This window comes from Ruegeria sp. BC3 (assembly GCF_056539265.1).
In genome coordinates this window covers 1-57,671 of the sequence record NZ_JBQFUP010000011.1, presented here as the reverse complement: position 1 = coordinate 57,671, position 57,671 = coordinate 1, and the positions used below count along the sequence as shown (strand labels likewise).

Annotated in this window: 48 protein-coding genes (1 of these 48 running past the window's edge); 20 read left to right on the top strand and 28 right to left on the bottom strand. The window is 56.2% G+C overall.

Annotated features, from left to right (window positions below):
- The 3 genes from ACR0MV_RS20485 to ACR0MV_RS20475 all read left to right on the top strand — a co-directional run.
- Positions 1-1,068: the 3' portion of an FAD-binding oxidoreductase gene (locus ACR0MV_RS20485; protein WP_480703522.1), read on the top strand. The gene continues 339 nt to the left of window position 1, outside the view; only the last 1,068 of its 1,407 coding nucleotides appear in the window; the start codon falls outside the window, past its left edge; the stop codon is at positions 1,066-1,068.
- Between the two features lie 99 nt (positions 1,069-1,167).
- Entirely contained in the window at positions 1,168-2,415 is a 1,248-nt protein-coding gene (locus tag ACR0MV_RS20480) for a hypothetical protein (RefSeq protein ID WP_480703521.1), read from the top strand.
- A 136-nt stretch (positions 2,416-2,551) separates the two neighbouring features.
- Positions 2,552-5,059: a GcvT family protein gene (locus tag ACR0MV_RS20475; protein ID WP_480703520.1), complete on the top strand. Its 2,508-nt coding sequence runs from the start codon at positions 2,552-2,554 to the stop codon at positions 5,057-5,059.
- Positions 5,060-5,097: 38 nt separating this feature from the next.
- Here the strand turns inward: ACR0MV_RS20475 and ACR0MV_RS20470 are convergent, their stop codons facing one another.
- The 3 genes from ACR0MV_RS20470 to ACR0MV_RS20460 all read right to left on the bottom strand — a co-directional run bounded on the left by ACR0MV_RS20470 (position 5,098) and on the right by ACR0MV_RS20460 (position 7,219).
- The gene (locus ACR0MV_RS20470; protein WP_480703519.1) at positions 5,098-5,433 is read right to left on the bottom strand and encodes a carboxymuconolactone decarboxylase family protein; all 336 of its coding nucleotides are present in this window, start codon (positions 5,431-5,433) and stop codon (positions 5,098-5,100) included.
- 68 nt (positions 5,434-5,501) lie between these two features.
- Complete coding sequence (locus tag ACR0MV_RS20465; RefSeq protein ID WP_480703517.1) at positions 5,502-6,155, bottom strand: DUF938 domain-containing protein; 654 nt, start codon at positions 6,153-6,155, stop codon at positions 5,502-5,504.
- Entirely contained in the window at positions 6,152-7,219 is a 1,068-nt protein-coding gene (locus ACR0MV_RS20460; RefSeq protein ID WP_480703516.1) for an NAD(P)/FAD-dependent oxidoreductase, read from the bottom strand. The genes ACR0MV_RS20465 and ACR0MV_RS20460 overlap by 4 nt, the downstream gene beginning before the upstream one ends.
- 177 nt (positions 7,220-7,396) lie before the next feature.
- On the opposite strand from ACR0MV_RS20460, the gene ACR0MV_RS20455 reads away from it, so the two are divergent.
- Together ACR0MV_RS20455 and ACR0MV_RS20450 are read left to right on the top strand one after the other, a co-directional pair.
- Complete coding sequence (locus ACR0MV_RS20455) at positions 7,397-7,795, top strand: hypothetical protein (RefSeq protein ID WP_437440829.1); 399 nt, start codon at positions 7,397-7,399, stop codon at positions 7,793-7,795.
- Between the two features lie 3 nt (positions 7,796-7,798).
- Complete coding sequence (locus ACR0MV_RS20450; RefSeq protein WP_480703515.1) at positions 7,799-9,031, top strand: HlyD family secretion protein; 1,233 nt, start codon at positions 7,799-7,801, stop codon at positions 9,029-9,031.
- A gap of 209 nt (positions 9,032-9,240) precedes the next feature.
- On the opposite strand, the gene ACR0MV_RS20445 is transcribed toward ACR0MV_RS20450, so the two are convergent.
- The 4 genes from ACR0MV_RS20445 to ACR0MV_RS20430 form a co-directional block, all read right to left on the bottom strand.
- Entirely contained in the window at positions 9,241-9,909 is a 669-nt protein-coding gene (locus tag ACR0MV_RS20445; RefSeq protein ID WP_480703514.1) for a hypothetical protein, read from the bottom strand.
- A 353-nt stretch (positions 9,910-10,262) separates the two neighbouring features.
- Positions 10,263-11,243, bottom strand: a complete 981-nt coding sequence (locus ACR0MV_RS20440; protein WP_480703530.1) for a CobW family GTP-binding protein — start codon at positions 11,241-11,243, stop codon at positions 10,263-10,265.
- 4 nt (positions 11,244-11,247) lie between these two features.
- The gene (gene gntH, locus ACR0MV_RS20435) at positions 11,248-12,720 is read right to left on the bottom strand and encodes a guanitoxin biosynthesis MBL fold metallo-hydrolase GntH (protein WP_480703513.1); all 1,473 of its coding nucleotides are present in this window, start codon (positions 12,718-12,720) and stop codon (positions 11,248-11,250) included.
- Positions 12,721-12,730: 10 nt separating this feature from the next.
- Entirely contained in the window at positions 12,731-12,964 is a 234-nt protein-coding gene (locus tag ACR0MV_RS20430) for a hypothetical protein (RefSeq protein ID WP_170423212.1), read from the bottom strand.
- A gap of 99 nt (positions 12,965-13,063) precedes the next feature.
- Between ACR0MV_RS20430 and ACR0MV_RS20425 the strand changes: the two genes are divergently transcribed.
- Positions 13,064-14,398, top strand: a complete 1,335-nt coding sequence (locus ACR0MV_RS20425) for a tetratricopeptide repeat protein (RefSeq protein ID WP_480703512.1) — start codon at positions 13,064-13,066, stop codon at positions 14,396-14,398.
- A 141-nt stretch (positions 14,399-14,539) separates the two neighbouring features.
- Here the strand turns inward: ACR0MV_RS20425 and ACR0MV_RS20420 are convergent, their stop codons facing one another.
- From ACR0MV_RS20420 to xdhA, 8 genes are all read right to left on the bottom strand, one after another.
- Entirely contained in the window at positions 14,540-16,912 is a 2,373-nt protein-coding gene (locus ACR0MV_RS20420) for an autotransporter family protein (protein WP_480703511.1), read from the bottom strand.
- A gap of 138 nt (positions 16,913-17,050) precedes the next feature.
- The gene (locus ACR0MV_RS20415; RefSeq protein WP_480703510.1) at positions 17,051-18,124 is read right to left on the bottom strand and encodes a BMP family ABC transporter substrate-binding protein; all 1,074 of its coding nucleotides are present in this window, start codon (positions 18,122-18,124) and stop codon (positions 17,051-17,053) included.
- A gap of 31 nt (positions 18,125-18,155) precedes the next feature.
- Positions 18,156-19,076: an ABC transporter permease gene (locus tag ACR0MV_RS20410; protein ID WP_170423206.1), complete on the bottom strand. Its 921-nt coding sequence runs from the start codon at positions 19,074-19,076 to the stop codon at positions 18,156-18,158.
- Between the two features lies 1 nt (position 19,077).
- Positions 19,078-20,160 (bottom strand): ABC transporter permease, encoded by a 1,083-nt coding sequence (locus ACR0MV_RS20405; protein WP_170423204.1) that lies wholly within the window; start codon positions 20,158-20,160, stop codon positions 19,078-19,080.
- A 39-nt stretch (positions 20,161-20,199) separates the two neighbouring features.
- Positions 20,200-21,717, bottom strand: coding sequence for an ABC transporter ATP-binding protein (locus tag ACR0MV_RS20400; RefSeq protein ID WP_480703509.1), 1,518 nt, complete (start codon positions 21,715-21,717; stop codon positions 20,200-20,202).
- Complete coding sequence (gene xdhC, locus ACR0MV_RS20395; protein ID WP_480703508.1) at positions 21,714-22,649, bottom strand: xanthine dehydrogenase accessory protein XdhC; 936 nt, start codon at positions 22,647-22,649, stop codon at positions 21,714-21,716. Before xdhC ends, ACR0MV_RS20400 begins: the two co-directional genes overlap by 4 nt.
- The gene (gene xdhB, locus ACR0MV_RS20390) at positions 22,649-25,051 is read right to left on the bottom strand and encodes a xanthine dehydrogenase molybdopterin binding subunit (RefSeq protein ID WP_480703507.1); all 2,403 of its coding nucleotides are present in this window, start codon (positions 25,049-25,051) and stop codon (positions 22,649-22,651) included. The genes xdhC and xdhB overlap by 1 nt, the downstream gene beginning before the upstream one ends.
- Positions 25,048-26,409, bottom strand: coding sequence for a xanthine dehydrogenase small subunit (gene xdhA, locus ACR0MV_RS20385; protein ID WP_480703505.1), 1,362 nt, complete (start codon positions 26,407-26,409; stop codon positions 25,048-25,050). Before xdhA ends, xdhB begins: the two co-directional genes overlap by 4 nt.
- A 343-nt stretch (positions 26,410-26,752) precedes the next feature.
- Between xdhA and dnaE the strand changes: the two genes are divergently transcribed.
- From dnaE to ACR0MV_RS20370, 3 genes are all read left to right on the top strand, one after another.
- Positions 26,753-30,253: a DNA polymerase III subunit alpha gene (dnaE, locus tag ACR0MV_RS20380; RefSeq protein ID WP_480703504.1), complete on the top strand. Its 3,501-nt coding sequence runs from the start codon at positions 26,753-26,755 to the stop codon at positions 30,251-30,253.
- A gap of 83 nt (positions 30,254-30,336) precedes the next feature.
- Positions 30,337-30,549 (top strand): YMGG-like glycine zipper-containing protein, encoded by a 213-nt coding sequence (locus tag ACR0MV_RS20375; protein ID WP_170423192.1) that lies wholly within the window; start codon positions 30,337-30,339, stop codon positions 30,547-30,549.
- Positions 30,550-30,554: 5 nt separating this feature from the next.
- The gene (locus ACR0MV_RS20370) at positions 30,555-30,923 is read left to right on the top strand and encodes a hypothetical protein (RefSeq protein WP_170423190.1); all 369 of its coding nucleotides are present in this window, start codon (positions 30,555-30,557) and stop codon (positions 30,921-30,923) included.
- 4 nt (positions 30,924-30,927) lie between these two features.
- Here the strand turns inward: ACR0MV_RS20370 and ACR0MV_RS20365 are convergent, their stop codons facing one another.
- Entirely contained in the window at positions 30,928-31,122 is a 195-nt protein-coding gene (locus ACR0MV_RS20365; protein ID WP_480703503.1) for a SlyX family protein, read from the bottom strand.
- Between the two features lie 125 nt (positions 31,123-31,247).
- Here ACR0MV_RS20365 and hisS point away from each other — a divergent pair, with 125 nt between their 5' ends.
- The 3 genes from hisS to hisG are packed head-to-tail and all read left to right on the top strand — an operon-like array spanning position 31,248 to position 34,513.
- The gene (hisS, locus tag ACR0MV_RS20360; protein WP_480703502.1) at positions 31,248-32,735 is read left to right on the top strand and encodes a histidine--tRNA ligase; all 1,488 of its coding nucleotides are present in this window, start codon (positions 31,248-31,250) and stop codon (positions 32,733-32,735) included.
- 3 nt (positions 32,736-32,738) lie between these two features.
- A complete protein-coding gene (locus ACR0MV_RS20355) occupies positions 32,739-33,827 on the top strand; it encodes an ATP phosphoribosyltransferase regulatory subunit (RefSeq protein ID WP_480703501.1) in 1,089 nt (362 codons plus the stop codon).
- Positions 33,824-34,513, top strand: coding sequence for an ATP phosphoribosyltransferase (gene hisG / locus ACR0MV_RS20350; RefSeq protein ID WP_480703500.1), 690 nt, complete (start codon positions 33,824-33,826; stop codon positions 34,511-34,513). The genes ACR0MV_RS20355 and hisG overlap by 4 nt, the downstream gene beginning before the upstream one ends.
- Here hisG and ACR0MV_RS20345 read toward each other — a convergent pair whose 3' ends face one another.
- Positions 34,514-34,945, bottom strand: coding sequence for a DUF1489 family protein (locus ACR0MV_RS20345; RefSeq protein WP_170423180.1), 432 nt, complete (start codon positions 34,943-34,945; stop codon positions 34,514-34,516). It abuts the gene before it with no gap.
- Between the two features lie 129 nt (positions 34,946-35,074).
- Here ACR0MV_RS20345 and ACR0MV_RS20340 point away from each other — a divergent pair, with 129 nt between their 5' ends.
- On the top strand, positions 35,075-37,357 hold the full coding sequence (locus ACR0MV_RS20340; RefSeq protein WP_480703499.1) for an adenosylcobalamin-dependent ribonucleoside-diphosphate reductase: 2,283 nt from the start codon (positions 35,075-35,077) through the stop codon (positions 37,355-37,357).
- 322 nt (positions 37,358-37,679) lie between these two features.
- On the top strand, positions 37,680-37,958 hold the full coding sequence (locus tag ACR0MV_RS20335) for a hypothetical protein (protein WP_170332125.1): 279 nt from the start codon (positions 37,680-37,682) through the stop codon (positions 37,956-37,958).
- A 416-nt stretch (positions 37,959-38,374) separates the two neighbouring features.
- Here the strand turns inward: ACR0MV_RS20335 and ACR0MV_RS20330 are convergent, their stop codons facing one another.
- Positions 38,375-38,719: a potassium channel family protein gene (locus ACR0MV_RS20330; protein ID WP_480703498.1), complete on the bottom strand. Its 345-nt coding sequence runs from the start codon at positions 38,717-38,719 to the stop codon at positions 38,375-38,377.
- Positions 38,720-38,849: 130 nt separating this feature from the next.
- Positions 38,850-39,803, bottom strand: a complete 954-nt coding sequence (locus ACR0MV_RS20325; protein WP_480703497.1) for a helix-turn-helix domain-containing protein — start codon at positions 39,801-39,803, stop codon at positions 38,850-38,852.
- 78 nt (positions 39,804-39,881) lie between these two features.
- Here ACR0MV_RS20325 and ACR0MV_RS20320 point away from each other — a divergent pair, with 78 nt between their 5' ends.
- From ACR0MV_RS20320 to ACR0MV_RS20310, 3 genes are all read left to right on the top strand, one after another.
- Positions 39,882-41,219, top strand: a complete 1,338-nt coding sequence (locus tag ACR0MV_RS20320; RefSeq protein ID WP_480703495.1) for a metal-dependent hydrolase family protein — start codon at positions 39,882-39,884, stop codon at positions 41,217-41,219.
- A 104-nt stretch (positions 41,220-41,323) separates the two neighbouring features.
- Positions 41,324-42,133, top strand: coding sequence for a DUF3299 domain-containing protein (locus ACR0MV_RS20315; RefSeq protein WP_480703494.1), 810 nt, complete (start codon positions 41,324-41,326; stop codon positions 42,131-42,133).
- Between the two features lie 849 nt (positions 42,134-42,982).
- Complete coding sequence (locus ACR0MV_RS20310) at positions 42,983-43,822, top strand: SDR family NAD(P)-dependent oxidoreductase (RefSeq protein WP_171239041.1); 840 nt, start codon at positions 42,983-42,985, stop codon at positions 43,820-43,822.
- Positions 43,823-44,093: 271 nt separating this feature from the next.
- Here ACR0MV_RS20310 and ACR0MV_RS20305 read toward each other — a convergent pair whose 3' ends face one another.
- Positions 44,094-44,714 (bottom strand): TetR/AcrR family transcriptional regulator, encoded by a 621-nt coding sequence (locus ACR0MV_RS20305; RefSeq protein WP_171239040.1) that lies wholly within the window; start codon positions 44,712-44,714, stop codon positions 44,094-44,096.
- Between the two features lie 171 nt (positions 44,715-44,885).
- Between ACR0MV_RS20305 and ACR0MV_RS20300 the strand changes: the two genes are divergently transcribed.
- Positions 44,886-46,280 (top strand): aminotransferase, encoded by a 1,395-nt coding sequence (locus ACR0MV_RS20300; RefSeq protein ID WP_171722369.1) that lies wholly within the window; start codon positions 44,886-44,888, stop codon positions 46,278-46,280.
- Positions 46,281-46,344: 64 nt separating this feature from the next.
- Here the strand turns inward: ACR0MV_RS20300 and ACR0MV_RS20295 are convergent, their stop codons facing one another.
- The 7 genes from ACR0MV_RS20295 to ACR0MV_RS20265 form a co-directional block, all read right to left on the bottom strand.
- Positions 46,345-47,913, bottom strand: a complete 1,569-nt coding sequence (locus tag ACR0MV_RS20295; protein ID WP_480703493.1) for a trimethylamine methyltransferase family protein — start codon at positions 47,911-47,913, stop codon at positions 46,345-46,347.
- A 25-nt stretch (positions 47,914-47,938) separates the two neighbouring features.
- Positions 47,939-49,138: an aromatic ring-hydroxylating oxygenase subunit alpha gene (locus ACR0MV_RS20290; protein ID WP_171239037.1), complete on the bottom strand. Its 1,200-nt coding sequence runs from the start codon at positions 49,136-49,138 to the stop codon at positions 47,939-47,941.
- An 8-nt stretch (positions 49,139-49,146) separates the two neighbouring features.
- Positions 49,147-51,213, bottom strand: a complete 2,067-nt coding sequence (locus ACR0MV_RS20285; RefSeq protein WP_480703491.1) for an oxidoreductase — start codon at positions 51,211-51,213, stop codon at positions 49,147-49,149.
- A gap of 94 nt (positions 51,214-51,307) precedes the next feature.
- Positions 51,308-52,363, bottom strand: coding sequence for an ABC transporter substrate-binding protein (locus ACR0MV_RS20280; protein ID WP_171131200.1), 1,056 nt, complete (start codon positions 52,361-52,363; stop codon positions 51,308-51,310).
- Positions 52,360-53,475 carry an ABC transporter ATP-binding protein gene (locus tag ACR0MV_RS20275; protein ID WP_171239035.1) on the bottom strand — a complete coding sequence of 372 codons (1,116 nt, stop codon included), beginning with the start codon at positions 53,473-53,475 and terminating at the stop codon, positions 52,360-52,362. The genes ACR0MV_RS20280 and ACR0MV_RS20275 overlap by 4 nt, the downstream gene beginning before the upstream one ends.
- Positions 53,476-53,495: 20 nt before the next feature.
- Positions 53,496-54,290 (bottom strand): ABC transporter permease, encoded by a 795-nt coding sequence (locus tag ACR0MV_RS20270; protein WP_171239034.1) that lies wholly within the window; start codon positions 54,288-54,290, stop codon positions 53,496-53,498.
- The gene (locus ACR0MV_RS20265; protein ID WP_480703490.1) at positions 54,287-55,150 is read right to left on the bottom strand and encodes an ABC transporter permease; all 864 of its coding nucleotides are present in this window, start codon (positions 55,148-55,150) and stop codon (positions 54,287-54,289) included. Before ACR0MV_RS20265 ends, ACR0MV_RS20270 begins: the two co-directional genes overlap by 4 nt.
- 190 nt (positions 55,151-55,340) lie before the next feature.
- Between ACR0MV_RS20265 and ACR0MV_RS20260 the strand changes: the two genes are divergently transcribed.
- Together ACR0MV_RS20260 and ACR0MV_RS20255 are read left to right on the top strand one after the other, a co-directional pair.
- Complete coding sequence (locus ACR0MV_RS20260) at positions 55,341-55,982, top strand: TetR family transcriptional regulator C-terminal domain-containing protein (RefSeq protein ID WP_480433051.1); 642 nt, start codon at positions 55,341-55,343, stop codon at positions 55,980-55,982.
- Between the two features lie 246 nt (positions 55,983-56,228).
- Entirely contained in the window at positions 56,229-56,837 is a 609-nt protein-coding gene (locus ACR0MV_RS20255; protein ID WP_174827344.1) for a Spy/CpxP family protein refolding chaperone, read from the top strand.
- 72 nt (positions 56,838-56,909) lie between these two features.
- Here the strand turns inward: ACR0MV_RS20255 and ACR0MV_RS20250 are convergent, their stop codons facing one another.
- The gene (locus ACR0MV_RS20250) at positions 56,910-57,359 is read right to left on the bottom strand and encodes a DUF411 domain-containing protein (protein WP_171239031.1); all 450 of its coding nucleotides are present in this window, start codon (positions 57,357-57,359) and stop codon (positions 56,910-56,912) included.
- Positions 57,360-57,671 lie beyond the last annotated feature (312 nt).

The following is a 57,671-nucleotide window of genomic DNA, read 5'->3' as shown; positions in this document are numbered from 1 at the left end:
GATCTGGACTGTGTCGTACAACCGGGCGTGACGCGCGAAGACCTGAATACGCATCTGCGCGATCAGGGTTTGTTTTTCCCGATTGATCCCGGCGCGAATGCCTCATTGGGGGGGATGGCGGCGACACGGGCGTCTGGCACAAATGCAGTCCGCTACGGCACGATGAAGGACAATATCCTTAGCCTTGAGGCCGTGATGCCCGACGGACAGATCATCCGAACCGGACAGCGGGCCAAGAAATCCTCGGCCGGGTATGACCTGACCCGTTTGCTGATCGGGGCCGAAGGGACGTTGGGCATTATCACTGAGCTCACCCTGCGCCTTCAGGGTATACCCGAGGCGATCACCTCGGCCCGCTGTTCCTTTCCCACGGTGGATGCGGCCTGTCAGGCGGTTATGATGACGATCCAGTATGGCGTCCCGGTGGCTCGGATCGAGCTGCTGGACGAGATGTCGGTCAAAGCCGCCAACGCCTATTCCGGGCTAAGCCTGCCGGAAACGCCGCTGCTGCTGCTCGAGTTTCATGGGTCCGAGAGTGGCGCGGTCGAGCAGGCCGAAACCTTTGGACAGATCGCCGAAGAGTTCGGCGGCAGCGATTTCGCCGCGACCTCAACAACCGAAGAACGCAACAAGCTTTGGCAAGCGCGTCACGATATGTACTGGGCATGCCTGCAGCTGCGGCCGGGTGCGCGTGGGATTTCGACGGATGTTTGTGTCCCGATCTCTCGTCTGGCGGAGTGCGTGACGGCAACGCAAGACAAGGCCCGTGAGCTCGGGCTGATGGCGCCGATGGTCGGTCATGTCGGGGACGGCAACTTCCACAGCCTGCTTCTGATCGACATGGAAAACGCCGACGAGGTCGCCAAAGCCGACGCGTTTGTCGGATGGTTGAACGATCTTGCGATCTCGATGGAAGGGACCTGCACAGGCGAACACGGAATCGGGCAAGGTAAGCGGCCTTACTTGTCCAAGGAACTTGGGTCGGCGGTCACTTACATGGCGGCTATCAAAAGGGCGTTGGACCCGGAGAACATCATGAACCCAGGAAAGATTCTACCGAATGCCTAGTCTCGCTGTATTCTCGGGAATTCCGTCTCAAAGCCACAACTGCGCCCAATTCCACCGGTATCACTCGCACAAAATGCATTGATTGATTTCGGGGTCAAAATGGACGCACTCAGGTTCATTGGTTTTGTCTTGATTGTGGGGCTGGTTATCGCTGGCCTCGACTACTATCAGCAGGACAAGAAAACGGACGAAACGCTGTCGCTGAATGCGTATTTTGATACTGTCTCGGCGCGTTTCGATCGGGGGCAAAAGGAACGCGAGATCAAGAATGTTGCGAGAGAACGGCAGGAAAAATGGGATGCAGGGGCCAAATCCTATCTGCCTGAGCCTCCCACCGATTGGGTGCGTCACGCACTGACCGAGACCGACAACGCCGCCGTGTCGAAGGTTCTTTCCACTTTTGGGCCTACGCCTCTTGTTAGCTCGATCAGCGACCCGGCCGAGCTGGCGCAACTCAATAGAGCGGGAAAAGAAGGTGTTCTGCGAAAGCTGGACGATACGGGCACCGTTTACGCAAAAGATGATGAACTTGTCTGGCTGGACATCGCGCTCAAGCCGAAGGCCGCAAGAAACACGCTTGCGGGGCTCGCGCTGAGTGCACAGGATGCGTTTCTGAACGGAATGCAGGTCCAACAAGGCTTTGCCGTGATTGACGGTGTGGCCTTCATGGAGACAGTGGGACATCTGCTGGATGGCGGCGACAAACCCGAATTTCGTGCGTTCACGGGCCGCATCGGCTTTGACCAAGAGGTGGTCATCCGCCTGCACACCAACGCCAACGATGCTACCATTCGCGAGGTGCTCGGACTGGTAGATTATGCTGGTTTGAACCAGCTTTTGCCGCATCCGGCTTTGGTGGTTGCCAACGGGATCGAAGTCCCGCTGGCCCAGCAGCCGGACATCGCAGATCAAATGCACAACCTTTATGAAACGATGCAGGCCGCCCAGCTGAAATTGGGGCAGGAAAAGTTGAAAAATCTGGATGCCGTTTCTGTTTTGGCAAATACGCTGACCAGTTCAGGGTTCAATTCCGAAGGCGTTCTGGACATCACCAACGGTGAGGTGTTCGAAAACCAGGAGCTGTCGCAACTGGCCTACATGCGCACTCAGAACCTGCTGCTGACATCTGCATTGAACGAAAAGGCCCCCCAATTGGTAAGCGCGGGCGGCATCGGTGGCTTCCTGAAGGGGTTGATCGGCAAAGCGTCGCAAGTCGCGGCCAGCGCCGAGGCGGCCGCGTCGCGACCCGCAGCGCCACGCGAAGTCAAAGTCTCCAAGGGCGGGTTGGGTGCTTCATCATGTGCCTCTTTGGGTAGCAGCAAACGATGTTCGGTCGGAGGCAACTAAGACCATTCACACCAAAAACGACGATCCGCGCCATGGGCGGGTCGTTTTTTTTATATCACTGGTCGGATGAATGTCGCGCCGATCCCCTGAAATGCGCCATATGGTGTCAACTGAATTCAAGGGGAGACGCCCGGTTATGAAAACCCAAGTCAAAGCACTGGTCGTCGGCGGTGGTGCCGTCGGTACTTCGATTGCATATCACCTCGCCAAGGCTGGCTGGGACGATGTGATGCTGATCGAGCGGGACGAGTTGACCTCGGGGTCAACCTGGCATGCTGCCGGTCTTTTGCCCCTGTTCAACATGTCCTACGCGACAACGCATATCCACAAGTACTCGGTCGACTTCTACAAGACCCTTGAAGAGGAAACCGGCCTCAACGCTGGATTTGCTGTGGTTGGCAACCTGCGGATGGCGCAGACGCAGGAGCGTATGGACGAATACATGCTCTACGCCTCGACAGCCGAGACATGTGACGTCGCTTATGAGTGGCTGACGCCCGAGCAGATCAAGGAGCGCTGGCCGCTGATCGAAACCTCGGACCTGAAGGGTGCGATCTACCACACCGAAGACGGCTATATTAACCCGGCCGACGTGACACAGGCGATGGCCAAAGGGGCGCGCCAGCGCGGTGTAGACATTGTCCGCAAATTGCAGGCCGATGCTTTCCACTGGACCGGCACCCATTGGGAGGTCACCTGCACCAAGATGGTCGAAAAGGGCGGCAACCTTGTCGAGAGCGATGAGCAGGTGGTGATCACTGCCGAGCATGTCGTGACCGCATCGGGCAACCACGCACAGCGCACCGCCAAGATGCTGGGCATCAAGATGCCTGCCATCCCGGTTGAGCACACCTTTATCGTCATGGACAAAGACCCCGAGCTGGTCAAATGGCGTGAAGCGGGCAATCCCGAACACCCCGTTGTGCGCGACGCGGACAACGAATCCTATGCGCGCGAAGAACGTGGCGGCTGGATTCTGGGTATCTATGAACACGGCGCCCCGGCGCGTTTTGAACACGGCGTGCCGGACAGCTTCCGTGCAGACCTGTTCCCGTTGGATCTGGACCGGATCGCGGACCAGTACATGGCGATGGCCGAACGCGTTCCGTCTTGCGCCGAATCCGGTCTGAAAGACGATTTCAACGGCCCAATCTGCTATACGCCTGACGGCAACCCGCTGGTTGGCCCAGCTCCGGGTCTGCGTAACATGTGGCTGGCCGAGGGCTTCTCGTTCGGGATCACCGCCGCGGGCGGCACCGGCTACTATCTGGCTCAGATGATGGTCGATGGCGAAGCCGAGATCGACATGGCTTCGCTGGACCCCAAGCGCTACAGCAGCAACTGGATGACCACCGAGTTCGCGGCGCGCAAGAACGAAGAGTGCTATGAGCACGTCTACATCCTGCACCACCCGGATGAAGAGCGTGAAGCCTGCCGTCCACTGCGTACTGTTCCGGCTTATGGCCGGCAGAAAGCCCGTGGCGCTCAGTTCGGCTGGGTCAACGGCTGGGAACGTCCGAACTACTTCGGCCCGCTGGATGCGCCGGACAGCTTTGACAAGGAAAGCCGCAGCTTCCGCCGCGGTGGCTGGTGGCAATATGCCGTTGAGGAAGCCAAAGCGATCCGCGAAGGCGTTGGCCTGATCGACGCATCGGCCTTCACCAAGCATGTCGTCAAAGGCCCCGGTGCGACCCAGTTCCTGGATTGGTTCACCTGCAACAAGTTGCCTAAGGTCGGTCGTATCAACCTGACCTACGCGCTGACTTCGCACGGCACCACGCGCACGGAATACACCATCGTCCGCAATGGCGAGAACAACTACTACATCGTTTCCGCCGGTGCCTGGACCGAGTACGACGCCGACTACCTGCGTAAGGCGGCCGAGGACAAGATGGAGGAGTTCGGTTACATCGAGATCCAGGACGTGACCACTCAGTGGGGCGTCTTCGCCATCGCCGGACCCAAGTCGCGTGACGTCCTGAAAGAGGTCATCAAGGACGCCGATCCGGAAACCGCTCTGTCCAACAAGCGCTTCCCATGGCTGTCGGCCCGCCAGATCGAGTTGGGCATGTGCCCGGTCAACGCGATCCGTGTGGCCTATACCGGTGAACTGGGCTGGGAACTGCACCACCCCGTAGAGATGCAGAATTACCTGTTCGACCTGCTGGAAAAAGCCGGTGAAAAGCACGGTATGAAGCTGGTCGGTGCGCGTGCACAGAACTGGCTGCGTCAGGAGAAATCCTATCGCGCTTTCGGTACCGAGCTGGGCCGCGACGCGACACCGCTGGAAGCCGACCTGCCGCGCTTTGTCGATCTGTCCAAAGATTTCCACGGTAAGGCCAAGCTGGAAGAGACAGGCGTGCGGGTGAAATGCTGTACATTGCTGATCGACGGGCCGGACGATGCTGATCCGTGGGGTCGCGAGGCGCTGTACACGCCGGAAGGTGAGCGCGTGGGTCGTCTGACCTCGGGCGGCTACTCGGTCGCGTTCGAGAAATCCATCGGCATGGGCTATGTGAAACCCGAGCTGGCTGTCGAAGGCACCAAGCTGAAGGTCAAAATGCAGGACAAGCTGTGGGATGCGGTCGTCACCTGCGACAGCCCCTACGATCCCAAGAACGAAACCATCCGCAAGGACGGTTGATCAAACAAAGGCCCCGGACATCTCCGGGGCCTTTCTTGTTATGCGGACAATTCGTCAAAACATTCCAAGGCTTTGGCTGCGTACATCATCGACGGACCGCCGCCCATCTGAATGGCCATGGCCAGAACATCCGACACTTCCTCGCGGCTTGCGCCAGCTTTGATCAGTGCTTCGGTGTGAAGCGTAATGCAGGGTTCGCAACGGGCTGCGATGGACATGCCCAAAGCGATCAATTCCTTTGTTTTGTAGTCCAGCGTGCCACCTTCCTTGACCGACTTTCCAAGTGCCCCAAAGGCACGGGCGGTGTCGGGGATGGCCGCGTTTAAATTGCGCAGGTTCTTACGCGTATCCGAGAGTTTGTCTTGCCAGGTCATTTTTGGGGTTCCTTCACACATATCGCATTCGGAATATGTGGTAGGCCATCGACCGGCTTTGATTTCGATCAGGTTGCTGGTTTTTCCCCGACAAAGGCGAGGTTGTTGGCTGGCATCTCAATCACTTCGACCAGGGTCAGCTGGCTACGTGCATACAGATCCAGAATATCGGCATCGTTTTTGTAGCCGATTTCGGGGTCTTGTTGCGTCAATGCGGTGTGAAAGCTCTGATCTCCGGTGCTGGTGAGTTCGCCACCACGCATGAACGGCCCGTACAGCACAAGGCGGCCACCCGGGTTCAGGGACAAAGCGGCCTCGGTGACCAGAGTTTCAACCTCGGGCCAGCTGATCAGGTGCAGAAGATTGATCAAAACGATCAGGTCTTTGGCCCCGTGGTCCGCGTGCCACCCAGATTGGATGGCGTTCAGCTCGGCCGCCGGGGCAATGTTCCCGATGCCATCTGCATAAGCATCGATTGACGCGCGGCGGTCCGGGTCGATCTCACTGGGTTGCCAGTTCAGACCGGGCAGACGCTGCGCAAAGGCGGCGACATGCTGACCCGTACCACTGGCCAGTTCCAGAGCGCGGCCCCTATGCGGCGCGACACGACCCAACAGATCGCAAAGCGCATCCGCGTTTCGGCTGGCCGCCGGGGCAACCAGTTTCTGTCCCTCAGTTGCTGAGGCAACACTTGCATTCGGAGGAAGCTTACGAGTGGTCATGCGCACAACCTTTCCGGTTTCAGGGCCGCAATACTAGGCGCGTCCAAATCCGATTGAGACCCGGACACAAGGTCCGCCACCAATTGCGACGCAGCGGGCGCCGTTTGGAACCCATAGCCGCCTTGGGCCGCGGACCAGATGAAACTGGGATCGGCGGGATCGGGCCCCAGGACCAGGGTGCCGTCCGGTGCAAAACTGCGCAGCCCGGCCCAGTTTGTTTCGACCCGCGTGACAGGCTGGGTCACCATCGCTTCGTACCGGGCCAGCCCCTCGGCCAGAACCATATCATCGGCATAGGCGTCGTGTGGGAAACTGGGATCCGCTTCGCAGGGCGAAACCAAAAGTTTCCCGGCATCCGGTTTTGCATACCAGCTTTCGCCCGCGCCCAAAATCAGGGGCCATCCCGTGAGGTCATGCCCGGCAGGCGCAGGAATACGCGCCATTGACCGGCGGCGTGGCTCGATGCCGATGGGGGTTATCCCCGCCATTGTCGCAACCTCATCCACCCAGGCCCCTGCGGCATTCACCAGATTGCGGGCTTCATAACTGTCTCCGGCCTGTACGATCCAGTGCCCCGATTTTTCAATGGAGGTAACCTTTTGCCGGGTTAAAACCGTACCGCCATTTCCCCGGATCACACGGGCAAAATCCTGCAGCATTCGGTCCGTATCAATGTCGAAGGCTGCAGTGCTTGCGGCCGCAAACCCGACCGTCTGCAGGTTCAGGATCGGAACTCTTGCCGCCGCATCCTCAAGCGGAATTTCCTGCAGCCGAAGGTCTTTCTGATCCTGCAGAAACACCTCGCGTTGGTCCTTGCTGCCAATCAACATCAAACCACGCGGGGAGAGGTACCCGTTCGAAACCAAATAGGCTTCGCTTGCGGCGTTCAGCGTCTTGACGGAAGGCGGGCCATAACCCTTTTCGAACAACGCCGCGGACCGGCCTGAGGTGTGGTAGCCCAGTGCCTCTTCGGCCTCGAGAACGACAACGTGGCCATGTTCGGACAACCGCGCACCTGCGCTTAACCCCGCGATGCCACCGCCTATGACAAGGAAATCTATCACTCTTTTCTGCGCCTCGAGGTTGCCGTAACAGCAGTCGTTTTCTGATGTGCCGTCATTCACAAATGGACCATCGCACGCGGTACACCGTTGGGAAAGAGGTGTAATTTCCGTAATGTAAACTTGATCCTGCGCACCCGGCCTGCTTTTAGTGCGGCCAAATCGGAATCGGAGACACACGTGACACCGGCAGAGTTACACCCAATGGCCACGGGGCATATCCCCTCATACGTCACGCAGGCAGACGGCAGTGACTTTTTGCTGACATTCATGTTCGTGTTCACAGTTCTGGTGATCGTGCTGATTGGCGTCGGGTATTTCACCCTGCATTCGATCCCCGAAAAGATCGCACATGAATCCAACCATCCCCAGTTTCAGCTTGTCGGGATCCTGGCGCTTTTGGCGCTGTTTACCCATAACGGCCTGTTTTGGGTTGCCGCCATTCTGGTGGCCGGGTTCCAGTTCCCAGATGTAGCAGCCCCGCTGCGTGCCATTGCCGACGCGATCCGGTCATTGGGTAAACAAGGCAACGAAGCGCCTGCGCCTCAACCGCAAGCCACCGCGCAGCAGGAGCACTAAGGCATGCTGGAAACACTGATGTGCGCACTGGTCACAGTGCTGCCCGATTACCTGTTCCGGCGCTATGTTCAGGGCAAACGGATCGGCCACGAGATCACTCTGTTCACCATGTGGTATGAGTTGCGCTGGGGCCTGACCACCTGCGCCATTCTTGCGCTGACCGTCATCACCACGCTGTTCTACTTCCATCCGGCCAGTAAAACGGCGGCATCGTATTTTCGAACCGTGACAATCCTGCCGCAACTGGGCGGTCGTGTCTCTGAGGTCTACGTGACCAACAACCAGCAGGTCGTTGCGGGTCAGCCGATTTTCAGGATCGAAGACTTCACTCAGACCGCGCAGGTCGAAGCCGCGCATGCACAGATTGCACAGGTTCAAGCCTCGCTGAAGGTCGCAGAAACCGATCTGGCCGAGGCCGAGGCTGGCATTGCCGGCGCGCGCGCCGCACTGGACCAGTCGCTTGAAGATCTGGAACGGAATACGACCCTGCGCGACGAGGGGTCCAGCGCAGTGCGTTTGGCCGAGATTGACCGGCTGGAAAACCTTGTGGCCGAGCGAGAGGCGCAACTGACCGCCGCACAGTCTCGTCGCGCCGCCGTCATACAACAGATAGAAGAGCTGATCCCGGCGCAACTGGCCAGCGCGAACGCGCAGTTGGATGCCGCCCTGACCGAGCTGGACAAAACCGTTGTCAGTGCCGGGGTGACCGGGCGGGTTGAGCAGTTTGGCCTGCAGGTGGGTGACTACGTCAGCCCGCTGTTGCGGCCTGCGGGCATTCTGGTTCCGTCAAGTTCGGGCCATAACAGGTTCGAGGCTGCGTTCAATCAAATGGCGGCCCAGGTCGTCAAACCCGGCATGATCGGAGAGCTGGGCTGTATGACCAAACCTTTCACCGTCATCCCGATGGTGGTGGTCGAGGTACAGGATGTGATCCCCTCGGGCCAAATCCGTCCGACAGATGAACTGCGCGACGTTCAGAACAATACCAACCCGGGCTCGATCCTTGTTTACATGGAGCCTCTGTACAAAGGCATGGCTGATGACATCCCACCGGGCAGCAACTGCCTGGCAAATGTCTATACCGACAATCATGAACGGCTTGAACATGAAGACCTTGGCTTCTGGCACGCAGCCGCGCTGCATGTGATCGACACAATCGGTGTGGTCCACGCCGCAGGCCTGCGCCTGCGTCTGATCCTGATGCCGGTGAACACGTTGGTTTTGACGGGGCATTGATGTCGAAAGGTTCATCTCGTGGTGTCTGACCGGATGAACCAGTGCTTCAAAGGGCTGTAGTTAGCCCAAAGCGGACCTTTAGAACCGAGTTTGCAATGTCCGATATGCGAACAAGTCCGGTCATTCGCATTCACCGATGCAACACCCGGAAGTGGCCCGGCCGAGAATTTTCGGCCAAGCGTCCCTTCGAACAAACGTAAAGCTGTTTCTTAGTTGGGTTTTGAGACAATTACGCTGGTTTCTGGGTTCAGATCATCGTTCGGATCCGTCAAAATGCCAGCTGGAAAGGAAACCGAGATAGGGCGGTCCTTTGTATCAAGGCAGAGCATGTGGTTATTGTCCCCGTCACCCAGATCGGCAAGCGCGGCGGGCGTAACCGTGCGTTGAGATCCATCTTCGGCCTCTACGATGATCCTGTACAGATCGCGTTCCGCATCGCCAGGTTCCTTGCCGTTCGCCAGCGTAACGCCACCCGCCCATGTTACTCGAATAGCCTGTACGATGTTGTCATTTTGACAAAGGCTTCCTCTGGTTCGGCGTGGCCCCAAGTTTCCGACCAAAGTCCAATCTTCAACAACCTCGGCCAGGATCAATGAAGGCCCGTCTTCCAGCGCAGTCACGGCGACTGAGGCACCTCGAAAATCAAGCGTTCCATCGATGGAATGAAGGTGTCCAATGACCTCGACTGCAACCGGAGGATCCTCGGAAACACTCCCAAAATCCCCGATGAGAAGCACCGTGCGCAATTCACCAGGATCGGTAGCAGGCAACACCGACGCGCAATGCATTGTGCCGATCTGGCCTGACTTTGTTACGACTCTGAAGTCACCGGCCTGCAAGGTTTCCAGATCTACCTCGGTCGAAAAGATGACGGGCATCCCGTCTTTGCCCCTGGAACCTCTGCAAATGAGATTTGCTACTCGAGGCAACGCCTCGAGCCCGTGGAAAGCAGACAGCAACTCGGCATCTTGTCCTCCAGCTGAACTCGGCAACCCGAGGTTCGGGGTTGTATCTTCAAGTTCTCGACTTGAGACGTCCTGCGCGCCCGCAGCCGTTCCCGACAAGACAAACGCAGCGGCAGGTGCGAGCAATCTGATCGCTTGGCTCCACTTCCTAAACTGCTTCAGCAATTAGGTTTTCTCCACATTTGGCCCTCAGCGCTGTGGGCTTTCGAGCTGTTACGTGTTGGAGTTTTACAAACACACGCAAACAAGTTTGGTCGAACTTGCCGTTATGCGGTTGCCAACAACGCATCGGAAAGCTCGTATTCCGAAAGTGCCCCAGGTGCACCTATTGCAACAAGCCTTGTTTCGGGTTTTCGGTGGCCCCATGCGCCATCCCTTGCGATGTCCATGCGCTTTCCGACCACCTGTACAAGAATGCGATGATCCGGATCCTCCTCGCTAAAAACAAAGCCCTTGAGGCGATAAACGTCGCCCGGAAGCTTGCGAATTGCACTCCGAAGAGAAGACAAGCTTATCGGGCGTTCAGCTTTCATCATAGTTGTTGAGAAGCTGTCCGAGTGATCAGAGTGGTGGCAACCACAATCCGGTCCATGTTCGTGATGATCGGGTATCTCTGTTTCGAGCTGTTCGGCGGCAAAACGACCAACGGAAAGAAGAATATCCAGTGGGACATCTGCGTTGACGGCTTCGACCAGACGATATCGACGGAAGCGAGACCCGAGCCAATCGTGCACCCTTTGAACAGCCGCCCTGTCGACGAGGTCGACCTTGTTCAAAATAACCATATCCGAGAACGCGATTTGACGGAGCTTCAGTTCCATTTGCTCCGGCGCAGAAAATAGCTGTTCCGCATCGACCAGGCACATGAGGCTGTCCAAGCGGATTATGTCCCGAAACTTTTGATCGGTGAATGTCATTGCAATTGATGACGGGTCCGACACTCCACTGGCTTCAAGGACGATGTATTCCGGTTTCTCAGGCCGGGCGAGAACGGCCTCTACCGTTTCGATCAGGTCATCTCGGATCGAGCAGCACACGCAGCCATTTGCCAAACTCATCACATTATCTTCGAGACCGACGACCAAGTCGGCGTCAACGTTTATTGATCCAAAATCATTCACCAGAACCGCAACCCGCAACCCGTGATTGCCGGTCAGGATGCGGTTCAAAAGCGTTGTCTTACCGGCTCCAAGAAAGCCGGTAAGGATCGTTACGGGGATTGCAGATGACGACCCAAATTCGATCATGTCATCACTCCGCCTTCTTCTTGCGGTTCGGGATGACATCATCGACCTTGATAACGAAATCACTGGGCCACTCTGGATCGGGAGCCCGGAATACGTCAGCTGGATAGTATTCCTTGGGGTCAATCTCCATGTCGCGGTATTTCTGGTCCTGCTGTTCGGCGCGTGATGACCGCGGTGCTGGCGGCTTGATTTCATCCGGCAACGTGATCTTGCCTTCTGCTTCCATCTTGCCCAATTCGCGGAATGGCGCGACCGAACCAGATTTTCCGGGAAGTGTCGCCTTCCGATACCAGATTGCATCTTTGGTGACGTTGACGACGGCGACGTCCAAACCCCAAGCGAACAGCCCATCATAGTGGGCACGGATTCCCGCCAGCATTTCGGCATCGATGTCCTCGTCTTGCGTATAGTGGGTTACCATCGCAAGCCGGGGGCGCGCCTCAGCCATCATCTTACCGACCGCATAGTGCGATGTATGATGCGTATCTATCGTGTAGTTGAACAGTTCTTGCGGCAGACCGTATTTGTAGGTCATCAACTGACCGATATCCTGTCCGGACATTTCGGTCACAAACACATCGACGCCATTTCCGTATTCAAGACTCAGTTCATCAGGGCGGCCGTCGCCGGTCCAAACAAAGCTCAGCCCGTTCCAATCCAGCCGATATCCGACTGCGCCGTCCTTGGCATGGCTGCGCGGCCAGGACCGAACAGTCACACCGTCTTGGTCGTAAACGATGCCGCCTTCTTGTCGGAAATCGAACTCGTTGACCTCGATCTCATAGCCGTCCCCGATCGGGAATACATCGAAGGCCTCAAGATGCCATTTCAGCATCTGCTGCATGCCCTTGACCATTCCGGCTGTACCAAGCTCTGGTGTCCGACCAGAAGGGCCGTGAATGCGCAGCGGCGTATATCCACCAGACCAAGCCCGGAACGGGTAGATGTAAGGGATGTCTGCATAGTGATCGACATGCAGATGCGTGATGAAGATGTCGTTGATCAACTGCCCCGGAACCTGCATCCCGATAATGTTGCGGACGCAGCCCGAGCCGAAGTCGAAGAAGAACCTCTTTCCATTACCCAATTCGACCATGATGCAAGTCCCAGCCTGATCTTCGCGGGGCGGAAATGGCGTCGAGCCACAGAACGATATCCGCATTTCGTCGGGCCCGAGGTCTTCGGAAAGCGGGAAATAGTTCGCGTTCGAACCTGTCATGTATTTGGTAGGACGGAAGTACTCCGGCAGAGTGATGCCCCCGGCGGGCCTGCCGCCGTACGGGTTCTTTAGGCTTTCGCCCAGTGGTCCACCACCGGGGTGTGCCTGTGCAGTTCCTGTACCGTAGCTAACGGCACCGGTCGCGACCGCACCTGCTGCCAGCCCCTGCATAACGTGTCGCCGGGAAGGGTTTTCGATGTCGTCAGATTTCTGGATCTGTTCGTTCTTAAGTTCTTTGCCGTTGTCTTCTTTTGTCATGGCTGTGCCCTTAGTTGGAAATGCTACGAAGGTTGCGCTTCACCATCCGGCGAAGCTCGTTCACGAGTTCGGATCTGATGTGGGCCCATTCCGCGCGCTCTGTGGCTGTGATCGATGTGTCATCCAACAGCGCAGTAACTTTCTTTAGGTCTTCGATTGCCTCGCTGAGCAACGCATCCGTTTCGGTACGCCCTAAAAACGCATTGGAAAGCTCTGGAAGCTCATCACTCAGTTCCCAAGTCACTGGATAATCCTCGGTTCCCACTATCTATTCTGACATCAAGATGAGTGCGGTTGACGACATGCGCCAAGTGAGTCACCGTGAGTTGGGGGTGAGTTTGCTTTGAACCAAGCTAATGAATTGCCGATAGATCAAGATGTTGCGCCGCCATCGCCGGAGCTTGTCCGACAGGCACTTCAGAGCGTTGTATCCAGCGTCGCGTTCCAGGCTTCGCCTCGCCTCCAGCAGTTCCTTACTTACGTGGTCGAAGAAACTCTCGCAGGTCGCGGTGCCCAGATCCGGGGCAAGGCAATCGCGGTCGAAGTCTACGGTCGGAGCATTGATGGCACCGGTGGTCGAAACCTTGTCCGCGTCGAAGCCAGACGGCTGCGGCGACTGCTAAATGAGTTTTATGAAGATCAATGGGACGGTCAGGGAGTTCGCATTTTTGTTGATTCCGGCGGATACAAACCACGGTTTTCGCAAGGTAGGACGACAGGATGCGACAACTCAAGTGCTCAGGACAGCGACCTGCTTGGCGGGCATCGACGTCTGGTCCAGCTGCTGCCAATTGGGCTGGGTTGCCTAGTGTTGATTGCGGCGACAGGCTTTTGGTTTACTCGGGATAACAAGGCGGTTTTGCCCACAACTCAATCCATCGAACAGGCTGAGCGAACTGCGCTTGGCGAGCAATCTTTGACACGGCTTCAGGCGGCTAATCTTGCGGATCAGGCCCGAGGCATGTTTTTTCCGGTTTTTGACGTCAAGCGCCAGCAAATAGCACTGGGAATGTTTCAGCATGCGGCTGAACTCGACCCCGCACTCTCGGGCGGTTATGCCGGATCGGCACAGGTCCTGGCGACTTTGGCCATGCTGTCCCCTGATGAGGCACAAAGAGATGGCCTCTTTAGCCAAGCTTCTAAGATGTCGAGAAAAGCGCTTGATCTATCTCCCACTGATGCGTGGGCAAACGGTGCAAATGGTTGGGTATTGGCCACCCAAAACAATCCAGTCGAGGCTATGAAATACGCAAGACTGTCGGTCGAGCTTGCGCCGAATGATGGTCACATTCTGGATCTTGTCGGCATCACCGCCATCATGGCGGGCGCCCCAGAACTTGCGGCTGAGGTGAGCAATCCAGAAAGACTCAGGTCAGGATCGGGCCGCTTTGGCGCACGAAACATTTGGGGTGTATCGCAACTGATGCTCGGGAATTACGAAAAGGTCGTAGACGCCTTTAAAGGAGCGCCCGCTGCCGGTGCGCCTGTAAGTGCTCCTTCTCTCCTGTTCCAAGCCGTTGCGCAGGATCAGTTGGGGCATGCCGAAGAAGCTCAGCGACTGGTCAACGAAATGCGTAAAACGTGGCCGGAGTTTCCATCTGAGTTTCTCGCCGGCCGGATTTTCCAAAATGATGACGCAACGCGGCAAGCGATACTGGATACTCTTATCAGATACTGACGAAACGCGTCGCATCATTGCCGCTGGTATGAACGACCGCTCCGCGGAGAAAGTGGCCGTCCATTGGGTTCGTTGATGAATGCCTCAACACTGATGGTCGACGTGTGCGATGCCTAAATTGGAAACAACTGTGCGGCCAAATCAGAAACGAATGCTAAGATTTGCCCCCAAGCCATGTTCTTGGCCATTGGAACGAACAGAATAGCCGTATCCTGCCGTTAGTCTGGCCAGATCAGAAATCTGATAGCCAAGCCCAAGCCCGAGAACGAAGCCATTTGCTCCTCGATTTTGTCCGACTTGTGTAAATGTTCCGAACAATGGACTTGTAACTGTGATTTCGTGCTCACTGTCCTTGTTGGCAAAGAAATCGTACTCGTAACGAGCAAAGGCTATTGGGGTGAGGAGTCCATTTTCAGTCAAGAAGTCTTGTTGGTAGTCAATCCCAATGGACGCCACCAGAGACTCTGCGTTCGCTTTTTCAATCGCGTAGTTGAAATCACCACCGCCGGTCTCTGTGCCTGAACCTTGTTGAATGCGCCCGTAGTTCAATCCAAAAACTGTAGACACCCTTGCACCGCTGTCCAGGTTAAACAGCTTCCGTGCCTGGATACCGGCATGGATGCCCTCTTGGTCCAAATCCGACTTTGCCTCGCCTCCTGTAAAGCCATCAACGGAAGGGTTAGTCCGTTTGGCGTCCGTTTCACCGAACATGTAACCGATCAGCCCAGAGAACTCCCACGTTCCGGTTGTTGTACGCCCATAGACGCCTACGTGATAGCTGTCGGTCGAAAAGTCCTGATCGACTTGATCGTGCTCATCCATGGAGGATGTCCCGAAACCTGCGTACACGCCGACCACACCTCTATTGGTACTTGCGACATCCGCTCCGACCAAAATGGTGCCGAGCGAATAGTCGAATGTCCCAAGGCCGTTGCTTCCATCAACGTCCCCGCTCACATAGGCCGTGTCGATCCACCAGCGCCGATCAGAGCAGTCTATTGCGCCGCTGGGGCGCTGGGCCGTGTCGATCTCGCCTGATGCAACCGGTTGATCCTCATTGCCGAAACCGACAGCTTGATACTTGCGGCAGTCTGCGTGGCTCAGCACGGTGTTGGTTATCAGGTCTAATTGCTCAAGCCCAATGGTCAGGTTGGAGGAATAAGGTTCCGCGTGCACTCGATTGAATCCAGCCAGGCCGGAATTGGTGAGAGTATTGACTGCTACATCTACCGTTGAGCCACTACTGAGCCCTGTCCCCGGTGACGTCGTTGTCGTGTTAGCAACCGCCCCGGCGAGGTTGCTGGCATTTGGCGAATTGGTAACTGCCGGGTTCTGGGGTAGGCTTGAGACCGGCTGAGCAGTGAACGCGATATCAATCTGACCATCTGTGGTCGGCGTGTTGGCTATCGTCAGATTGGACAACGCTGGCAGAGATCCTCCTGCAACGAGCGTCGGTGAGTCTCCATCAAACCTTGAGGCTTGAAAAACCGTGTAATTGTTGCCGGCAGCATAGTCTTGCGCAGTCAGGCCGGGCCGAGCAGCTTCGACTTGTATGGTCGCGCGGTCAATTCCCGTCACCGGCCCGCTGGATGACACCAAGTCAGCTTTCTGTCCGGCCGTCGGGTCGACTTCACTTAGGAGGCTTGATCCAGTTTCAAAGTTAATTCCACCACTATTTTTGAGTGTGCCAATTGAAGAGCCCGGCGAAAGCACCCCGCCGTTCTTAACCGTGAAGTTGAAGGCGTTCACGGTCCCCGTTCCGGCCAGCGTGCCAAAATTCTCAAAGTTTACGGTGTTCAAGCTGCTTGTGGTATCGAGGCGAACAGTCGTGCCAGCGGCTATCGCCATATCGCTGGTTGAGGAAATCGAACTATTCGTCAGTGTGAAATCGGAAGCCTCAGCAATCCGGGTCTGGATATAGTACGCCCCGAAAACCACTTCGGTAGCCCCCATAACGGTCAGGTTGTCGTAGGTTAACGGTCGGTCTGACTGGAAGTAAACTTCAGTGGGGTCGATATTCGCGCCGTTGAACGGAGCGAACGTCATTGATCTGCCGGAACCAATCGACGTTCCAATCAGGTTCACTCGGAGCTTCCCGTTGATGTTTTTTGCCAAGGCTTCCCGGGAAACAAAGTCTCCGCTACCCGCCGCGACATCAACATTCAGAAGAGTTAACACAGAAGCATTGCTTGGAACGGTGTTTTGGCCTGGAACATACAACTCAATCTCACCTGAGGACGTGATTGAGGAGTTTCCAATTGTAAGTCCTGTAATCGGCCCGTTTGGGATCGGGAGACACGTGCGTTCCGTCGTTGAGATTGTTTGATTAATGCGAGTGCTTTCAGATCCAGAAGCGTATTCTATCCGCGGAGACCCGAGTTCTACGCAGGCCTGTGCGCTTTGGGCCTGTGCGTGGTCCGCCACCAACACATAAGCCAAGCCTCCCAGTGTCAACTTAATGAAAACTGCACGCTGAACATACTGTGTCGCAAGTGCCGAGCCTCTGGTTTCCATAAGCTTTCTCCTCTTACTCCATAGGCGAGAGTACACACATTTGTGATACACCGTGAGTCTTTCCGAGTGCTTTAAAACAGTCAAAAAAGGCCCGCATAACGATGCGGGCCTTTTCGATTTCCTAGGATTTAAAGCGCCTTACTGCGGAATTTCGCCTTCCAGCCCTTCGACATAGAAGTTCATGCCCGCCAGCGTGCCGTCATCAGCGGTTTCGCCGTCGGCCAGCCAGTCGCTGCCGTCTTGCTTTTTGATCGGGCCGGTGAAGGGGTGGTATTCACCAGCAGCCATGGCTGCTTTTAGAGCCAGGGCTTCTTCTTTGACATCAGCCGGAACGGCGTCAGTGATCTCACCGATTGCGACCATGCCTTCACGGATACCGTCCCAGGTGTTCGCGCTTTCCCATGTGCCGTCCATGACAGCCTGGGTGCGGGCGATGTAGTAGGGGGCCCAGTCGTCAATGATCGACGAGACGCGCGGGAACGGAGCGTATTCGCTCATGTCCGAGGCCTGGCCAAAGGTGACAACGTTGCCTGCCTCTTGCGCAGCCGCCTGCGGTGCGGTCGAGTCGGTGTGCTGCAGGATAACGTCTGCGCCCTGTTCGATCAGAACGGTGGCGGCGTCCGCCTCTTTCGCCGGGTCGAACCAAGTGTAAGCCCAAACGATTTTGAACTCGACATCCGGGTTCACCTTCTTGGCGTGGATGTACGCCGAGTTGATACCGCGGATCACTTCGGGGATCGGGTAGGACCCGATGTAGCCGATGATGTTCGACTTGGTCATGTTGCCGGCGATGTGGCCCTGAACAGCGCGACCTTCGTAGAAACGAGCCGAGTAGACCGAGACGTTGTCGGCGGTTTTATAACCGGTGGCGTGCTCGAACTTCACGTCCGGGAATTTCTTGGCGACGTTGATGGTCGGGTCCATGTAGCCAAACGAGGTGGTGAAGATCAGGTCAGCCCCTTCCAGCGCCATCTGCGTCATCACGCGTTCCGCGTCCGGGCCTTCGGGTACCGATTCAACGAACACGGTTTCGACCTTGTCGCCAAAATGCTCTTCGACAGCCAGACGGCCCTTGTTGTGCTCATAGGTCCAACCGCCGTCGCCCACGGGGCCGACATAGACGAAACCGACTTTGGTCTTGTCTTCGGCCATGGCTCCGGTCGCCAGACCCAGAGCCATGGCGGCGCTGGTCAGAAGTGTAGTGAATTTCATGTGTTACTCCCCAAGTTGGTTCAGTTGGCCCCTAGTGCGAGGCATGGAAGGTCCGGCCCAGTGAGGCAGGTGCGCTGCTCTTGTCGGCCGAAAGGATCACAAGCACAAGGATCGTGATGATGTAGGGCGACATTGCCAGATACTCGACCGGAATAGCAACGCCCGCTGCCTGCAAATTAAGCTGCAATACGGTGATACCGCCGAACAAATAGGCACCCAACAGCGCCCGCCATGGCTTCCAACTGGCAAACACCACCAGTGCAAGGGCGATCCAGCCGACACCGGCGGTCATGCCTTCGGTCCACTGCGGGACGCGGATCAGGCTGATATAGGCGCCACCAAGGCCTGCGCAGGCTCCACCAAACAGGATTGCCATGATGCGGATTTTGATGACCTTGTAGCCGAGTGCGTGCGCTGCATCGTGGTTTTCACCCACCGCGCGCAGGATCAGGCCAACGCGGGTGTATTTCAGCGTTGCCCAGACGGCCGCCGTCAGGGCGATCCCGACATAAAGGATCGGATCATGCTGGAACAGGATTGGTCCGATAACCGGAATATCGCTAATCACCGGGATGTGGATGTCGCCCATGCTGGGCGGTTTGATCCCCACATAGCTTTGACCCAGCAGGGCGCTAAAGCCCAGGCCAAACAGGGTCAGCGCAAGGCCACTGGCGACTTGGTTGGCCAGCGCCACCTGTGTCAGCAGCACAAACAGCAAGGACAGCACTGCGCCGCCTATGGCTGCTGCGATAAAGCCCAGCCAGGGCGATCCAGTCTCGACCGAGATCGCAAAGCCGCTGATCGCGCCGACGATCATCATGCCCTCGACGCCGAGGTTCAGAACGCCTGCTTTTTCGACGACCAGCTCTCCGATCGCGGCCAACAGCAGGGGGGTTGCGGCCACCATCAACGAGGCGACCAGAAGGACGGGGTTAATCTCACCAAGGTCCATATTACGCTACCTCGCTACGGGCCGCACGGATGCGGTAGTTTGTCAGAAGATCGAAAGCCAGCAGGAAGAACAGGAGCATTCCCTGAAACACCTGAATGGCCGCGGCAGGCAGACCAAGCTGCGATTGCGCGATTTCACCGCCGATATAGGTCAGCGCCATCAAGCCACCGGCCAGCAGGATACCCACTGGGTGCAGACGGCCCAGAAAGGCCACGATGATCGCGGTGAAGCCATAGCCTACGTTAAAGTCGATGCTGACCACGCCCGAAGGACCCGAGACCTCGAACATCCCCGCCAGACCGGCCAGAGCGCCGGACAGGCCCAGACAAAACAGGATCAGACGGGCAGGGTTCACACCAGCGAACTTGGCAGCCCGAGGGGCCTCGCCCGTCAAACGGATGTGGAAGCCCAGCATATGCCGGTTCAACAGGATATAGGCAAAGATCACAGCAATCAGCGCAGTCACAACGCCCCAATGCATCCCCGACCCGGCGATCAGCTCGGCGTTATGCGCACTCTCATAGGACTGTAGGTTGCGTGAGCCGGGAAAGCCGAACCCTTCTGGGTTCTTCAGCAGACCCAGCGAAACCGAGGCCAACATCTGCTCGGCCACATAGACCAGCATCAGCGAGACGAGGATCTCATTCGTACCAAAGCGCACCTTCAGAAAGGCCGGGATCATCGCCCATAGCCAGCCGCCAAACGCGCCTGCGATCACCATGATCGGGAAAATGTAGAACGCATCCAGCGGATAGAACGCCAGACCAGCCGCAGCGCCAAAGATAGCGCCCATGATGTACTGGCCCTCGGCCCCGATGTTCCAGATACCGGCACGAAAACCCAAAGACAGGCCAATGGCAATCAACACCAGCGGCGCGCCCTTCACCAGCAATTGCGGGCGGTAGTAAAAGGCGAACTCGCCAAACAGGGGCTCCCAGAAAATGGTGCCGATCGCTTCGACCGGGTTCTTCCCCAATATTGCGAACAAGATGCCGCCAAATACCATCGTCGCCAGCACTGCAACCACAGGGGTGGCATAGGACCAAGCCTTGGACGGCTGAGGCCGTTTCTCCAATACAATCACCCGCTCATCCCCCTGTTCTTACTTCTTTTTTGATTTGTCTTAGACATGGGCGACCTCCATCCCATGGGCGCCGCCCATCATCAGGCCGATCTCGTCTACGGTCAGGCCCGTGGTTTCGCGCGGGGCGCTCAGCCGGCCCTCGTTCAGAGCAGCAAAGCTGTCCGAGATTTCCATCAGCTCATCCAGATCCTGGCTGATACAGATCACCGCTGTTCCCTTGGCGGCCAGATCCAGAATAGCTTGCCGGATCGCCGCCGCAGCGGCCGCGTCCACACCCCAAGTCGGTTGGTTCACCACCAGTACATCGGGGTTTTGCAGAACCTCGCGTCCAATCACGAACTTCTGCAGATTACCGCCCGACAATGAACGTGCTGCGTTTTCGGGACCAGGCGTACGGACATCAAAGGCGCTGATGATCCTTTCGGCAAAGCTCTTGGTCTCGGCCCATTTCAGGAAGCCATTGTTTTCAAGCCCTTCGCGAACCGATCCGGTCAGCAGGGCGTTTTCGGTCAGGCTCATGTCCGGCGCAGCCGCGTGACCAAGCCGTTCTTCGGGCGCAGTCAGAACACCCAGCTTACGACGTGCCGTCGGCCCCAGTTTGCCGATCGGCTGACCGTTGAACTTGATCGCATCGGCCGCTGTGGTGATCTCGCCTGACAGTACGCCCAGCAGTTCGTCCTGCCCGTTGCCAGCAACGCCACCGACGCCCAGAACCTCGCCCTTGCGGACCGTCATGTGAACGTTCTTCAACGCCGTTCCGAATTCTGAGGGCGAGGGCACCGACAGCCCACTGACATCCAACGCAACCTCGCCAAACTCGCGCCCGGATCGTTCAGGCGTTTGCAGGGTCGATCCCACCATCATTTCGGCCATGTCCCTTGCCGAGGTCTCGGAGGGCACGCATTCGCCCACATTCTTGCCCAAGCGCAAGATCGTGGCGTGGTCACACAAGGTGCGGATCTCTTCCAGCTTGTGCGAGATATAGAGGATTGAGGTCCCCTCGGAGCGCAATTTGTTCAAAGTCTGGAACAGGATCTCGACTTCCTGAGGGGTCAGAACCGAGGTCGGCTCATCCATGATCAAAAGCTTTGGGTCCTGCAGCAGGCAGCGGATGATCTCGACCCGCTGACGCTCGCCCGCAGACAGGTCACCCACGGTACGGTAGGGGTCCAGAGGCAAGCCATAAGTCTCGGACACTTCGCGGATACGCGACGCCAGATCACCCATCGGAGGCGGGTTTTCCATTCCCAGAGCGATGTTCTCGGCCACGTTCAGCGCATCGAACAGCGAGAAGTGCTGAAACACCATCGCGATACCATCGGCTCGGGCCGCGCGTGGTTCTGGTGGGGCAAAGGGTTGGCCGCGCAGCAGCATCGTGCCGTTGTCGGGTTTCACCAACCCATAGATCATCTTGACCAGCGTGGACTTTCCCGCGCCGTTTTCGCCCAGCAGGGCGTGAACTTCGCCCTCACCGATATCAAAGGACACTTGGTCGTTGGCCACGACGCCGGGATAGGCTTTGGTCAGCCCTTGTAAGCTTAGAAGTGGAGTGGTCACGCGCTCAGGTCCTTCTTTCTTTCATTCTGCCGGGCAGGGCGCAAAAGCTGCGCCGCGACACCAACCGCGATCATCTGCGGGTGTTTGCCCAGGGCTGGATCCCCGATTGGGCAGGTGATCCGGCTGATCCGTTCGGGCGTGTGCCCCAACGCAGCCAGCCGGGACCGGAATCGCGCCCATTTCGTAGCCGAGCCAATCAAGCCAGCAAAGCGGAAATCATACGAAAGCAGCCTATTGCACAGTTCCAGGTCCAGATTGTGTGAATAAGTAAGCACAAGATGCTCGGCATCGCGCGGTGCATGGCGGACCAACTCGGCAGGTTTGGCCGCGGGAACCGTGGTGACACAGTTTGGGACGGCCTGCGGAAACCGCTCTGGCCCGGTATCGACCCATGTGATCGACAGATCGGGCAGCGGGGCCAGAACGTCGACCAACGCACGGCCAACGTGGCCCGCGCCCCAGATCCACAAGTTGCGAGTTGGCTTGTGAACAGGCTCGACCATCCATCCGTCGATCAACTGCGGATCGGGTGCGATCCCCTGACCCCGGGCCGATGCCATCAGACGTTTGACTGATAGTGGCATATCGCCAGTGGCCGTCGGGCGCGCGATGACTGTGTCGTCCAGATCGCCAACGGATTGCGGGTCATACACCTCGCTCAACAACGATACCGCGCCGCCGCAGCATTGCCCCATGTCAGGACCAAGCGCGTGATGGGTCAGGCGGGACGGTGCGGATTGGATCCGCGCGGCTTCAGCCGCCTGGTACTCCAAAGTGCCGCCCCCGATCGTGCCGCTCTGGCCGTCCTCCCAAACAAGCATTGCGGCGCCGACCTCGCGGGGGGATGACCCCTTGATCCCGGCGACAACCACCCGGACCACGCGTCCGTGAGTTTTGACCGCCTCCCTCAAAGCCTCCAGGTCAAATCCCATCAGGTGCCTCCTTTAAACCTTTGGACGCCATGCCAGACCTGTTCGGCCGTGGCAGGGGCATCCAATGCCGGATAGCTGCCCCCGCAGGCCGCCACCGCGTTTGACAGGGCGAGCCAGGCGGAAATGCCCAGCATAAAGGGCGGCTCTCCGACCGCTTTCGAGCGATAGATCGTCTCTTCTCGGTTTTCGGCATCCCAAAGCGCGACGTTGAATACGTCTGGCCGGTCCGAACAGGCTGGGATTTTGTAGGTCGAGGGCGCGTGCGTGCGCAGGTTGCCCTTGCCGTCCCAGACCAGCTCTTCGGTTGTCAGCCAGCCTGCGCCCTGCACATAGCCGCCTTCAACCTGCCCGATATCCAGTGCCGGGTTCAGCGAAGCGCCAGCGTCATGCAGGATATCGGTGCGCAGAATGCGGTTCTCGCCGGTCAGGGTGTCCACGGCCACCTCGGTGACCGAAGCGCCGTATGCAAAGTAGAAAAACGGGCGACCACGACCTTTGATCCGGTCCCACTCGATCTTGGGCGTTTTGTAGAAGCCTGTAGCCGAAAGGCTTATGCGGCCCTGATAGGCCAGCGCGGCGGCTTCGGCGAAGGTGTAACGCTCTTCGCCGACTGAGACGTAACCGTCCGAGAACGACACCGTCGAAGGATCGGCCTGATGCCGTTCGGCCAGATAGTCCGTCATTCGGTCGCGGATCGTGTCGCAGGCGGCTTTCACGGCCATCCCGTTCAGGTCGCTACCCGACGATGCGGCTGTCGCCGAGGTGTTGGGCACCTTTGCGGTATCCGTGGCGGTGATCTTGACCATCTCCAGCGGAATACCAAAGCGCGACGCGGCGACCTGTGCGACCTTCTGGAACAGGCCCTGACCCATCTCGGTCCCGCCATGGTTTAGGTGGACCGAGCCGTCCTGATACACGTGCACCAGCGCACCCGCCTGGTTCAGGTGGGTCAGCGTAAACGAAATCCCGAACTTGACCGGAGAGAAGGCGATGCCTTTCTTGATCACTCTGTTTTCAGCGTTCCATTTATGGATCGCAGCCTTGCGCGCGACATAGTCACTGGTTTTCAGCAGAGCTTCGGTCATCCCGTGCAGTTCGAAATCGCTGACCTCCATCCCGTACGGCGTAGTGTTGCCGCCTGCGGGCAGAGGGCGCACTGGCGCGTCGCCCATTTCAACTGCGCCCCGGCTGGTCAGGTCTTCGTGCGGGTCGGGGTGACCCAGTGGTTTCTCTGCTGGCCGCGTCTCAGCGACTTTATGTGCCGGTTCGTAGTAGTTCCGGCGGCGCAGCTCGACCGGGTCCAGACCCAATTCATGCGCGGCGTGATCCATGACGCGCTCGATGCCAACCATCCCCTGTGGACCGCCAAACCCGCGATAGGCGGTGGCGGATTGGGTATTGGTCTTGAGCCGGTGGCTTTCAATCCGCGCATTGGGCAACAGATAGGCGTTGTCCGAATGCAGCATTGCGCGGTCCGCAACGGGCAAGGACAGATCCTGCGCCCAGCCGCAGATCGCGTAGTGGTGGAAGGATACGCCCTGAATGTGCCCGTTCTCATCAAACCCGGCCTTGTAAGCGATGCGGAACGCGTGGCGCTTGCCGGTGATGATCATGTCATCATCGCGGTCATAGCGCATCTTGCAGGCCTTGCCGGTCGCGCGCGCAGCTATGGCGCAGGCCACAGCCAGCGCGTTGCCTTGGCTTTCCTTGCCACCGAACCCTCCGCCCATACGGCGGGTTTCGACCCGGACGGCGTGCATCGGGACGCCCAAAGCATCGGCTACCTTGTGCTGAATCTCGGTCGGGTGCTGGGTTGAGCTATGCACCAGCATATCCGCACCCTCATTCGACACGGCCAAGGCGGCCTGACCTTCGAGGTAGAAATGCTCTTGCCCGCCGATCTCGAAAGTGCCTTCGATGAAATGGGCTGCACCCGCGATGGCCGCATCCGCATCGCCCTTTGCGTAGATGCGTGGGCCGTCTTCGAACCGGCTGTCGGCGGCAAGCGCCTCTTCGACCGTCAGGATCGGTGTTTCCTCGGCATAGTCGATCTTGCCCAATCGCGCCGCTTTTCGGGCGGCCAGATGACTTGTGGCGACGACCAGAAACACCGGTTGGCCGATATAGTGAACGGTTCCGTCCGACAGCAACGGTTCGTCATGGATCGAAGGAGAGACATCGTTAGCAAAAGGCAGATCCTCAGCTGTCATCACCATAACAACCCCGTCGGCGGCTTTCACAGCCGATAAGTCCATTGCGGTGATCGCGCCCTTGGCGATGGGGCTTAGACCAAAGGCCAGATGCAGGCTGCCCTTGGGCGTCGGGATGTCATCCACATAGCGCGCCGAGCCAGAGACATGCAGAGGGGCGGCGTCATGGGGAAGAGGTTTGGTCACGCTCATGCCGACACCTCCAACACGTTGGTCACTTCGCCCTGATCCTCAAGGAAGTATCGCTCGAGCATAGCTTTGGCGGTTTCCAACCGATAGTTGGCCGAGGCGCGCATGTCAGTGAGTGGTGAGTAATCTTCGGCAAAGGCTGGCAGCGCGGCGCCGATCGTCTCGCGCGTCCAGGGTTTGCCGATCAGTGCGGCCTCAACATGGGTTGCCCGTTTGGGGATGCCAGCCATACCGCCGAACGCGATGCGCGCTTCGGTGACAGCGCCGTCCGTAACGGTAAGATTGAAACACCCACAAACGGCCGAGATATCCTGATCGAACCGCTTGCTGAGCTTGTAGACTTTCAACCGATCAGCCTGACGCGCAAAGCTGACCGCCTCGACGAATTCGCCGGGCGCGCGGTCTTGCTTGCCGTAGTCGATGAAGAACTCTTCCAACGGAATGGAACGACGCGTGTCGCCTTTGCGCAGATGAAGGGTCGCGCCAAGGGCAATTAGGGCAGGCGGGTTGTCTCCGATGGGTGAGCCATTGGCGATGTTGCCGCCTACAGTCGCCGCGTGGCGGACCTGAACGCTGGCATAGCGGCGGACCATCTCAGCATAGGACGGGTGGAGATCGGCCAACGCTTCGCCCATGCGGTTCATGTCGACCATGGCACCAAAGCGGATTTCTTCTTCGGTGAGCGTGATCTTTTTCAGATCATCACAGCGGTTTAGAAAGATGACCGGATCGAGATCGCGCAACTGTTTGGTGACCCATAGCCCCACATCGGTCGCTCCAGCGACCAGAGTTGCATCGGGGTGAGCGGCGTAGACCTCAGCCAGCTCGTCGGACGAGTCGGGCAACAACGGCGATGTGACACGCGTTGCAACCGGCTTGTCCTTGACCCAAACGGGCACCGGCTGTTCTTCGGCCGCTTCAGCCGCCCGAATGATCGGGGCGTAGCCAGTGCAGCGGCACAGGTTTCCGGCAAGCTGTGTGTCATGATCCGTCGCGCCATTCGCGTGCCCTGCGACCATCGACATAACAAAACCGGGGGTGCAGAAGCCACATTGCGAGCCGTGCAGATCGACCATTGCCTGTTGCACCGGGTGCGCCTCGCCGTTGGGGCCGCTTGCGCCTTCGACCGTGCGTACGGCTTTGCCATGCAGTTGCGGCAGGAACAGGATGCAGGAGTTCAGCGCTTTGTGGCCGTCCTCGTCGGTCACCATGACGGTGCAGGCCCCGCAATCGCCCTCGTTGCAGCCTTCTTTTGTGCCGGTCAGGCCGCGATCCTCACGCAGCCAATCCAGCAAGGTCGCGGTCGGATTGACATCCGACAGCTCCACTGTCTCTCCGTTCAGAAGAAACGTGATATTCATTCGAGAAACCCGTCGCCTTACCCGGTTGCGCCCCTGTGGCCCTCCTTCGATGCGACGTAGAAAGAGTGGCGGGCGAAGTGCTTGCCGTCAGATGTTAGAAACAGGGCAGCTTGTCTGGCAAGAAAAACTGCCTATTTGATACACCATAGGACGCTGACGGCGCGTGTCCGTCATCCGCATGTAATCTACACGCGTTTGAAACTACAGAGCTTTTTCCATTTGATTGCTGGTGATCTTCGAAGCACCTTCTGGAAAAGCCGAATAATCAAAGCTTATCTTTTAGGCATCCCGAAGCTGCGGTTCCTGCTTTTGCCCCGCGCCCGGCTGAGATAGCGTGGCGATTATGAGCAGTTCTCCTCGATTCATTCACCTCCGCGTTCACACCGAATATTCCCTTTTGGAAGGGGCCGTGCGGCTGAAAAAGCTGCCGAGCCTCTGTGAGAAGATGGAGATGCCCGCCGTCGCGGTGACGGACACCAATTCTATGTTCTCGGCGTTGGAATTCTCGGTCACGGCCAGCGGGGCAGGGGTGCAGCCGATCATGGGGTGTCAGATTGATCTGACATATGTGCAGGCGCAGCCGGGCGAAAAGCCCAAAGCACCCGCGCCGCTGGTGCTACTGGCCCAGTCCGAGGTTGGCTACGAGAACCTGATGAAGCTCAGCTCGTGCCTTTATGTGGACAAGGGCGGGCAGTTGCCGCAGGTGACTTTGGAAGAGTTGGCACAGCGTTCAGATGGCCTGATCTGCTTGTCCGGCGGGCCGGATGGTCCGGTCGGGATGCTGTTGCAGCAAGGCCAGCGCCCAGCGGCCGAGGCCTTGGTGGATCGCTTGGCGGCGATGTTCCCGGATCGGCTGTACATCGAACTACAACGCCATCCCGGCGAAGGCGGCCAGCCCGAGGCCGAACGTTTGACCGAGCGCGGCCATGTCGAGATGGCCTATGCCAAGAACCTGCCTTTGGTCGCCACCAATGACGTCTATTTCCCGACCACCGATATGTATGAGGCCCATGATGCGCTGATCTGCATCTCCGAGGGCGCTTATGTGGACCAGCAGGAAGGTCGCCGTCGCCTGACCGCGCAGCACTATTTCAAGTCACAGCAAGAGATGGCGACCCTGTTCGCCGACCTGCCAGAGGCGATTGAGAACACGGTCGAGATCGCCAAACGCTGCGCTTTCATGGCTTATCGCCGCGATCCGATCCTGCCGAAATTCGCAGATGACGAAGTCGCCGAGCTGCGCCGCATTGCCAACGAGGGCTTGCAGAAGCGTCTGGCCGTGATCCCTCATGCGGTGACGCCCGAGGAATATCAGGAACGGCTGGATTTCGAACTCGGCATCATCGAGGGCATGGGCTTCCCCGGCTATTTCCTGATCGTTGCGGACTTCATCCAGTGGGCCAAGGATCACGACATTCCGGTTGGGCCGGGGCGGGGCTCGGGTGCGGGCTCACTGGTGGCCTACGCGCTGACGATCACCGACCTTGACCCGCTGCGCTATTCGCTGCTGTTCGAACGGTTCCTGAACCCCGAGCGGGTCTCTATGCCCGACTTCGATATCGACTTCTGCATGGACCGACGGGAAGAGGTGATCCGCTACGTGCAGCAGAAATACGGGCGCGACAAGGTAGGGCAGATCATCACCTTTGGTGCTCTGCTGTCCAAGGCCGCCGTGCGCGACATCGGTCGCGTGCTGCAGATGCCGTATGGGCAGGTGGATCGTCTGTCGAAGATGATCCCGGTCGAGGGCGTCAAACCGGTTTCGATTGAGAAGGCACTGAAAGACGAACCGCGCCTGCGCGAAGAAGCCCGGAACGAAGAGGTCGTTGACCGGCTGCTCACCTACGGCCAGCAGGTCGAAGGGTTGCTGAGAAACGCTTCGACCCACGCGGCCGGGGTGGTGATCGGGGACCGTCCGCTGGACGCGTTGGTGCCGCTCTATCAGGACCCACGGTCCGACATGCCTGCCACCCAGTTCAACATGAAGTGGGTAGAACAGGCCGGGCTGGTGAAGTTCGACTTTCTGGGCCTAAAGACTTTAACAGTCATCCAGAACGCGATGGACATCATCTTTAAATCCGGGCGCCCCTTGCACGTCGCGGCGGACGGCACCGAGCTTTACGAGCCAGCCGAGGGAGCGGAAAACCAGATCAACGCCATCCCGCTGGATGATGAGGCGACGTATAAGCTCTATTCGGCGGCCAAAACCGTGGCGGTGTTCCAGGTGGAATCCTCGGGCATGATGGATGCGCTCAAGCGGATGAAGCCCACGTGCATCGAGGATATCGTGGCCCTCGTGGCGCTCTACCGCCCGGGCCCGATGGAGAACATCCCGACCTATTGCGAGGTCAAGAACGGGCTGCGCAAGATCGAATCCGTGCATCCGCTGATCGACCATATCCTTGAGGAAACCCAAGGTATCATCGTTTATCAGGAACAGGTGATGCAGATCGCGCAGGTCATGGCGGGTTACAGCCTTGGCGGCGCGGACCTGTTGCGCCGCGCGATGGGTAAGAAGATCAAAGAGGCGATGGACGCCGAACGCCCCAAGTTCGAGAAGGGCGCTGGCGAGAATGGTGTGGATGCGAAGAAGGCATCCGAAGTCTTCGACCTGCTGGAGAAGTTTGCGAACTACGGCTTCAACAAATCCCACGCGGCTGCCTATGCGGTGGTCAGTTATCAAACGGGCTGGTTGAAAGCGAACCATCCGGTTGAGTTCATGGCGGGTGTCATGAACTGCGATATTCATTTGACCGACAAGCTGGCCGTTTATTTCGAAGAGGTCCGCAAGGGGCTGGAGTTGCCCTATGTGCCGCCTTGCGTGAACCGATCCTTGGCGACGTTCGACGTGGTCGATGGGCATCTGGTCTATGCGCTGGGCGCGCTCAAGAACGTGGGCGTCGAGGCGATGAACCTTGTGGTCGAGGGGCGCGAGAATAAGCCGTTCGTCAACTTGTTCGACTTCGCCCGCCGCGTTGATTTGAAGAAGGTCGGGAAACGTCCGCTTGAGATGATGGCGCGGGCCGGGGCCTTTGATCAGCTCGACAAAAACCGCCGCCGTGTGTTCGAAAGCCTGGACCTACTGGTGCAGTATTCTGCGGCCATCCACGACCAGAAAAACTCGAACCAGGTTTCGCTATTTGGCGAGGCCGGCGACGATCTGCCCGAACCGCGCTTGTCACCTTCGCCCGACTGGCTTCCGGCGGAACGGTTGAGCGAAGAGTTCAAGGCCATCGGTTTCTACCTTTCTGGCCACCCGCTGGACGACTACATGCCTGCGTTGAAGCGCAAGCAGGTGCTTACGCTGGACGAGGTGACCGAAAAGGCGCGCTCGGGTCCGTTGATCGCCAAAATGGCAGGTGTCGTTGCCGGACGGCAGGAACGCAAATCCGCGCGTGGTAACCGGTTTGCCTTTGCTCAGCTGTCCGATCCGACCGGTGCGTACGAGGTGACGCTGTTCTCGGAAACGCTGGAGAAAAGCCGTGAGTTTCTGGAAACCGGCGCGCAAGTGGTTCTGACCGCCGAGGCGACGATGGAGGCCGATCAGTTGAAACTGCTGGGCCGCTCTGTCGGTCCGGTGGATTCGGTCGTTGCCGAGGCTGGCGCGACCGGCCTGCGCATTTTCGTCGATCAGCCACAGGTTCTGCCGACCGTCGCCAAAGTGCTGGAAGACGCCGCCGGCGCCGCCAAAAGCGCATCGAAAGGGCCGATCCATCTGTGCTTGCTGGACCCGGGTCTGCCCGGCGATGTCGAGATGGATCTGGGGCAGGACTTCCCGATCAACCCGCAAATCAAAGGGGCGATCAAATCGCTGGACGGCGTCATGTCGGTCGAGGAAATCTGACACAGCGTTTTGTTGCCACAGGCAAATCCCGCCGCTAGGCTGATCCCATATCCATTTGAAGACTGTCATAGGAGGGTTCCGATATGACACACTCTGGTATTGGTTTCAGAGCATTTACTTTGGCCATTGTCGCTTCGGTAGCGATGGCTTCGGCCGGGCTGGCGGATGACAAGAAGAAAAAGAAAACCATCGAAGGCGCGCTGATCGGCGCGGGCGTGGGCGCATTGGTCGGTGACGGCAAAGGCGCTGCAATCGGCGGTGTCGCCGGCGCTATCATCGGACATAACTGGAAGTGATTGTGATGCGGATCAAGACATTCAAAACCTTCGCTTGCGCGGCAGCCTTGTCTCTTCCTGCGGCGGTGATGGCCGATGAGGCAGCGGATCAGATGGTACAGGAAGTACTGCCCCTGATGCACTATACCTGCGCCTCAATCGCGGAAGAGGCAGATGGGGACGAAGAATTTGTCGTGACTGTTGTAGGAAAGATGACGGCCCTGTCTCTCTATAACCGCCAGATCAACATCGAAGATCATGCGGCCACCGATGAGGAAAAGGCCCAACTGCGCGAAACCTTCATAGCCGCGCTGTCCGAGGGGTGCGCCGCGGATAAGGATGCCCTTTTGGGCGGAGTGGTCGACAACGCGGTCAAAGTGACGCTGGGGCTATGACTTCTCAATAATGCGGCGGGCGTTCGTCTCCGAACACGACCCCGCCCGAACCTTCCTGCGCCCGTTCGGCCTCGCGCTGCAACAGCATCTCGACGCGGCGGGTCAGGCGGTCGATCTCGCCTTGTTGGCCTGTAACAACGGTATTCAGCTCTTCGACCGTGCGGGTTAGGTGGGCGATCTGCTCTTCCAGATGCTGCATGGGGATCTCCTTCGGAGACGGTCATAGCGGGCTGGCAAAGCCAAGGCCAGCGAAACCGCGCCTTGCCCCGATGCGGGCCATGGGATAGACCGCGCGCGGAACATGACCCGTGAAGGACGCCCCCGATGGCCAAGCCCAAGAAACAGCCCCGCCCCAAGGCAATTACGCCCAAAGGGTTCCGCGACTATTTCGGCCAGGAAGTCACGCAGCGCACCGAGATGCTGCGGGCTATTGCGAACGTCTATCATCGATACGGGTTCGACGCCCTGGAAAGCAGCGCGGTGGAAACCGTCGAGGCGCTGGGCAAGTTTCTGCCCGACGTGGACCGCCCGAACGAAGGCGTGTTCGCATGGCAGGAGGTCGATGAGATCGACAAGGGCGACTGGATGGCCCTGCGTTATGATCTGACCGCGCCCCTGGCTCGCGTTTATGCCCAGCACCGCAACGACCTTCCGACGCCTTATCGCCGTTACGCGATGGGGCCGGTCTGGCGGAACGAGAAGCCGGGGCCGGGGCGGTATCGCCAGTTTTATCAGTGTGATGCGGATACGGTGGGCACGGCCTCGATGGCTGCGGATGCCGAGATTTGCGCCATGCTGTCGGACACTCTGGAAACCGTCGGCATTCCCCGCGGCGACTATCTGGTGCGCGTCAACAACCGCAAGGTTTTGAACGGCGTGCTTGAGGCGATGGGTCTGGGTGAAGACGCAGCCGCCCGCGACAACGTTCTGCGCACCATCGACAAGTTCGACAAGGTGGGCGAGCAGGGCGTGCGCGAATTGCTGACCAAGGGCCGTCTGGATGCCTCGGGTGCTTTCATCGACGGAGTTGGCCTGAGCGATGACCAGGCTGAGCCGGTGATCGCCTTCCTGACCTCTAAGGCTGCTGACACCGCTGGAACTTTGGCCAACCTGCGCGCGGCTGTGGGTGACAGCAAAATCGGTGCCGACGGGATTGCCGAGTTGGAGCAGATCGGTGCGCTGCTGGATGCGGGTGGTTATGGGGCGGATCGGATCGAGATCGACCCTTCGGTCGTGCGTGGCCTGGGTTACTACACCGGGCCGGTTTATGAGGCAGAACTGACCTTCGAGATTTTCGACGAGAAGGGCCGCAAGCGGCAGTTCGGCTCGGTCTCGGGCGGTGGGCGATATGACGATCTGGTCAAGCGCTTCACCGGACAAGAGGTGCCTGCGACCGGTGTCTCCATCGGCGTCGACCGGCTGCTGGCTGCCTTGCGCGAAAAGGGCCGGATCGCGGCGCAGGCCACAGGCCCCGTGGTTGTCACCGTCATGGATCGGGACCGCATGGCCGATTATCAGGCGATGGTGGCGGAGCTGCGCAATGCGGGTATCCGGGCCGAGGTCTATCTGGGCAACCCCAAGAACTTCGGCAACCAACTGAAATATGCGGACAAGCGCAATTCTCCGATTGCTGTGATCGAGGGTGGTGACGAAAAGGCAAATGGCATCGTCCAGATCAAAGACCTGATCCTCGGCGCGAAAATCGCCGAAAGCGCCACGCTGGAGGAATGGAAAGAACGCCCCAGCCAGTTCGAAGTGCCGCGCGGCGATCTAGTCGCCAAGGTGCGCGAAATTCTGGACAGTCAGGACTGAGCCATGGCCAACCGTTCCCAGATACAGGCCCGCGCCGCGATGATGCGCGTCCGGTTCGAGGCCGCAGGCGCGCAGGTCGTGGACCCTCCGCTTTTGCAACCGGCGGAAACGCTGCTGGACCTCTATGGCGAGGATATCCGCGCGCGTGCCTATGTGACCTCGGACGCGCTTCGCGGTGAACAGATGCTGCGCCCGGATTTCACCATGCCGGTTGTACAGATGCACATGAGCGAGGGGGCTGAGCCCGCGCGATACACCTATTCAGGCGAAGTATTCCGCCGGCAGGAGCATGACCCGGATCGTTCGAACGAGTATATTCAGGTTGGGTACGAGGTCTTTGACCGCAATGACCCAGCCGGTGCCGATGCCGAGGTGTTCTCGCTGTTTGCCTTGCAGCTGCGTGGATTGCCCTTGCGCGCGGCAACCGGTGACATCGGCATTTTGACCGCAGCCGTTCAGGGCCTGCGCACGACGGATCGCCGCAAGGCGGCCTTGATGCGGCACCTGTGGCGCCCGCGTCGCTTCCGCATTCTCTTGGATCGGTTTGCTGGTCGTAAACCCGAGCCCGAGCATCGGACCAAACTGCTGGAGTCTGCCGATCCAATGGGCTTCGACGCGCCGATGATCGGCAAGCGGCGCGCTGCTGAGATCGAGGGGCGGATCGAAGCCCTGCGCGCAGATCGGGAAACGCCTCCGATTTCAGACAACGAACTGGCCGGGCTGGAGTCGCTGTTGGGTGTGCGGGAAACCATGCCCTTTGCGCTTGAGCAGCTGCGCGATGTAGCGGTCGATCTGCCACAGATCACGCCTGCTTTGGATCGGCTTGAGGCCCGGATCGCCGCATTGCAGGCGCGTGGAGTTGATGTCGAGACGTTGGATTTCGAAGCCGCTTACGGTCGCACGTCGATGGAGTACTATGACGGGTTCGTCTTTGGGTTTTATGCCGAAGGCCGCCCCGACCTGCCTCCGATTGCAACCGGCGGGCGCTATGACGCGCTGACGCGTCAGTTGGGCGATGGCGCTGAAATCCCTGCCGTGGGTGGCGTTTTGCGCCCGGACCTGATGCTCGAGATTGAGGAGGCCGCGCAATGAGCCTGAAACTTGGCGTGCCCTCAAAAGGCCGGTTGATGGAAAAGACCTTCTCGTGGTTCGAAAAGCGCGGCATCACCCTGTCGCGCAGCGGGTCGGATCGGGAATATGCGGGCAAGGTCGAAGGGATCGACGGAGTCTCGCTGATTCTGCTGTCGGCGGGCGAGATCCCGCGCGAACTGGCCGCCGGACGCATTCATCTGGGTGTCACCGGAACCGACTTGGTGCACGAAAAACTGCCGCGCTGGGAGCAGCAGGTCGAAGAAGTCTCGGCTCTTGGGTTTGGCAAAGCGGATCTGATTATCGCAACGCCAGCCTGTTGGGTTGATGTAGAGACTTTGGATGATCTGGATGCGGCGGCTGCAGCGTTTCGTAAAACACATGGGCACAGGCTGCGGATCGCGACCAAATACCACCGTCTGGTGCGTGAGTTTCTGACGGATGCGGGGGTGGCAGATTACACGCTGGTCGACAGCCAGGGCGCGACCGAAGGCACCGTGGTGAACGAAACCGCCGAAGCGATTGCCGATATCACCTCGACCGGTGAGACGCTGCGGGCCAATCACCTCAAGATTCTGTCAGACGGGCTGATCCTGCAATCGCAAGCCACGCTGTGGCGCAGCCGCGTTGCGTCTTACGGAACCGGAGACAAAGAGGTGCTGTCTGACTTGCTGGACCGCCTGAGCTGACTAGAGCACGCCGATCTCGGCCAGCGCGCGGTTCAGGTCGTCGGGAAGGGCATCGTCTTGCTCGCGCCCTTTTGGCAGGTCGGCGGGCGTATCTTCAGGTTTGAGGTAGCGCCAGCCCTGGAACGGACGCTTCAGGGCGTTCTGGGTGCGATGAACCTCTGGGTCCAGAACAATCGCGCAGCGGCGGATACGGTCTTCGCCGCGCACTTCGTCCAGGCGTAGGATGCGCTGACGGCACTGGATCACGCCTTTGATGACCCAATAGATTGATCCGCCATTCAGAATCTCGGCCTCACGTTTGGGCCACATGCGCGTCACGTGACGCGGCAAACCATCGTCGAACCGCTGCCGATAGCTGTTCTGCCAGGCGATCAGAGTGTCGACGCTTTCCGAACCGACCGAGAGTTTTATGAGATTAACGTACTTATCCACAGCTTTCCCACAGAGTCGTCCCACGCACCATCTTTATATTGTAGACTGATGGTGGCCGTCATCAAGGTGTTGTGGTGTGCGTGCGAATTGGGATAGTCTGGATACCTCTTTCAGAACAGGGAATCACCAATGAGCCGCTTTGCCGCCCCCATCGCCGAGCAGATCTGGGACATGAAATACCGTTTCAAACAGGCGGATGGTACGCCCATCGACCAAACGGTCGAGGACAGTTGGCGGCGCATCGCCCGCGATCTGGCGCGGGTAGAGAAGGATCCGGCCCACTGGGAGGATAAGTTCTATGAGGCGCTGGAGGATTTCAAATACCTCCCTGCTGGGCGTATCACCGCTGGCGCGGGCACCGCACGGCAGGTGACCCTGTTCAACTGCTTCGTCATGGGCACCGTACCCGACAGCATGGGCGGTATCTTTGACATGCTGAAAGAGGCCGCGCTGACCATGCAGCAAGGCGGCGGCATTGGCTATGACTTCTCGACTATCCGACCGCGCGGTGCGGATGTGAAAGGCGTTGCGGCGGATGCATCCGGTCCGCTGAGCTTTATGGATGTGTGGGACGCCATGTGCCGTACGATCATGTCCGCGGGTTCGCGACGCGGGGCGATGATGGCAACCATGCGCTGTGATCACCCGGATATTGAGCATTTCATTACCGCCAAATCCGACCCCGCGCGTCTGCGCATGTTCAACATGTCGGTGCTGGTAACCGACCCCTTCATGGAGGCCGTCAAGGCCGATGGCCCGTGGGAACTGGTGTTCGGCGACAAGGTCTATCACACCGTTCAAGCCCGTGATCTGTGGAACAAGATCATGCAGGCGACCTATGACTACGCTGAGCCGGGCGTGATCTTCATCGACCGGATCAATCAAGCCAACAACCTGAGCTATGTTGAAACTATTGCGGCCACAAACCCATGCGGTGAGCAGCCGCTGCCGCCTTATGGTGCGTGCCTGCTGGGCTCGATCAATCTGGCGCGTCTTGTCGCTGAACCGTTTGAAAGCGCGGCACATCTGGACGAGGCGGCTTTGCAGGAATTGGTCGCAACAGCTGTTCGTATGATGGACAACGTCGTGGATGCGTCGAAATTCCCGCTGCCAGAGCAGGCGGCTGAGGCTCAGGCCAAGCGGCGCATCGGGTTGGGTGTTACCGGCTTGGCGGATGCGCTGCTGATGTTGGGCTTGCGATATGGCTCCGACGAGGCGGCGCGTCAGACAGAGCGCTGGTTGCACGCGATCGCCCGCGCCGCGTACCTGGCGTCGGTCGACTTGGCGAAGGAAAAAGGGGCGTTCCCCTTGTTCGATGCCGAGAAATATCTGGCCAGCGGCACGATGCTGCAGATGGATGACGATGTGCGCGATGCGATCCGGGAGCACGGCATTCGCAATGCACTTCTGACGTCAATCGCACCTACGGGGACGATTTCGCTGTACGCGGGCAACGTGTCGTCGGGGATCGAACCTGTCTTTGCCTATGCCTATACGCGTAAGGTTCTGCAGAAGGACGGCTCACGCACCGAAGAAGAGGTCGTCGATTATGCCGTGCAGATGTGGCGCGACAAGTTTGGCGACAAGGAGCTGCCCGACTATTTCGTGAATGCGCAGACCCTGTCTCCTTCCGATCACGTCAAGATGCAGGCAGCCGCGCAGAAGTGGATCGACAGCTCGATCTCGAAGACGATCAACTGCCCCGAAGATATCAGCTTTGACGCGTTCAAGGACGTCTATATGCAGGCTTGGGATCAAGGCTGCAAAGGTTGCACGACGTATCGTCCGAACGATGTGACGGGCTCAGTCCTGACAGTTTCGGAAAGCGACGACAAAGTGCCGGGCGAAAGCGCCAATGCGCCGCATGAGGTCGACGGTGGCGACGTAATTTACATGTCCGAACCGCTGGACCGCCCGCAGTCGCTGGAGGGTTCTACCTACAAGCTGAAATGGCCCGACAGCGAGCATGCGATTTATCTGACGATCAACGATATCGTTATCGGTGGGCGACGTCGCCCGTTTGAGGTGTTCATCAACTCGAAGAACATGGAGCACTATGCCTGGACGCTGGCGCTGACCCGAATGATCTCGGCTGTGTTCCGGCGGGGCGGGGACGTTTCTTTCGTGGTGGAAGAGCTGAAGGCCGTGTTCGACCCAAGGGGCGGTGCGTGGGTTCAGGGCAAGTATATCCCGTCGATCCTGGCCGCCATCGGCGGTGTGATCGAACAGCACTTGATCAATATCGGCTTTCTTGAGGGTGAGGGCATGGGGCTGAAATCCGATCCTCAGGCCCAAGTGGTTAACATGGACGCGCCGCGAGGCAAGTCCTGCCCGTCCTGCGGTCAGTTTGACATGGTGATGATCGAGGGATGTATGACCTGCCGCAGCTGCGGGCATTCCAAGTGCGGCTGACGGAACGGCCACACCCCGCTTGTTTGGGTGGGCATAAATAGCCCATAAGGTTGATTTTTGCGCCCAGTTGAACGGTCTTTAATGCCCACAGATTCTTAAGGCTTTGAAATAAAATAAAAAAGATTACTGTAGAGTTTTGAGACTGTTCTGCGTTGGGCGACCATCGATAACATTCGCGCTATTGACCAAAACCTGAAAATCTCAAGACTATGGCCATGGAACCAAATCGTCTCATACGCGTCACACGCAAAAGCTGACCAGAATGTTGTACTTGCCCAGCAAAACCGCTCGGGCAGTTCCATGGCTATCGGATACCTAATTGATGAAAAACAAATCGCCTATCGAGGAGTCCCCTCAATACTCCGAATTGAACGCTCGATTTTCCCGTTTTCTCCTGGACTTCCGAAAGGAAAAACTCGCGCAGCAACTTGCCGGAGACGACAAAAACCGTGACGAGATTACTCGCGGAGACTTTCAATCATTCAAAGCGCGGATGACTGAGGGTTTAGAACTAACCGATTACGATCTAGATCGTATTCACCGCCGAGTATTGTCTGTACTTCTCCGCCCCGAAGCGGGCTCGGTGCTACAAGACGAATGAGGCCGGAAGGCGTGAAACTAGCGTGTAGACCGATCCGCTTTGACAATGATCCAGTCCTGAATCTCACTTGAGCATCTGCGGTCACGTCACTGTGCACTCTCCAGTGAAACAACAAACACGTTGTTCTAAGCTAGGACTCTTATGCAGGATCACGCAGGTTGACTTCCGTAAAGACCATCCTCCCTTGCGTCACGTTTATGGCTGACTTCGAATAATTCGGGTTCTAGTGCGTAATGGAGCACCCGGTATTCAGGGCACGAGTTAGTCATTCTCTGCGGTACTCGTGATTGGCTGATGGCAGCCCAAACCGGACCTTCACCGTCGGGCTTTGCAAACCCCCAAATGTGGGACAAACCAGCCTTTTGACATCTGGCGCCCAATAGGGTGCAACGACCGAAAGACCGTTGCTCCAGTCTTCAATTCTCTGACGATTTTTTCTCATCGTAGTCCCTTAGAAGGGCATGTGTGAATTGTACAAACAGCGTGATGAAGACCCCGACGCCTACAAAAATATACAACACGGTAAAGAGTTTTCCTGTGTCGGTTACGGGCGTCAGGTCACTGAGGCCGACCGTAGAAATAGTAGTTGCACTGAAGTACAGCGCGTCTACCCAAGACCACCCCTCGACGCTGACATAAAACAAAGTTCCGGAGAGCAACAAGAGTATTGCAAGGGTGAGCGCTCCGCGGAATCTAGGGCTACTCCACGAGCGGACAATCGCTTTTAAGAGCCTGTAGAAATTCAAAAAAAATGAAAACATTCCGCCGTCCCATCCATAGTTTTGTTTGGCAGATCGTTGAGGTGCCAATGCAATCCGTCAAGGGAACTCTGCTAAATCGGAACCGAGATTGGTATTAATCGGTATTCGGCAGGACTAAAAAGCCAACCGGTCAAATAGGTGCAATACGCTCAATTTGCTCTGATGGTAAAATTCCATATATGCTTTTGTACAGGCTCCCAAATCGTCCCAGATCGGTGAATCCGTTAGCGAGCGCCACTTGCTTCACCATGGGTTTTTGCTGAGACGCCTGACCAAGTTCATCATGGACATTGGCCAGTCTTTGAAGAGCAAAAAAACGTGCTGGTGTTTTACCCGTTACATCGCGAAATGCTGAGATCAATGTTGGCGCGCTTACCGCGGTTACTCGACACAGATCCGCCACTGATGGCTTTTTTGACAAGGCGGAAGAATAGTACTCTCGTGCTTTTGAGACCAAACCCACTTTTTGAGACCAAGTCGCTTTGCGTGCATTCCCACTATTCACAGAAAAGGCAAAGAATATCGCAAGCGTCCTTGCAAGACGCGTCTCCAAATCACTCTGGGTATATTGGCCATCGGCTTGGTTCATTATGCAGCTAAGTGTTCGCACCAAAGCTGCGTGAAAATAATAAGGCAGTTTCACGATAACCGTTGGTCCATGAAAATCCGATGTGTTTCTGCCGGAAAAAAGTTGAACCTCTTCGATAAATCGTTGCAAAGGCACACGACCACATAACGAAGTTCGATTGCGAGCGATTACCTCGGTTTCCGATGCAGTGAAATTGAAGAAAACGGAGTTTTCTTCCAAAGGAACGCCACTTACCGTCCATAACTCTGAAGCGCAGATTGGTACAGTGAAATTAGCGAAGCTTTCACTTTGTGCGGTTCTCACCAATGCATTGGGCTTGAAGCGGATACTAGACAAACGGGAAAGCCCTAAACGGGCTGTGAGAATTGCGCCTTCGTCAGCCCCCTTTCCCAACTGTATCACGTCGCCATCGAAAACCTCTCCTGTCATTGCTTCACGTACGGTTGCCACAAAAAGCTCCGGTTTGCCTTCGCCAAGTTCCTTAAAAAAGTTCATATCGATTTTCCTCGGAGAGTTGGCTACCTTCGTTAAAATTAAACAATCGAATGCTTTGATATTCCTAGGGTGAAAGATATGCGCAAAAATCAATTGTCAACGCTCTGCGTGGTAATCTCAAGCATGCTGGCAACGCTGGCGAGCGCTCAAGAGGATTCTACAAGAACTCTCATAACGAATGTTCATGTTTTTGACGGGGTAAACGAAGCACGCATCGAGAATGCTAACGTTTTGATCGAAGATAATCTCATAACCGCTGTTTCTTCCGACCCAATCGAAGCCGAGAACACGGTGGTGATTGACGGTGGCGGTCGCACGATGATCCCAGGATTGATCGATGTCCATTGGCACACGACGTATGCCTACACCCCTGCATCCGTTCTAATGTTGAATCAAGGCGACATGTCGGAAGTGGCCATTCGCAGTATGAAGGGGGCTGAAGAGACTTTAATGCGTGGATTTACCACCGTTAGAGACCCTGGCGGAAATCCGTTTACGATCAAGAAACTAATTGACGCTGGCGAATACCCCGGTCACCGCATTTTACCTTCCGGACCATTCATGAGCCAAACGTCAGGCCATGCCGACTTTCACACGCTGCTTGAAAACCCAAGAAACTCCAACTCTGAACTGAGTTATTGGGAAAAAAATATGATGGCGATGATTTCTGATGGCGTACCGGAAGTCAGAAAGAGAACCAGAGAAATCCTCAAGTTTGGTGCTACTCAGGTCAAAATCACGACTGGTGGTGGTGTCTCTTCCCAATACGATCCGCTGGATGTGAGCGAGTATTCGGTCGACGAAATTCGTGCGGTAGTCGAAGAGGCAACGAACTTTAACACCTATGTTTTGGCGCATGTGATGACAGACAGAGGTATCCGTACCTCAATAGAAAATGGCGTGATGAGCATTGAGCACGGCTTCTTTGCATCAAGAGAAACACTGGAATTGATGAAGGAAAAAGGTGCTTGGCTCAGCCCTCAGGCGATGTTTGAGGCCGATATGGTTTGGGACAGCCCAGTTAGCGCCAAAAAGTGGAAACAGGTGACCGATGCCGTAGACGCGCTGTACCCAATGGCCGTCGAAATTGGCGTGAATCTCGCCTTTGGCACCGATCAACTCATGGATCCATCAAAGGCGTATCAACAGAGCGAATATCTTGTGAGGCTGGGAACTTGGATGACGCCTTATCAAGCGCTCAAGATAGCGACCTCTGAAAATGCCCGCCTAATGGAAATGAGTGGCCCCCGTCATCCCTACCAAGAAGGTCCACTCGGCGTTATCAGAGATGGCGCATACGCCGATCTAATTCTTGTGGACGGCAACCCGCTTGAAAACTTGGAGCTTGTAGGGGACCCACAAGAAAACTTCGACCTGATTATGAAGGACGGCGTCATCTATAAAAACGAGCTTTGAGCTGCGTTTCGCTTGGAGCCCAAGTGTCCATTAATGTCTTAAGCTGGCAGGTGATGACGCATTGACCAACACCCAAGTGGCCATACGGTTGAAAGGGATAAGTCATGAAGATTTGGAGAATAGTCTGTGTTGCCTCTTTGATTTCGACGTCGTTGTCTGCGGAAATCGCTGAGTTGGACTGGAACGAACTGATTGATGAAGAATCTCAGGAATACGCAGATCCATTCAAAGAACTGACACCTGACCAGCTTAGTGGTCTTGTTGAAGTCGTCCGACTAAAGCTCAGACTGGATGGCGGAGCCCATTCCGAAGATGTCCGCAAAAGTCTTGAAGCGAAAATTCTGGAAAATGAGACGCCGCTGCAAAAGGCTGGAATCGACGTTGATTGGTTGATTGAACAACGATGGGTCGTTGCGGAGCGACGAAAGAAAGCCGCCACGGCTGGTAATCCAGAAATTGACGGAAAAGTCATAAAGCTGGCGGGCTATGCGATACCCGCACCATCGGATCCTGATGGTACAAACGTCGCTTACTTGGTTCCGGAGCGAGGTATGTGCAGCCATACCCCTCCACCGAGCCCAAACCAGCTTATTCGTGTTCGATTGCCGGAAGGTTGGTATCCAGAACGCTTTCACGAGCCAGTTCGTCTTACAGGGATAGTTTCTATTTCGCCGTCAGAGAGGACGATGAATTTCGTGGATGGGTTCGTTCCAATGAGAGCAACGTATTCATTTGAAGCTCAATATGTAGAGGCAGGCGATAATCTCCCAGCCTATGGTTGGAAGTTCACCGACGCGGATGAGGTCAACGGTCTAAGCGCCACTGGAAAATTAGGTTCCGGGGCTGCAAGATTTGACGCGTCAAAATTGGCAAACTTTCGAGCCAAAGCTGCGCGTGAAGCAAATTCGAATTAAAAGCCGCCTGTCTTAAGCATGTGGAAGCCAGTGTGTTGCGTGCCCAGACTGTGGATAAAACAGAATGTCATGTAGTAATACTTAAATGAAATTTCTTAATACGATTACCAATCTGGCGCCCACCAAGCATTGAAGTGCTGCTTGAAGTGGAGTCTGTGACTTTGCAAAGTCAGCTTTCTGCGCATCGCAGACCTTCGCGAGAATCCAAGGTTCCTTAGGGAGGCCCTTTGCGGGATTGAGCAATGCAAAGGGCCATAACCGCGACGACTAAGCCATAAACTGATTGAATTCGCCGCTAATGCAGACAAACGCGCAGCGCAAAACTATGGGCGAACTACGTAAACTTATGGGGTGCGCGAAGTGTTATGCGCAAACCTACACAACTGTAGGGACGCGCATAACGCTTCATTCCTATCATTGATTTTATTCAGAAAATCTGGGTGTCGTCGCCCATAATTTTGCACAGCAATTGCGCATAAGTTTACACGATTTGCCCATAAGTTTGCACGGTTTACCATACACGCTCAATTTTCGATTGACTTAGCTTAGCTCGATCAACTGGAACGCACCAAACTCAATCAAAAGTGCATTCTAATTGGCAAAACTCAACCTATACCACACCTAGGTAGTAAAAATTCCAAAATGAAGTGGACAAGAGAGGTATGGAAGACCCTGTCATTCCGACAAGCTTGCAAACGGAAAAGGCAACCGAGGTGCTATTCACCGCCTACGATATGGAAGGTATGATGAAGCTGAAAACTAACGTTGCCAACGCTGCCTAATACCATCAGGCAGGTTTGGATTTTTCGGACCTTTCGATCCAAGACAGGCTTAGGAGAAGCTTGGCCGATGACACACCCCGCATTTACCTCAGACTCTGTGGCGGTGATCACCGGGGGTGCTTCCGGCATTGGCCTCGCCGCCGCAGTGAAGTTCGCGCAAATGGGAATGCGCATTGTTGTTGTTGATCGAGACACCGAGAAACTGGCGGCCGCGGCAAACATAGTGTCGGCCGTTGGCGCGGCCGATGTCATGACGTCTGAGACAGATGTCCGTGATCGTGCGCAGTTAGAGGCGTTGGAGCGGATGGTGGCAGACCGCTACGGAGGGACAGATATCCTGATGAACAATGCCGGTGTCGGAGGCAAATCATCGACCATTGGGGACGCTGCGGCTTGGGACAATATGCTGGGTGTAAACCTGTGGGGTTCGATCCACGGCACCCAGATCTTCGCGCCAAACATGATCGCCCGTGGCAGACCAGGCGCAATTATCAATACAGGGTCCAAACAAGGCATCACGACCCCGCCAGGTAACCCGGCTTACAATGTCTCAAAGGCGGCTCTCAAAGCCTTTACCGAGGCACTGTCCCACGAGCTCAGAATGGGTCCAGGTCATCAGATTACCGCGCATCTACTGATCCCTGGATTCGTCTATACCGGCATGATCTCCGCGCCCGAGAAGCCTGCATCTGCCTGGACCGCTGAGCAGACTGTCGACTTCTTTGTCGAAAGCGTGAACCGCGGGGATTTCTACATCCTCTGCCCCGACAATGACGTTTCACGCGACACTGATGAGAAACGCATCGCTTGGAGCGCTGGAGACATCATTGAAAATCGCCCACCTCTTAGCCGATGGCATCCAGACTATAAGGAAGCGTTCGCGGACTTCATGGCGAAGTCTGGCTGATAATCGCCATAGCCCAATAATCATGACGAGTTGACGATTGAAGACTGCCGGCAGCTTTAACGGTTGTCGGCAGCCTGAGTTCTGAACAGCCAAAAAGTTCGATATGATGAAACAAATGGTTTTCAGAATGCTTCTTGACGTAGCGGCGCTGAACAAGCTGCGGCTTGTTCCGGCTCTCAGGGCTGAGAAGCGCGGCGTGTCAATTATTTTCCGGCGGTTAACTTCGGTAGAATTGTTGGCCGTTGTCCTGATCCTGTTTGCAACGGCGACCCTAACCAGTGCTACAGCACCTCTCGTCAATCTCTGACGGCTTAAAGTGTTTAGGAAACATCGACTGCAGCACAAACAGGCAGATCTTCAAAGCCTCCGAGGGTTTGAAAATATCTGAGTGCAAATGGTAGTCGGTCCAAAGCCCTTCCAACAAAGCAACCAACGCGTCTGTTGCAAGTTTGGCGCTTACATCCTCGTACTCGCCTTCGCGCTTTATTTGTTCCAACAACTCCAGGATCACCGCGCGGAAACCTTTGTCTCGCGAGTCGATAAAAGGAAATATGTGAGGGTTTGAGAGCGCTTCAGCCCGAAAGGAAAACCAGATCGCGACGTCCCGCGCATTAAGGACCAAAGGGTCGAAATCTGCTCTTATGATAGAGATTAGCTTGTCTGCCGGGTCTAACTCTGGATGGACTGCAATGGCCTTCCACTGCTCCGCGTAGCGGACTGACAACTCCTCAGCCACCGCAAGAAGCAGCTTTTCCTTGGAACCAAAGTGTAGGTTGACCATCCCTTGCGATAGTCCCGACAACTCTTGGATTCTTGCCGAAGTTGTTCCGCGTATTCCGTATCTATAAATGGCGTCCGCAGCCGATTGGATCAGCAGCTTTCGGTTCTGCAATTTACCCAGATCTCGGGCATTGGTTGGGGTATCACGCTCGAGAGTAATCTTATTTCTCCTTCGCTGGGTTAGTCGCCTTTGTCTTCTCGCATTTAGCAATACGACAGTTCAAGGATTGACATTGAATGAATGCTTGTTCATTTTGTGATCTATATTACATTAAGGTGCTGCATGACCCTTTTCAACTCCGACTTTCAGTCCATACGAGAATGGGACAACGAACATTTCCTGCACCCGTGGGAAGGTATGTCACACCTTGGTCAAAATGAACGAACCTTTGCCGAAAGCGGACTTGGCGTTCATGTCGTCACAGAGGACGGAAAGCGCCTGATAGACGGCCCTGCTGGCATGTGGTGCGTTCAATTGGGCTATGGAAACACCGAGATTGCCGATGCTATGGCTCAGCAGGCGAAAGAGATGGCGTATTTTTCGCCCTTCAACAACGCCAACTCAACTCCGGCCCGTTTGGCACATGAAATCGCCAAGAGAACGCCGGGAGATTTGAACCATGTATTCTTCACGACCGGTGGTTCAACGGCCGTGGATAGTGCGCTGCGATTTGTACAGTTCCGCAATAACCTGCTGGGAAAACCTCAAAAGAAAATCGTGATATCGCGACAGAAAGCTTATCACGGATCGACTTATCTGGCGGCGTCAGTGTCCGGAAAAGAGCGCGACAAAGGTTGGCTGGACCAGGCAAGTCACCTGACGCGTTTCCTACCGAATGTGAATCCGTATACACGTCGCTCCGATCAGACGGTCGACGATTTTCTGGACGAAAAAATAGCGGATCTGGAAAACATGATCCTGCAGACTGGAGCAGACAAAGTCGCCGCTTTCATCGCAGAACCGATCCTGTGCTCTGGAGGCGTCATCGTGCCGCCGCGGGGGTATCATCAGCGCTGTCTTGAAATCTGCCGGAAGTACGATGTCCTTTACATTTCAGACGAGGTCGTCACCGGGTTTGGGCGACTTGGGCATTGGTTTGCATCCGAAGACGTCTTTGGGATTAAGCCCGACATCATAACCTGCGCCAAAGGCATGACGTCTGGGTACGTACCCATGGGGGCTTGTATCATCTCTGACCGGCTGATTGCAGATGTAAGCGGAAATAATGCACAGAACGCTACGTTTTCAAACGGCTTCACTTACTCAGGCCATCCAGTGAGCGCGGCGGCAGGCCTGAAGACGATTGAAATCATGGAGCGCGACGGCGTTCTGGAACATGTCCGTGCAATCACGCCGCTCTTCGAAGAGCGCCTCCAGGCGCTGGCAGATTTGCCGCTCGTCGGTGATACGCGCGGCATGGGGCTGGTTGGCTGCGTCGAATGTGTTGCAGACGCAAAAGCAGATAATGCACTGGACCTAGATAAATCTGTCGGCGCCCTGATTGATCATCATTGTCAGGAGAACGGGTTGATCCTGCGGCCGATTATCAACATGTGCGTGTTTTCCCCACCTCTGATCATTACGGAAGGTGAGTTGAGCCAGATGTTCGACATCCTTGAAAAAGGTATCCGGCTGGCAACCGAAGACCTAAAGCAGCAGGGTACGTTTAAACCTTAGGAACCACCTCGGCGCGCCATCGCAATTTTCATGGTTGCGATACCTTCGCTTAAGTGCGCTGCGTTTACCCTGCCCGCATCACCTCTGGTGGCAATTTGATCGGGAACATGGACCGAACCTCCGCATCCGCCTTGCTGCCAAAATAGTTTGGATAGTGATTGGACAGAATATCGTTCACGACTGACCGGCTCCGTTCAAACATATCCTGACGACCGGCTTTTTCCCAAGTATCGGTTAGCTCCCGATCCATCAGGGTTGGATAGACATACTCAGTCTCCATGTATTGCAAGGTCTGCGTGTTGCCGAGGAAATGACCGGGATCAATTGCACATTCGTGGATGACGTCGACCGACAGTGTGTCGTCGCTCACCTCGATACCACGCAGGGTTCGTGAGATCATGCCCGCTGCCTCGTTGTCGATGACCATGGACTCAAAGCTGCAACCCATCAGGCTGCCAAGCATACCGCCAAATTCGCAGAGCCTGTTGGCCCCGGCATGGGCCGCCAATGCGAAAGTTAACGCCTTTTCCAGACCGTATTGTGCGTCAGGGATCTTGGAATCCGTCATGCCGCAACCGACGCTGGTCGGGAGGTTGTAGTAATTGCCCATTTGGATAGCTGCCGCGGATATCAACGCCTGCTCACCACTGCCACCCGTGAATGAACCAGTTCGCAGATCAGTAATAAACGGCCAAGCTGCAAAGACGACGGGGGTGCCCGGGTTAATCAGATTGGCAATTGCGACGCAAGATAGGGTCTCGGCTACGGCTTGCGCCAAAGTCCCGGCCAGAGGCGCAGGCGACGTCGCCCCAGCTTGTGGCGGAACAGCCAAATCGCAGACAAGCCCCATCTTCGCTGTATCAATCAGGATCTCCAAGTTTTCCCGCCCAAACCGGAGCGGGGATACTATGGGACAACCGCCAAAAATGACCGAGGGTTTCTCGAGGAATTTACCCTCGCCGCCTGATGCCAGATCGAAAAGATGGATTGCGTCCTGAATGTGCTCTCGGGTGCGGAACGTCAGACAAGATGGTTTTTCGCTACCCGCCAGAATGGCGTAGAGCATGCTCATGTCGTGCTCGTAGTCCTGCGGCACATCCGTTGCCAGAACTGTATCACCGGTCATGTGGATGTTGTCGAGCCGGTCAACCAACCGGGTAAAATCGTAAATGTCTTTGAGTGTCGACGGCCGGTAACTGCGAGTTTCCGCATTAAACGTTGTCACAGCGGTGCCGGAGTTCGCATAGTACACCTTGTCTTTGGTGCAGTGCATGTCATCCTTACCGGCCCGCGATCCGCGTGCATGGACATAGAACTCACTGGCCGCCTTAGCCAAAAGATCTTCCATCAACGCGCGAGGGAAGCACAGTCTACCATGCTCGCTCACCGTCGCCCCTTTAGGCAGCACGAGATCAAGAACTTCCTGCGTTGGATCACCGACGCCCGTACGCTCCAGAATGCTAAGGGCGGCCTCGTGAATATTTGACATGTCAGCATCTGAAAGGGGCTTGTAGCGCCCCCCCGAAATGCCCGGCCAGATTGCTTGCGAAGCGACGTTGCTGGTTCGCACGGTTGCACGTGCTTCGCGCCCACCCCCGCGCCGTCTTGATCTGCGCTTCGTTAATTCTGTCATAGTATTTCTCCGAATTCTGAGCGTGTCAGATCATGCTGAAGTAATTTCGATAGAAACCCGGAATACTCCATTCCATCTCGGACAGCGGTCCCGGCACGAAGCGGTGGGAGTTCACGCCCTCTTGGTTGTGACGGATGATCCGCTCATCATCAAGAGACGTGACATGCCAGAGCCATATCAACGCGTCCTTATCGTAGTCACGACCCTCTTCTGCGTCGCCGCGCACATACCAGACGATCTGAATATCCGTTTCCTGCAGCGCGCGTGGGACGAACCGGTAGCCAACCACGTGATCTGCATAAACAAGGAAGTAGTTCAGCGTCCCGATCCCCAGATCGGTGGCACCGCCATCGTGACCTTTCAGTTCACCCAAAGGCGGCGCCAGCGAAGCGCCATCCTTACTACCGGTCAAATAGCCGGGAAACAGCGGGTAGCGGCGCCAATAGACATCTGCACCCGGGGCGAGCGCGTTATCTCCGGTCAGGTCCAGCTCCTCAACGGGCACTCCGGCTTCTTTCATCCGCTGATGAAGTGCGCCGCTGAACTCCAGAACCTGAGCGGGGTCTTTCAACGAATGGCTGCGCGAATAGTCCTGATGAGACGGCGCGCAGTGGTAGCATTCCAGGTAATTCTCCAACGCCAGTTTCCAATTTGCTGGAACCGGGTATGAGGCTTCATGAGCGACCTTCAGGTTTTCAAATTCGAATGGTTTTGACAGTGGGGCCAACTGCACCAACGCAGCATCTAGCGCCGGGGCGTCTTCAGCTGCGCAGACAAAAATCAGACCTTGGAATATCTTCACCTGAACCGGGAACAATCCGTATTGGCCCGGGTCGAAATTCGACCCCATTGAACGTCCGTTTCGTAGCTTGCCGTTCAGATCAAAAGTCCACGCATGATAGGGGCAGATGAAATTGCGTGCCTTGCCTTTCCGTTCAATGCAAACCCGCGATCCCCGGTGGCGGCAAACGTTCAGATGCGCGCGTACCTCGCCTTCGCGATCCCGAACGATGATGATGGACTCGGGCCCATAGTCGAACAGGAAATAATCCCCCGGTTCTGCGACCTGACTAACATGGCCGACCCAGATCCAGTTTCGGTTCCAGAACGCGCCGATATCGTTCTCGTATACTGCTTGAGACGTATAGAAGTGACGAGGCAGGGCGAACCCTTCCTGTTGCGCGTCCATCAAATCGCGCATTACTTGCAGGTCATCTTTTGGCATTGCGCACCTCATGCAGATTCAAGGGAAATGACTTCCCGGCGGAAGAATTCACGGTCGATGTCGTCCGCGTTACGTTCGAAATTTCGGGCAGCCATGTGACCCGAATATACAGCATCCGCGATCAAGCCGGGGTTTGCGGCATCTCCGACTAATTCCAACGTTTTCAGCGGACTTGCTGTCAAACCGCAAAGCTCGTCGTAAAGAGTGGTTTCTCGCATTCGCTGCGTCACCAGTACCACGGAGCTGCATTCAATGGAGTTCTCTCGCCCCGTGTAGACGCACTGCAATGTCGCCTGGCCGGGCGCGACACCGGCCAAGGTCTGGGACAGGTTCAGACGAACGCCCTTTTTCAACAGACTGCGTTGCACTTTAGTCTGCTCCAACGTCAATTCGGTAAACGGCGAAACTATTGAAGCCGGCGTTACAAAGACAACTTCTCGCCCAACCTGAGCCAAATGATCAGCCAAGACTCCACCGAGATAGGCTTGATCATCATCGTAGACCACAATCGGGCCGTCCTGCGGCATGACTCCGGCCACTATGTCATCCGGAGTGAAAATCTGAGAACCTAAAACGATTGGTGCACCGTGAAATGCAGATTTCCCGCGCCCGTCTCGCCGCCATTTTGCGCCGGTTGCAACAAAGACGTTCGGTATACCCAACTCGATGACCTCACTGGCTGACAAACGGCTGTCGGTGAACAGTTGAACGTTCCCGCGTTGTTGCAGGTCGTAGATTCTGTGATCTGTCACGCGCTTCCAAGCGGATAGCCCGGTCAGGGCAGCTTCCTGCATCACACGGCCGCCGAACTCTTGCTTTGCTTCCGCCAGAGTTACCTCGTAGCCCCGCCGCGCCAATTGCATGGCGCATTCAAGTCCGGCTGGTCCGCTGCCGACAACAAGCGCGGCTTCCTCTTTTACCCGACGCTCAATGATCTCAGGATGCCATTTCCTCCGCCACTCTTCACCCATAGTCGGGTTTTGGGTGCAGCGTATTGGGACGCCGAGAGAGTCGGATGAAACACAGATATTGCAACCGATACACTCACGTATTTCTTCGATGCGATCTTCCCTAATTTTGTTGGGCAGAAACGGATCGGCGATGGATGGTCGCGCCGCGCCGATAAAATCGAGGATGCCCTTCCTGACCAGTGACGCCATCAAGTCCGGCGACGTAAGACGCCCGACGCCCACAACAGGCTTAGAAGTCACCTGTTTCACGAACTCGATATATGAGGTTTGAAAGCCGTCGCGGGGCTCGAACCGGGTCGTCGCAGAGTCGTTGCTCCAATCCGCTACATTAACATCCCAAAGGTCTGGAAGCTCGGCCAGCAATTCGACTACTGCACGGCCTTCTTCCTGCGCTTGCATCCCCTCTGACCCGAGCATTTCATCAACCGCAAACCGAAGGGCAATGGCGCAATCATCTCCGACCTCTTCCTTGGTTTCTTCCAGAAGCTCGCGGGTCAGTCGCACCCGGTTCTCCAACGAACCTCCATATTCATCCGTCCGATCATTGAACTGTGGCAGCAGAAAATGATGAGGCAATGTCATATGATGCCCCGCATAGACATACACAATGTCGAACCCGGCTTCGCGCGAGCGACGAGCCGCCGCGCGATGCCACTTGCGAAATTCTCGAATGTCAGCCTTGTCCATTGCCCTTGCCTGTTTCGGGTATGGAGTCTGCAAGACAAGTTCTGATGGGGCCAGCAGAGGCGCTCGGGTCAGGTGGTTTTGGGCATGGTGCCCGTTATGCGCCAATTGGATTGCCGCGAGCGAGCCCTTCTCATGAATTGAGTTGGTTATCAGACGCAGTGCAGGAATATCCTGATCGTCCCAAATTCGGTTTTCAGAATAAGGAGACAAATCCGAAGTCGGATGAATCTCGGCCTCCTGAGTGGACACCACCGCCCAACCGCCCTCAGCTTTCATCGCCCGCATGGCAGCTTCGGCCTGAGGTCGCAAATGACCCAAACCATTGCAGTGGGGCACTTGGTAGAACCGGTTTCGAGCCGTTACTGGCCCGATCTTGACCGGTTCGAAGAGAACAGAATATACGTCAGCGCCTGACATTGCCGCGCTTCCTCCAAGTAAATTGGAATTTGGTTCGTGGGAATGGAAGGACTTCTACATCCCCACCATTCCCGGCTGTGTTGTAAGAGTGCCCTTAGAAGCCAGCTTTGATGCGCTCGAATTCCTTCAACATCTTGGCCTCCAGCTCGGGGTTAACAGCGTCAAAGAACAGGCTGCCTTCAAAGAAGCTGTCCACATCCGAAAACCCGTAGGTTTCGATCAGCTCTGGGTCTGCCTGTGCAAAAGCGTCTTCGTTGGCGTGGGCGTAACCCCAGCTTTCAATAATGTATTTACCGCTTGCCGCAGAGCTGAGCGCGTTCAGCATGTCATAGACTTGCTCATCCGACTGCTTGGCAGATTTCAGATGCACATAGCCGCAGACCCAAGTCGCGATACCTTTGTCTACATCACGCATCATGACCGCTGGCGTTTCGTTCCAGATCAGGTTCAGTTCCGATTGGTTCCATCCCCAACCCAGCGTGACCTCACCGCTGGCAATTGCCTGATCCAGTTGGCCTGCGTCAGACCAATAAAAGCGCACGTTCGGATGAATCGCGCGCAGGTAGTCCGCCGCTTTTTGGAATTCCTCGTCACTCATATCGGTATAGCTGGAGGCGCCAGTTGCCAATGCCGCCATTGCAAAGGCACTGGAAGCGGCGTCCGGAATGGCGACTTTGCCCTGATATGCAGGATCGGCAAGCAATTGCAGCGAAACATCATCTGCCGAAATCATATCGGTTCGATAGATAAGACCAGTATTGCCCCATTCGAACGGAACCATGTAGGTCTGCCCATCAATGGTGATGCCATCGACCTCTTTGATCTTGGGCATCAGCTTGTCCCAGTTTTCCAGCTTGCTGGTGTCAATCGGCTTGATCATGTCTGCTGCTACCCACTTTCTCAGGGCATCTGTGCAGGGATGGGCCAAATCAGCTTCAAAACCGGACTGAAGCTTTGTGAACGCTTCTTCCACGCTGCCAAAATAGGTGTAGCTAGGCGCACCGCCGTACTTTTCGACATAGTCGCCGTAGAAACCCTGATCCTCATATCCGGACCAGTCAAAAACGGTCAGATCAGCGGCGTTCGCCAGAGTTTGGCTGGCGGCAAAGGTGGCAACTACTGCTGCCATAAGTGATGCTGTTTTACTCATTTGTCTCCTCCCAAAGATTCACGTTTACCCAAGTCAATCACCGAGGCGCTTTGAACGCCAAGCCAGACGGTATCGCCGCGCGTGTGATCGACCGTGTGAAAGTAGTTTGGCACTGCGACGGCGATACTGTCTTTCAGACCATCGACGCGCACATAATAGTGGACACTCTCTCCATAAAAGGCGACGTCCGAAACCTCGCCCTGAACAAGAGCATCGTACCCATCCGGCTTTTCCGCACTGATTTCCAATTGCTCAGGACGAACGCCGACAAGAAGTTCCTTGTCATGCACCTGGACGTTGGGGTTCACCCCGATTTCCATCTTCCCTAAGCCCTTAACGTTGACTTCAAGCGTTTCAGCATTCTCTGCAGTCACTTCGGCATCCAGAAAGTTCATTCCACCGATGAAAGAAGCCACTTCCCGGTTACACGGTTGGGAATACAGGACCTCTGGCTTATCCACCTGCTTGAGCTGCCCCGCAAACATGACGCCTATACGGTCGGACATGGTCATCGCCTCGTATTGGTCATGCGTGACCATTACAAAAGTTATTCCAAGCTTCTGCTGAAGACGGCGCATTTCCAATTGCATCGCTTCGCGCAGATTTTTGTCCAACGCAGATAAAGGCTCATCTAGCAGTAAAACCTTGGGTCGCATGACGAGCGCGCGGGCGAGCGCTACTCGTTGCCGCTGACCTCCCGACAACTCGTTGGCCTTACGGTCCTGCAGGCCGCCCAATTCAACCATCTCAAGCGCCTCGGCAACGCGTTCCTTGATTTCGTTTCGCGAGAGTCTTGTCTTGCGCAATCCGAACCCGACATTGTCACCGACATTCAGGTGCGGAAAGATCGCATAGCTTTGGAACACCATATTAGTGGGGCGCTTGTTGGCAGGCACGTCCCCCATCGTTCGACCATCGATCCAGATCTCGCCTTCTTCGTGATCTTGAAAACCCGCAATTATGCGCAAGGCTGTTGTCTTACCGCAGCCCGACGGCCCAAGCAGCGAAAAGAACTCACCCTCTTTCAAGGTTAGGTTCAGATCAGACACCGCCACAAAAGTACCAAAGCGTTTTTCGACGCCCTGAATTTCGATGATGTTCTGTTCGCTCATCTTAATCGTTTCCTTTGGCTTCAATCGGAGGATTGGATGGAACGGCGGCGGAAGTATTCGGCAATCAACAACAGCAAGACCGAAGACAGCAAAAGCAGCGATCCAAGCGCCAGCGTGTTGGGCAGTTTTGCCGGAAAGCGGATCTGGCTCCAGATATAGACAGGCAGCGTCGGGCTGTTTCCGGACAGGAAAAAGGCCAGGACGAACTCGTCAAAAGACACCGTAAACGTGACCAAAAGGCTTGCGATGATACCCGGCGCGACGATTGGCAAGGTAACACGCCGAAACGTACCCACGACGCTTTCACCAAGGTCGAACGCGGCCTCCTCCAAGGACTGGTCGAAATCGTCAAATGCAGATTTCATAATCGACACAGAAAAGGGCAGAGCCACGAACACATGCCCAAGGATCACGGTGGTCAGCGATGGTTTCAGCCCGATGCTGATGAACAAAACCAGCATCGAACTGGCAACGATGATGCCGGGAATGACCAGCGGAAGCATGACCAGTCCCTCAGACAGCTCGCGCCCCGTGAAACGATACCGAACGTAAGCACGAGCTGCGAAGAGACCCAGAGATGTTGCCATCAGGGCAGTGACGCTGCCGACGATCAGCGAATTTACCATTGCTTGTAGTAACGTGTCCTGCTGCCCCAACTGCGCGTACCACTTCAACGTGAACCCCTTTAGTGGGAAGGCTACGATTGTTCCGTCGTTGAACGAGAACAGTGGCAATAGCAAAACCGGTAAGTAGAGAAACACCAGATAGGCAATCGCATAAACCAGCAACCACGAGATACGAAATGATTGGGTCATCTGATCCTCCGGCCCAAAGCGGTGACGACCACCACGAACAGGATTGCGACGCAGCCGACTGAAAGCATGGCAAGAAGAGACAGGGTTGCACCCAACGGCCAGTTATTGGCAGCGCCAAACTGCACCTGGATCAAGTTCGCCACCATTTTGCCTTGTGATCCACCGACTAAGGCCGGAGTGACGTAGTCGCCGACCGTTGGGATGAAGATGATCAGACAGGCCGCAATGATCCCCGGCACGGTCAGGGGCAATGTCACGCGGACAAATCTTTCCAGTTTGTTGCACCCCAGATCGGTCGCGGCCTCCAACAAGCTGCGGTCGATCTTTTGCAGCGACACATAGATCGGCAGGATAGCAAACGGTGCCCAAGCGTGGGCGAGCGTAAGGACAACAGCGAATTCGTTGTAGAGCAGGAATGTCAGCGGCTCTTGTATCAAACCAAGTGAAATCAGGGCCGAGTTCAACACCCCGTTGAAGCCAAGAATTAGTTTCCAGCTGAACACGCGCAGAAGGTAGCTGCTCCAAAAGGGAATAGTGATCAGCAACAACCAGAGGGTCTTCTTCTGTGTCCGAAAAGCGATGAAGTAGGCAATCGGATAGGCCAGACAAACCGTTGCCAATGTCACCGCACCTGCAATTGCGACCGAACGGATCATTAGATGTCGAACCAATGGGTCGGTAAAGGCCTCTTGGTAGTTCGCCCAAGTCAAGGTCCGGACGATCTCGACATAGGTCTGGGTCCAAAAACTGTAGGCGACGAGAATGCAAAGCGGCACGGCGACAAGCAGACCGACGTAGAGCGTCGCAGGCGCGCTCAGTGCCAGACCCTTGCCCGTTTCACTTCGTAGTACTCCGGCCATGCTTCCCTGCTGAACTTAGTTTTTGGTGGCGCGACCATGTCGATCAAAAAATGGACAATCGTCCATTTAAATCTGGAATTTTTGGACTAGTTGTGTCAACTGATAATTTCGCAACCGGGGATGACCAATTTCACACTGGCCGCTAGAAGGCACCGCAAGAGACTGAAAACAAACAGAGCCGCCTGATTCAATGACTGGAAGACGACAAGAAATTCGCGAGCGAAACCGCCTTTCCCTGATCGAGGCAGTACTCGACTCGGTCGCAGAGAAAGGGATTTCCGAGACCTCCGTCAGCGAAATCATCCAACGTGCCGAGCTGTCCCGCGGCATGATACACCTTCATTTTGGCGGCAAAGACAATTTGGTTGACGAGGCCGCGCGCTACTCATCCGAACAATACTACAATGGCATTTACGACCTGTTGGAAACGACCGGACAAACCGGACAGGAACATATTGAGATGATTGTTCGGGGCGACTTGAGTGAAGCCATTCTCAATGAGAAAAACGTTTCCATTTGGTACGCGTTTCGAGGCGAGGCCCGAAATAGAGCAGCAATCGCTGCGTTTTCAGATACCCGCGACGCCAAGCTTCGTAATCTGGTTTTCAACGCTTTCGCTCGAATTGCGAAAGAAGCCGGAGCCGAACACCCTAATCAAGTTGCTAGGGACGCTACACACGGCACACTCGCAATGCTGGAAGGCATGTGGACCGATTACCTACTCCACCCGGATTCATTTGACCGCGACGAAGCGATGAGAATCGTTTTTCGTTTTCTGCGGGCAATGTTCCCGAAGCATTTTGACCTGGGCGGCGCTTTGTTGTCTGAGTAGAGCTTGAGACAGGTTTCCCATCTAGTCACTAAAGGACCGGAGAATCCACATCTTTCAGCCATCATGATGGAAGCACGGTACGAACGCAAAAAATTCAATTAATCAGGCGCTATCCGCAAATCAAAGTTGATGAATGGTGTCTTAAAAGTCTGCGATAAATCCATAAGGGGACGGTGCGAAGTTCAGTATCCGGGCTAAAATACAATGTCGAAGAAGGCATTTTTGGTAAGCCCACAAGGAGAATTCATGATCAAGTTCATACCTAACTTTCTATTCGCAGCAGTGCTTTGCACGATTCAATACTCTCAATTAGCCATCGCGCAAAGTGACACTCACGACGCTGAAATCACGCCGTACGCCGGTCTGCAATCGAGGACCATCAAGAGCTTATCTGAGACCGATTTAGAAGAGCTGCGGCGCGGCGGAGGTTGGGGTTTTGCCTTACCTGCGGAGCTGAATGGCAAACCAGGCCCAGCACACTTGCTCGAATTGCAAGATGAACTTGGACTTTCGAAGGATCAGGTGAAAAAAATTGAGGCGATCCATTCTGAAATGCGCGTACAGGCAGTCGTCGCAGGCGAGCGGTTTATTGAGGCCGAGGCGGCGTTAAGTGAAGCGTTTGCCGGTGACCAGCTTGAATTGGCCGAGCTAAACAAACTTGTTGAAGCGGCCGAAACTGCCAGGGCCGAGTTGCGACTGGTTCATCTGTCCCGGCACCTGCAAACAACACCACTGTTGAGCGCAGATCAAATCCAACAGTACAGCATTCTAAGAGGGTATGCGAACGACCCGTGCTCCAATGTGCCCGAAGGCCACGACCCAGCCATGTGGAAAAAACACAACGATTGCAGCTGAATCCTTTTGAAATCAGCGCAAACTAATGTTGGACATGGAGCTGAAAAATCTGATTGCCCTTCATCCATTCTCTCAGCTGTGTCGAGCAAACACACTCGTCGTCCCATCCAGACCAACGAGCAAGGTTTCATAAGGTTCTCGTTCGTCTGAAAAATCCATGCCGGGTGAACCCATCGGCATGCCTGGAACTGTTAGGCCGAGGCCTTCAGGATGTTCGGACAAAAGTCGATTTATGTCTTCTGCCGGGACATGACCTTCGACAAAATAGCCCCCAACAAATGCAGTGTGGCAACTGGAAAGCTCATCTGAGATTTTCATTTGTTCTTTAAGCGACCACAGCTGCTCCTGCCCTACGTCTAGCGTATCGGTACGAAATCCTGCGGAAATCAGGTGATCTACCCACGCGGCACAACAGCCGCAGGTTGGAGTCTTGTAGACTTTGATGAGTGGGGCTTCTTGTCCGACGGAAGGAGTAGCCAACACTGCTGCTGTACCCGCTAATAGAAATTCGCGTCGTTTCATTGGTCTCTTCTCCGCTTCCTCATGGGACTACAAAGATATTGTGCCAAGGCCAAATTTTTCAATGTTACCGGACTGAGCATCAAACGGGCAGTTTCGATACAAGATCTGAATCTCAATCCAAATAACACTGGTCGCCAAACGTTTTGTGAGTTGCATCGCGTATGGCTCAAGTTCACTCGAGCGTTCGGCAATGGACCTCGCGATCAACGTCGTGGTGAGGTCTGTCCGTCGTCAGGGATTTTGGGACAGATGGCCGCCTGAACTAAGAGAGGGTCTGGCTCAACTGGTTGTTGTGATTATGCAGCGGATTTG

Bases quoted from the DNA above. Each gene is read 5' to 3' on its own strand.
- ACR0MV_RS20480 (WP_480703521.1), top strand. From the start codon at position 1,168: ATGGACGCACTCAGGTTCATTGGTTTTGTCTTGATTGTGGGGCTGGTT.
- ACR0MV_RS20475 (WP_480703520.1), top strand. From the start codon at position 2,552: ATGAAAACCCAAGTCAAAGCACTGGTCGTCGGCGGTGGTGCCGTCGGT.
- ACR0MV_RS20470 (WP_480703519.1), bottom strand. From the start codon at position 5,433: ATGACCTGGCAAGACAAACTCTCGGATACGCGTAAGAACCTGCGCAAT.
- ACR0MV_RS20465 (WP_480703517.1), bottom strand. From the start codon at position 6,155: ATGACCACTCGTAAGCTTCCTCCGAATGCAAGTGTTGCCTCAGCAACT.
- ACR0MV_RS20450 (WP_480703515.1), top strand. From the start codon at position 7,799: ATGCTGGAAACACTGATGTGCGCACTGGTCACAGTGCTGCCCGATTAC.
- ACR0MV_RS20445 (WP_480703514.1), bottom strand. From the start codon at position 9,909: ATGCCCGTCATCTTTTCGACCGAGGTAGATCTGGAAACCTTGCAGGCC.
- ACR0MV_RS20440 (WP_480703530.1), bottom strand. From the start codon at position 11,243: ATGATCGAATTTGGGTCGTCATCTGCAATCCCCGTAACGATCCTTACC.
- gntH (WP_480703513.1), bottom strand. From the start codon at position 12,720: ATGACAAAAGAAGACAACGGCAAAGAACTTAAGAACGAACAGATCCAG.
- ACR0MV_RS20420 (WP_480703511.1), bottom strand. From the start codon at position 16,912: ATGGAAACCAGAGGCTCGGCACTTGCGACACAGTATGTTCAGCGTGCA.
- ACR0MV_RS20415 (WP_480703510.1), bottom strand. From the start codon at position 18,124: ATGAAATTCACTACACTTCTGACCAGCGCCGCCATGGCTCTGGGTCTG.
- ACR0MV_RS20410 (WP_170423206.1), bottom strand. From the start codon at position 19,076: ATGGACCTTGGTGAGATTAACCCCGTCCTTCTGGTCGCCTCGTTGATG.
- xdhC (WP_480703508.1), bottom strand. From the start codon at position 22,649: ATGGGATTTGACCTGGAGGCTTTGAGGGAGGCGGTCAAAACTCACGGA.
- xdhB (WP_480703507.1), bottom strand. From the start codon at position 25,051: ATGAGCGTGACCAAACCTCTTCCCCATGACGCCGCCCCTCTGCATGTC.
- xdhA (WP_480703505.1), bottom strand. From the start codon at position 26,409: ATGAATATCACGTTTCTTCTGAACGGAGAGACAGTGGAGCTGTCGGAT.
- dnaE (WP_480703504.1), top strand. From the start codon at position 26,753: ATGAGCAGTTCTCCTCGATTCATTCACCTCCGCGTTCACACCGAATAT.
- ACR0MV_RS20375 (WP_170423192.1), top strand. From the start codon at position 30,337: ATGACACACTCTGGTATTGGTTTCAGAGCATTTACTTTGGCCATTGTC.
- ACR0MV_RS20370 (WP_170423190.1), top strand. From the start codon at position 30,555: ATGCGGATCAAGACATTCAAAACCTTCGCTTGCGCGGCAGCCTTGTCT.
- ACR0MV_RS20365 (WP_480703503.1), bottom strand. From the start codon at position 31,122: ATGCAGCATCTGGAAGAGCAGATCGCCCACCTAACCCGCACGGTCGAA.
- hisS (WP_480703502.1), top strand. From the start codon at position 31,248: ATGGCCAAGCCCAAGAAACAGCCCCGCCCCAAGGCAATTACGCCCAAA.
- ACR0MV_RS20355 (WP_480703501.1), top strand. From the start codon at position 32,739: ATGGCCAACCGTTCCCAGATACAGGCCCGCGCCGCGATGATGCGCGTC.
- hisG (WP_480703500.1), top strand. From the start codon at position 33,824: ATGAGCCTGAAACTTGGCGTGCCCTCAAAAGGCCGGTTGATGGAAAAG.
- ACR0MV_RS20340 (WP_480703499.1), top strand. From the start codon at position 35,075: ATGAGCCGCTTTGCCGCCCCCATCGCCGAGCAGATCTGGGACATGAAA.
- ACR0MV_RS20335 (WP_170332125.1), top strand. From the start codon at position 37,680: ATGAAAAACAAATCGCCTATCGAGGAGTCCCCTCAATACTCCGAATTG.
- ACR0MV_RS20330 (WP_480703498.1), bottom strand. From the start codon at position 38,719: ATGTTTTCATTTTTTTTGAATTTCTACAGGCTCTTAAAAGCGATTGTC.
- ACR0MV_RS20325 (WP_480703497.1), bottom strand. From the start codon at position 39,803: ATGAACTTTTTTAAGGAACTTGGCGAAGGCAAACCGGAGCTTTTTGTG.
- ACR0MV_RS20320 (WP_480703495.1), top strand. From the start codon at position 39,882: ATGCGCAAAAATCAATTGTCAACGCTCTGCGTGGTAATCTCAAGCATG.
- ACR0MV_RS20315 (WP_480703494.1), top strand. From the start codon at position 41,324: ATGAAGATTTGGAGAATAGTCTGTGTTGCCTCTTTGATTTCGACGTCG.
- ACR0MV_RS20310 (WP_171239041.1), top strand. From the start codon at position 42,983: ATGACACACCCCGCATTTACCTCAGACTCTGTGGCGGTGATCACCGGG.
- ACR0MV_RS20300 (WP_171722369.1), top strand. From the start codon at position 44,886: ATGACCCTTTTCAACTCCGACTTTCAGTCCATACGAGAATGGGACAAC.
- ACR0MV_RS20295 (WP_480703493.1), bottom strand. From the start codon at position 47,913: ATGACAGAATTAACGAAGCGCAGATCAAGACGGCGCGGGGGTGGGCGC.
- ACR0MV_RS20290 (WP_171239037.1), bottom strand. From the start codon at position 49,138: ATGCCAAAAGATGACCTGCAAGTAATGCGCGATTTGATGGACGCGCAA.
- ACR0MV_RS20285 (WP_480703491.1), bottom strand. From the start codon at position 51,213: ATGTCAGGCGCTGACGTATATTCTGTTCTCTTCGAACCGGTCAAGATC.
- ACR0MV_RS20280 (WP_171131200.1), bottom strand. From the start codon at position 52,363: ATGAGTAAAACAGCATCACTTATGGCAGCAGTAGTTGCCACCTTTGCC.
- ACR0MV_RS20275 (WP_171239035.1), bottom strand. From the start codon at position 53,475: ATGAGCGAACAGAACATCATCGAAATTCAGGGCGTCGAAAAACGCTTT.
- ACR0MV_RS20270 (WP_171239034.1), bottom strand. From the start codon at position 54,290: ATGACCCAATCATTTCGTATCTCGTGGTTGCTGGTTTATGCGATTGCC.
- ACR0MV_RS20265 (WP_480703490.1), bottom strand. From the start codon at position 55,150: ATGGCCGGAGTACTACGAAGTGAAACGGGCAAGGGTCTGGCACTGAGC.
- ACR0MV_RS20260 (WP_480433051.1), top strand. From the start codon at position 55,341: ATGACTGGAAGACGACAAGAAATTCGCGAGCGAAACCGCCTTTCCCTG.
- ACR0MV_RS20255 (WP_174827344.1), top strand. From the start codon at position 56,229: ATGATCAAGTTCATACCTAACTTTCTATTCGCAGCAGTGCTTTGCACG.
- ACR0MV_RS20250 (WP_171239031.1), bottom strand. From the start codon at position 57,359: ATGAAACGACGCGAATTTCTATTAGCGGGTACAGCAGCAGTGTTGGCT.